The sequence below is a fragment of the Flavobacterium flabelliforme genome, from assembly GCF_017948675.1.
GTDB lineage: Bacteria > Bacteroidota > Bacteroidia > Flavobacteriales > Flavobacteriaceae > Flavobacterium > Flavobacterium pygoscelis.
Genome location: NZ_JAGFBU010000003.1, coordinates 371,654 through 429,324 on the forward strand (window position 1 = coordinate 371,654; position 57,671 = coordinate 429,324).

Below are 57,671 nucleotides of genomic sequence, written 5' to 3' on the forward strand. Positions count from 1 at the left end.
TCTTTTATCTGGCTTTCTACTTCCTCTGCAGACAAATCTTTAGCATGACGTTTTAAAGTAAATCCCAAATTATCGCGAACACTCATAGAGTCATATAAAGCAGCATTTTGAAATAAAAAACCAATTCTAACTCGAATTCCATTTAGTTCAGCAATGTGTAATTTGGTAATGTCTGTCCCAAAAACATTGATCTCTCCTTCATCAATCCGCATTAAACCAACAATACACTTTATAGTGATTGATTTTCCTGATCCAGACTTTCCTAAAATAACTAGATTTTCACCTTTATTTACTGTTAAGTTTACTCCTTTTAACACCTCATTTGTACCAAATGATTTATGAAGATTTTTTATTTCTATTACTGGAACATCAGCTTCTGATTTCTGGATAATATTCCTTTTTTTTATCTCATCTTCCATCTTATAAAAATAAATCGGTTAGTTGTACTGCAATCATGTCAATAATAAAAATACTTAGTGATGCGGTTACAACAGCTGAATTAGCTGCTTTACCAACACTTTCAGTACCATTTGCGGCATTAAATCCCTTGTAACATCCTATCATTCCTATAAAGAAACCAAAGAAAAAAGTTTTCATTGTTGCAGGGAAAATATCAGAGAATGTTATTGATTCTAGCACTTGAGATAAATAACGGTATAAGTTTACGTCGCCATGAATATTTATTCCTATATATCCGCCAATAACACCAATTCCGTCTGCAAAGATTACTAGTAAAGGAATCATGAAAGTAGTTGCTAAAATGCGCGTAACGACTAAGTATTTAAAAGGATTAATTGCTGAAACTTCCATGGCGTCAATTTGTTCTGTCACTTTCATCGAACCAAGTTCCGCACCAATACCAGAGGAAACTTTACCAGCACAAATTAAAGCAGTTATAACGGGTGCTATTTCTCTAATTAGTGATAAAGCAACCATACTAGGAAGCCATGATTCTGCACCAAATTTTGCTAAAGTTGGTCTTGATTGTAATGTCAATACTAAACCCATAATGAATCCTGTAACGGTGACAAGAGGCAATGATTTATAGCCTATTATGTAGCATTGTTTGATCAATTCTTTTATTTCATAAGGAGGTTTAATCACTTCTCTAAAAAAGCGAGAAGCAAACAAAGTCACTTTCCCTATGTCATTAAAGGTTTCTTTTAAGTAGGTTGTGATACTTTCCTTTTTGGCAATTAGCGTAGTATTCATTTCGATATATTTTTGATTTTATACACCTTTATTTAAACAAAGTGATGGGTAAATATAATTTTGAAAAAGGAATATTGAATTTTTTAATTTGTATAGCTTTGATTTATTGGTTGAATAAATATTATATATTCAACCAATAAATACAAGTATAAAAGAATAAGTAAGAAAATTAATTACCCTTTATAAGACTTAATCTCTATAATTTTTCAATAAATTCATGTTGGTATGAGTAGTAAATTTTAGCGAAAATAAATCTAAAATTTTCGTTTCATATTTAAAATAGAGTTATTTTTAGAAAGTAAAACTTTTATCATATTTGTGTTCTATTAACATTAAATCACCTAATTCTTTTAACTTATCGTGACGTGTTTCAAGCATTTTATAATGTGATTTTAATCTCATTTTGGTGCTAGTATCTAAATCAATTAAGTTATTTACTAATGTGCTTTTGTAATTGTTTAGTGCAACAAATTCATCGTATTCTAAAGTATTTAGCAAATCTTCTCTGTTGCTTTCATCAAAAAATAATTTAAAACTAAGCCACATTTTTTCTAAAAAAATATTTTTCTTTTTAAAGGACACTGGGTTACTATTCAACTTTTGCAAATCACTTTCAAGCTCCGTTATAAACATATTAATATCAGATCGAAAATGGTCAAATAATTGGTGTAAATCAATATCATGTGTCGCCTTTTGGGCTAAATCATAAACTCTAATTCTATCATTATTTATTTTGATAAGAGTATTTAATACTGCAACTGATTTTTCTGTACTCATCGTTTTAATTATTTAAACTAACTTCGTTTATCTTGTAGAGAATTATAAAATGATTTATTTGATTTGCAATGAATTAGTTATTTTACAAAAAAACTTTTTTCATTGTTTTAACTTATTATTTATTGTAGCAAATTTCATTTAATAAACGATAAGTTATGTTACATGAATACAGAGAATAGTTACAAAATTCATATACTCACAAAAGGAGAGCTTTATTAATTAGCTATTTTTTTTTGAACCAACTACTAATAATATAACACCACCAACAGCAAGTGCAACTCCAATGATTGGTGACCAAGCCATAGGATGATTCACTTCTTTATTGACTTCAATAGGACCTAAGTCAATTACTTTTTCGGTTGTTTTAAAATTGAAGCTGTTGTAGGCTACCATTAAGATTCCGATGATAATTAATACGATTCCGGCTGTTTTATTGTTCATATTTTTGGTTTTAAGTTTGTTATTTTAAAGTATAATTGATTTTAATATTCTTCATTATTTAAAGAATAAAATTTAGTATTAATTTTTAGAAATAATAAAATAAGTTAGATTGATACTGTTTATATATTTTTTAAAAAGTATAAAAAAAAGGACTGCTGTTGCCAACAGTCCCTTCCTAACTAAATAAAAACCTAACCTTACTATTTCCTTTGTACAATTGCTTTATCAGCTTTTTACCAAAGAATATATTATTCTAAATATCTTCTTAACATCCAAGCCATCGTTTCGTGACCTTGCATTAAGCCATTTAAAAAGTCTGCTGTACCTGAATCTTTATTTTCGTCTTCACTTGCATCAACATCTTTACGTAATTGTACAATTAATGTTTCATGATCTTCCAACAACTCTTTTAGCATTTCTTTTTGCTCTGGATATTTATTTGGAGATTCTTTGATGATAGTCAATTCAGCAAATTCTTTCATAGTTCCAATTGCTTTTCCGCCTAATTTGCTAATACGTTCTGCAGTTTCATCGATAGATACTTCAACCTCTGAATACTGAGCTTCAAATAATTTATGAAGTTCCATAAAACTTGGTCCCGATACGTTCCAATGAAATTTTCTTAATTTAATATAAAATGTCATCTCATTTGCTAAAATTGAAGTTAGTAATGAAATACTGTTTTTTAAGTGTGCTTCTGTAATTCCGATTTTAAGTTTCATATTATTATATTTAATTTGATTATTATGTGAAATTCGAACTAATTTGATTTCTTAATTGTAAAGAAAATGTTTGAAAATTATGATTCGTCCTTTGTTGTGCGGATCAAACTTATTCCAGACAAGAAGAAAACAATTCCTAATATGCCGTAAATAACTAATCCTTTAATATCATTCATTTCGCCACTCGTTTGTGCAAATAAAACTGCTGTGTAAATAAGTCCAGCAATACCTAAAGTTGTTAATAAAGCGCCAAATATTCTTTTGAGATTCATGATTTTCTGTTTTTAGAATTAATAATTTCTAAGAAATTAATGTGCTTTTTAAAACTCTTATAATTACTTCACAAAGATATTTTCATTTCAAACAAAATGAGTTACACAATTGTTTGTAAAAGTTATAATATTCAAAGCAAAAATGAGTTTTCAAAAGATTAAAAGTAATGTTTTATAAGGTTTAAGTTGTTGATAGTTAAAGTGATATTTTGTTTTAAAAAACAATGATAATCGCAAGAATGTTGCTTGGAACTCTTTTTTTGGGTTGTTGTAGAAGAATTTATCTTTAACTTAGTATTGGGCAACTTTCGAGTAGATTATTAAGAAAAAACTACGGATAGGATTACTATAAATGTTACCTAGAATTGAAAAGTTAATTTTAATCTAATCACGACTATTGTCGATTTTATTAAAACTTATGTTTTAATAAAAAAAAAGATTATTCAAGCGTATTGAATTCTTAAATTTAAAAAACAAAAGGCATAAAAAAAACAGCTTTGCGACTCCTTAATATTTGTCAAAAAGCTGTTGCTATTTTATTTTTTTTTAATTTTAAAAATTCATATGAATATTAATTTGAGCAAATTAATTCATTGAAAAGCCATCAACCCAATCCATAGATTTTATAGAGGAGACTTTGTTTTCTGAATTCATAATCAATCGTAATTCTTTATTGGCAACCTTTTTTGTATAAGAAGCTTTATAACGAAAAACGATAGATTGGTCAAAGTTGTTCTTGTAAGCTTCAATTAATTCAAGATCAATAAAACTGCCATAATATTGTCGGAAACGAGTGCAGGTTTTCGTTAATCTTTCTTCAGTTGTATTTTTTATTACAGAGGCAGTTGCTTCGCTTGTTGTAAAGGGTTTAAATTTAGAGGTATTGCAGGTCATTAATACTCTAGTTCCTAATTCATAAGCTTTACTTTTTTGGCTTTCTGAAATTTCAGAGGTGTTGATTTTTACAGTTTTATTTGCTTCCGCTTCTGCTGCAGTAATGGCGTTTTTAGATTTACATCCAGTAAGTATTAAGATACTTAGAACTATAATAAAATTTCTCATGATTTAGTCTATTTTTAATAAGATATTAGGATTTGGACAATTTTCTAAATAAAATTTTTGATTGTTTTTGCTACATACTCCGGGATAATCCCCTTTATAATTAGAAATATCTTTTATAATTTGAAAGTGTAAATGTGGAGCGTAATCTCCATTGACCGAAGCGTCTCCTAAGGTTGCTATTTGTTCTCCTTTTTTAAAAATGGAATCTTCCTTAAGGTTTACAATGCTTTCTAACGATAAATGTCCGTATAAAGTATAAAATTTTTGTTCTTCTATTTGATGTTCTAAGATTATTGTGGGACCATAATCGCCAATTCCGGTATTGTTATTAAAACTATGTACTCGACCGTCAACTGCTGCTAATACTGGAGTTCCTGCTTTAATCCATAAATCTAGACCAATGTGAATGTTCCTTTCTTCTATAGCAGTATCATTAAAGATTTCACTTCTTTTATATAAATTTCGAACTTCATTATAACCTCCAAAAGCTACTTTAGCATTATGGATACTTAAATAGTTTTCAATATATTCTTCAAATTGTATGGCATTATCAACTGGTAGTTTTTTTAAATTTTCATTTTCTACAGATAAATCCAAACCAATATAGTCTTTGTAGCCAATTTGTCCATCGATTACTTTAACATTTTGTATTTCTTTTAAAATTGATTCTAAAGATTTCATTTTGTTTGATTTTTATAAAACCTTAAATTTAAATAAAAAATGCCAACGTAAAAAATTTACATTGGCATTATAACTTTTATTTTTGAATTTAATTTCAAAAAAAATAATAAAGAGGATTAAAAAAGAATTGTATCAATATTAGATATTCGCTTACTATTTAATTGAAAACAATAATAATCACTATTTTTAAGTTTAAAACATAGTTGGATATTTTGACGGATTTACTTCATTCATCATTTCATATACTTTTTCATAAATATCTTCCGTAGAAGGTTTTGAAAAATAATCACCATCTGTTCCGTAAGCAGGTCTATGTTCTTTAGCAGTTAGGGTTTGAGGTTTACTGTCTAAATAATTATATCCATTTTGCTGTTCGATAATTTGTTGCAAGATATAAGCAGAAGCACCTCCTGGAACATCTTCATCAATAACTAATAAACGATTCGTTTTCATAATACTTTTAACCAAATCATGCTTGATGTCAAAAGGTAACAACGATTGCAAGTCGATAACTTCGCAATCAATACCAACTTCAAGCAGTTCTTTTGCAGCTTGTTGCACTAAGCGTAAGGTAGAACCATACGATACTAATGTAATATCTGATCCTTCTTTCATGGTTTCTACTACACCAATTGGTGTTTTGAATTCTCCATAGTTTGTTGGCATTTTTTCTTTTAAACGGTAACCATTTAAACATTCGATAACCAATGCAGGTTCATCACATTCTAACAAACTGTTGTAAAAACCAGCAGCTTGAGTCATGTTTCTTGGTACTAAAACATGAATTCCTCTAATAGCATTGATAATCATTCCCATAGGAGATCCTGAATGCCAAATTCCTTCTAAACGATGTCCTCGTGTACGAATAATAAGAGGCGCTTTTTGTTTTCCTACGGTTCGGTATCTTAATGTAGCCAAATCATCACTCATGATTTGAATAGCATATAATAAATAATCTAAATATTGAATCTCAGCAATCGGACGCAGACCTCTTAATGCCATTCCTATTCCTTGACCTAAAATAGTAGCCTCACGAATTCCGACATCGGCAACACGCAATTCTCCGTATTTCTCTTGCATTCCTTCTAAACCTTGATTCACGTCACCAATCGTTCCGGCATCTTCACCAAAGATTAATGTTTCAGGATATTTAGTAAAAATAGCATCAAAATTATCTCTTAAAATCATGCGTCCATCAGTATCTTCGGCAGCATCATCAGCGTATGTAGGAAGCACTTTGTCTACAGAAAAAACATTTAAATCAGTTTCTGAATATAAGTTGCTGCTAAAATTCTTTTGTGTTTTAGCAGTATATCTTGTGATCCATTGAGAAAGTTCTTCTCTCTGGTTCTCGGTAATAATCAAACGCAATACTTTACGAGCGGTAACCAGAATTTCTTTTTTGATAGGAGATTTAATGGCACTTAATTCAGAAGCATATTTTAAAACTTCTTCTTGTTTTTTACTAGTTGTTGCTATTTTTTCAAGTAAAGTTACTAACTCCTTTTGTTCTTCAATAATAGGCTGTAAGAAAGCATTCCAGGCTGCTTTTTTACCTTCTAAAACTTCTTTTTTTGCTGCAGCATCAATTGCATCAATTTCTTCCGGTGAAGCAATATTAATTGCAATCATCCACAATTTCATTTGTCTAATACAATCAAAATCTCTTTCCCAAGCTAGCCTATTGGCATCTTTATAACGTTCATGAGATCCAGAACTAGAATGTCCTTGTGGTTGAGTCAATTCATTCACATGAATTAAAACAGGCACATGGTTTTCTCTAGCAATTATCGCTGCTTTTTCATAAGTAGCTACAAGTTCTGCATAATCCCAACCTTTGACTCTCAGAATTTCGAAACCATTAGTATCTTCTTCTTTCTGATATCCTTTTAAAATTTCAGATATATTTTCCTTGGTTGTTTGATGTCTGGCGTGTACTGAAATACCGTATTCATCATCCCAAACGCTCATCACCATTGGTACTTGTAATACACCGGCAGCATTGATGGTTTCGAAAAATAATCCTTCGGATGTACTTGCGTTTCCTATTGTTCCCCAAGCAACTTCATTTCCTTCATTCGAAAAATTGGCTGCATTTGGCATTCCTTTAACCTGTCTATAGATTTTAGAAGCTTGTGCTATTCCTAATAATCTAGGCATTTGTCCTGCAGTAGGAGAAATATCGGAACTTGAGTTTTTTTGTTTTGTTAAGTCTTTCCAAGATCCGTCTTCGTTTAAACTATGAGTGGCAAAATGGCCTCCCATTTGTCTTCCTGCCGACATTGGTTCTTGTTCTATATCAGTATGTCCGTATAATCCAGCAAAAAATTGTTGAACAGTTAATTGTCCTATTGCCATCATAAAGGTTTGATCACGATAGTATCCAGAGCGGAAATCGCCATTTTTAAAAGCTTTGGCCATTGCCAATTGTGGTACTTCTTTTCCGTCACCAAAAATTCCAAACTTGGCTTTTCCTGTTAATACTTCTTTACGGCCTAAAAGACTACATTCTCGGCTTATAATAGCAGTTGTATAATCTTTCAAAACTTCGATTTTGAAATCAGCAAATGTCAATGTAGAATTGGTTTTTTCTTTTATCATAATTAGAAAGTATAACTTTATGATGCAAATTTAACTAAAAACTATCTATTTTCATAGTACACTGCATAAAATTGAATTTAATTATTCTATTTTATTCTAGTAAAAAGAAGTGTATTTTTTCACTATATGTAATTTAAATTTAGTTTTTGTAACAATAATGTAAGTAATAGTGATAAATATATTCGATTAAAACCATTTTCGATTAAAAAGATTGAGTAATGTTTTAGGCGAAAAAGTAACAATAAATCGTACTTTTTCATTATAATTATTTTCAGCAATCTCCCATCCATTGTTAGAATAGACTGGAAAGTAGAGTTCAAAGTAATCTGTAACCAAGTTTAAACGTATGCCACTATCATAAACAAATTGAGCTGGAGTGGAATTATTTTTGATTAATCCTACATCTCCATAAACTTCAATCCAGTTCCAAATACTGTAACTCGCATTAAAACTAGTAATCCAACGATTGGCATAAGGTGTGGCTATTTTTGATTTAAAACCACCCTCTGCAATGATGTATTGTTGGCTATAAATTCCGTTACTTTCAGAGCGTCCTAAATAGTTGTAATCAAACATATAATCCGTTGGTCGGTCTAAGGCAAAACTAAAGAAATTAGATTGAGTTTTGTTGTAAAGAAAGACTCCAGCATAAAAGCGCATATTTATTTGACGGTTGTTTTCAAATAATTTTCCATATCCAATCTCACTGGTCAATTTACCAAAATTACCGGCTATTTGCACATTACTAGACAGGCCAAAATGATTGGTAACTTCTGTTTTCGTATTAATATATCTGGCTTCAAAAACGGAATAATTTTCAGGTGAATTATCCATCAAAATTGCACTTTTTTCTTTATTTACAAGAACTTGTCTAAACATAAAGAGTTGTTTTCTATTGTCTCTAAAATTAGGTTCGCGAATGCGCAACTGAATTGTTGGATTCAATCTTAAATAAGTAGCATCTTCAGCATAATGAAAATAAGAACTACTCATAGAATATCGTGCATTATAAAGGGTGCTATTTCTATAATTATGATTGATAGCAAATGACGCAGAACCCGATAAATTGTTCGATTTAATAGAGTAGGAGGGATTTACATCAAAAACAAATGGTTTTTCTAAAATGGTTTTGTTATGCAAACGCAATCCAGGAATCAAACCATCATATAAATTGTAGCTAATAGAGGGAACATATAAAATTTGATTGTAATAAGGATCTTCTAAATCCTTCATAAATGCAAATTTAATGGGTCTATTGTTAGGAAAAAATCCATCGAGTTTGTACCAATTGTTTCTCAAATTATATTCGGGAACTTCATTTTTTAGGTTTAAAACGATTTTATCAATATTTGATCTAGGAATGGTAAAAGTACTATCACAAGCTTCTATATCTAGCCATTGTTTGAATACAATTTCACCGTTTTTTGTACCATAAACAGGAATTGGAATAGGAGTTCCTGTTCTATTTCTAACGGAAAAAGTGATGCTATCTTTGGTTTTTAAAACGTCCGTAAATTTATAATCTATAATAGCTCTTGAATCGATAATGGTATTAAAGAACCAATTAATATTTTTGGTTGTATTTCCTTTTAGTATTGTTTCAAAATCAATTCGACTTACTTGTTTCGAATTATTTTGTTTGTAAAATGTAGCAATACTATTGGCAACACTATTATTTTGCAAATAATCATCTAAGAACCGAATGCTTAATCCCGCGCGGTATTTACTAGCTATTTGCTCATTAAATTTTATTAATGTATTTTTTGGACTTCCTAATGGTTGATCTAGGTTTCTACGAGCCATCAGCATATAGAAATAACTGTATTGTCCGTTAAAGTCAATTTTGGTAAGATTAAAACTTTTCAGCAATTTAATTTTAGAGATGCTACCCATCATTTTTGCCTCAGGATAATGTTCGTCAATATATTTCATCATTACATAAACCTGAATACCATCATAAATCCAGCTGTCTTTTCTTGGATCTAAATGCAGACTTGTTTTTAAAAATTCGTTTAGATAGGTTTTTAAAAACTTAATTTCATAAATAAACTCATCCGGAAAAGGACTTAAAAACGATGGCAACTGATTAAGACCGTAGAACGGATTTCTCTCATAAGCGGTTTGCGAAACTATAATTTTTTGGTGAGGATAATTTCCAATTAAGTTGGTAGTAAAGTCTGTAATACGATCAATTAAGATAGCTTTCTGTATTTCATTTAGTTTGCTGTCTTTTAGATTGGTAATTACCTCTATTGCATTATTTTTATAATTTAAAAAACTCTTTTTGGGTTCAACAATTAAATTAAAATCTGTTCTATTGTCGCCAATTAATGTAAAGTTTACAAAACCTTCTTTTGCGACTGTTTTTTGACTGTTTAAATCCGATGTGATTTCTAATGTATTAGGCAATACAAAATCAATCTCAAAATTTGAAATTGCATTTGCAATATCGTCTAAGTTGTTATTGCTATTTTTTACAAAATTATGATTTTCGTATCGAGCTGGAGTTAGATACCAATTTTTAAGATTTAAAATCCCATTGTCATTGTAACCAAATTTTGTAAACTTATCACTTGGTATTTTACTAGCATAGGAAAGCATTAACGTAATTTTCTCGTTGGGTAATAATTTTTTATTTAATTGTAATACGATGTAATCAGGATTTTTTTTTGTTCGCTCCCAGATTATTGGCTCTTCGGTACTAGTAGTGATTAATAATTTGTTAGTACTTCCGCGCTCTTCTTCTTTAGCCAGATGAAAACCTCTATAAAATTCATCTGAAAATCGTTTTGCTAAAGGCGTATTTTTATTAGAAAAGGCATTGTTCCAATCATTCAGAACGATAGTAGTTAGCGTATCATTGGTTTGATTAAAAAAAGTAATTTGTTGCTGTATGTCTAAAATCTTTTTCTCAGCATTCAACGCTACAACCATCTTCGACTGATGTTGCGCAGATAATTTGGCAGAAACTAATACGATAAGAATTAAAAAGCCAATTTTATAATTTGATTTCAAGCAATGAGAATTAAGATTTGTAAAAAATAAATATAATTAATATTAGACACAAATTGTATAATTCTCCTTTAAAATAAAAAAAGCTGTCGGTTAAGACAGCTTTTTAATTAAAAATTGGGTGATAAATCATATTTTTTATAAAATTTATCAAGTATTTCAACGACCTCCTCTGCAGTATCAACGATTTTAAATAAATTTAAATCCTCTGGACTTACAGTAAGTTCTTTTTCTACTAAAACTGTTTTAATCCAATCGAGCAATCCAGACCAAAAGCTTGTTCCCACTAATATTATAGGAAACTTAGCCACTTTTTTAGTCTGAATCAAGGTGATAGCTTCAAACAATTCATCCATCGTTCCAAAACCTCCAGGCATCACAACAAAACCTTGAGAATACTTTACGAACATCACTTTACGAACAAAGAAATAATCGAAATTCAAGTTTTTATCACCGTCGATATAGGGATTAAAATGTTGCTCAAAAGGCAATTCAATATTTAGTCCCACAGAAGTTCCGCCACCAAGATGTGCGCCTTTATTACCAGCTTCCATAATACCTGGACCACCGCCCGTAATTACACCATAACCAGCTTTACTAATTTTGTATGCTATTTTTTCTGCTAGTATATAATGAGGCGAATCAGCTTTTGTTCGCGCCGATCCAAAAATAGAAACACAAGGTCCTATGCGACCCATTGTTTCATAACCGTTTACAAATTCTGCCATGATTTTAAAAATGGCCCAACTATCATTTGTTCTAATTTCGTTCCAACTTTTTTGCTTTAATCGATCTTGGATTACTTTATCCTCATCATTGTCAAAATCTTCTAATCTCATTTTTTAATATCTAATTTATTACTCATTTCTTTAGGAGCTTTTTCCAGCTATTTGTTCCAATCTTTTTATTTTTTTTCAAAAAAAACAAAAAGGATTTCCACTTCTATCTGGGCTAGGACTCCAATTTACTAAAGTAATTCTTTTTTATCAATAAAGTGAAATCAATCTTTAATTTTAAGATTATATTGTTGTTTTCTACCTTACAAAGCTTCTAAAATTAAATTTATTTACTGATTTAAAAGAAAAAAGAAATAAGTGGTTAAGGTCAAAAAAACTTATCTTTAAGGATATCAAAATAATGAGATCATGAAAGCTATTCATATTACAAAATCTGGCGGACCAGAAGTGTTGCAGTTACAAGAAACTCCAAAACCCAAACCAGATAAAAATCAAGTATTAATCAAAGTCAAAGCAGCTGGTGTGAATCGCAGTGATGTAATTACGCGTCAAAATAGTGATGCCTACGGTAAAGGATTTACAGGAACTTTAATTCCTGGTTTAGAAGTTTCAGGAGAAATAACAGCAATTGGCGAAAATGTAACCGACAAAAAAATTGGAGATAAAGTATGTGCACTTATCGCAAGCGGAGGATATGCCGAATATGTTGTGGTAAACACTTCGCATTGTCTTTTCATTCCAGATGGAATCAGTCTAATAGATGCAGCAGCCATTCCAGAGACTGTTTTTACGGTTTGGTTTAACGTTTTTCATTTAGGAAAACTGCAACCTAACGAGAAGTTATTAATACATGGCGGAACAAGTGGTATTGGCACCATGGGTTTACAAATGGCAAAAGCTTATGGTTGTAAAGTTTACACCACTGCAGGAAGTGACAAAAAGATTGATTTTTTAAATAAAATGAACTTAGGAATGGCAATCAATTATAAAAAAGAGGCTTTTGAAGAAGTGTTAAAAGAGGAAAAAATTGATGTTATTCTAGATATGGTTGGAGGAGATTATACGCAAAAGAATCTTGAAATATTAAACGAGAAAGGCCGCTTAATTTATATCAACGGAATGAAAAGTTCGGAGGTAAATATTAATTTGCGCACAATTATGAGTAAGAATCTAACCTTGACAGGTAGCTTTCTTAAACCTCAATCTGATGAAGTAAAAACTCAGATTGCAAAAGAGGTAGAAACCAACATTTGGCCACTATTTCATTCTAAACAAATTCATCCTGTAATTTATAAAACTTTTCCTTTAGAACAAGCTGCAGAAGCGCATAGACTTATGGAAAGTAGTGATCATATTGGTAAAATTCTATTGACAATGGATTGATATTATTAAAAAATAATCAAACTCAAATTTGATAATATAGTAATGAAACTAACTTCCTATTATTTTTTTAAATGACCTTTTTGAACAATAAAAAAAATAATTTAGAATATTGAGATTTTAAAAGTTACAATTTAAAATTTGCTGTTTTTAAAATAGAATTGCTTTAATCTTCAATTGATACGTTCCATAAGACACTACTCAATGTTAATTAATAATTGATATATTTGAATAAAAATAATAGTATGAAAAACACTTTTTTGATTCTCTTCTTTACGCTTTTTACGGCTACCATTTCCGCTCAAGATGGTAAGAAAAACCAGAAAGCAGTAATAAAAACAACTCTTTTTTGCGATCATTGTAAACAGTGTGAAACTTGTGGAGGAAATTTCCAATCCAATATGTTGAAAATAAAAGGAGTGAAAATGTACGAACTAGATGAAAAAAACAGCACAATTACCGTTTTTTACAATAGTCAAAAAACAAATCTAGAAACTATAAAATCAGGTATTTCAAAAATGGGTTATGATGCTGATGATGTAAAAGCAGACGTTGTAGCTTATGAACAATTAGATGATTGTTGCAAAAAAGTATAAGGGCTTTTTTTTGATTTATAGCATCATAAAAATGAAAACTACTGTATGATGCAGTAGTTTTTTTTATCTCTGGTATTGATTAAAAGTTTGAGGATAGAATGTTATTAGTGATATTGCAATCAATAAAAAACCACCCCGCCCTACGGGCACCCCTCCAATGGAGGGGAATTAAAACCGATTTGGTACTTATAGATTACTTTTATTTTGTTTAATTTACTTGATAGTTTACTTATTAAACAAAATTGTTGAGGGAATTTAAGCCAATTCCTTTTTTAAGAATTGTGCTGTATAACTCTTTTTATTTTTTGCGACTTCTTCTGGAGTTCCTTTGGCGATAAGTTGGCCTCCGCCTTTCCCACCTTCAGGACCAATGTCGATGATGTAATCTGCTAGTTTTATCACATCCATATTGTGTTCGATAATCAAAATGGTATTTCCTTTATCGACTAGTTTATTAATTACTTCCATTAATACTCTAATATCTTCAAAATGCAAACCTGTTGTAGGTTCATCGAGAATATAAAAAGTATTTCCAGTATCTTTTTTAGATAATTCTCCCGCTAGTTTGATGCGTTGCGCTTCTCCACCAGAAAGTGTTGTGCTTTGTTGTCCCAATGTAATGTAGCCTAAACCAACATCCTGAATCGTTTTTACTTTTCTGTAAATCTTCGGAATCAATTCAAAAAACGGAACCGCTTCATCTACCGTCATATTCAACACATCAGAAATGGATTTTCCTTTGTATCGAATCTCCAATGTTTCTCTATTAAAACGTTTTCCTTGACAAGTCTCACATTCAACATACACATCAGGTAAAAAGTTCATTTCTATTGTTCGAACTCCAGAACCTTCACAGGTTTCGCAACGTCCTCCTTTTACATTAAAACTAAAACGACCTGCTTTATAACCCCGAATCATACTTTCTGAAGTCATAGTAAACAGATTTCTAATTTCTGTAAAAACTTCGGTATATGTCGCAGGATTCGAGCGTGGAGTTCTACCAATTGGGCTTTGATCAATATCAATTACTTTATCGATATGTTCTAATCCTTCAATTTTTTTGTACGGTTTTGGTTTTTTGACTCCATTAAAATAATAGGCATTCAAAATAGGGTAAAGCGTCTCATTAATCAAAGTAGATTTTCCACTTCCAGAAACTCCTGTAACACAAATCATTTTTCCTAAAGGCAACTCTATCGAAACATTTTTTAAGTTATTTCCTGTTGCACCCGTTAATTTTAGGAACTTTCCGTTTCCTTCCCGACGCTTTTTAGGAACCTCAATTTTCATTTCACCATTCATGTACATTGCTGTAATAGTATGGTGATTCAAGATTTCTGCAGGTGTTCCTTTGCTGATGATTTCACCACCATACTTCCCTGCTTTTGGTCCAATATCTATGACATAATCAGCACGTTCAATCATGTCTTTATCGTGTTCTACCACAATAACTGAGTTGCCAATATCTCTCAATTGTTCTAGAGAATGAATTAGTTTTTCGTTATCTCTTTGGTGCAAACCAATGCTAGGCTCATCAAGAATATACAAAACACCAACCAACTGCGAACCAATTTGAGTTGCCAATCGAATGCGTTGCGCTTCCCCACCCGAAAGTGATTTTGAACTTCGGCTTAAAGCCAAATAATCCAAGCCTACATTCATCAAGAAGTTTAGTCGGTCCTTAATCTCTTTAATTACTTCAGTAGCGATACGCTTTTGTTTATCAGATAAATGAGTATTTAAATCATGAAACCAAGCCGTTAAATCCGAAATGTCCATATCGCACAATTCGGCTATGTTTTTTTCGTTTATTTTAAAGAATAATGCCTCTTTTTTCAAACGAGAACCATCACAAACAGGACAGTTAACTTCGTCCATAAATTCCTTAGCCCATCTTTTAATAGTAGTGGATCCACTTTCTTCGTATTGATTTTTAATGAAATTAGATATTCCTTCAAAATCAATTTTATAGTCACGAGCCACTCCTAAATCTTTAGAATTAACTGTGAATTTTTCTTTTCCACCATTCAAAATCATTTCCATTGCTTCCGCTGGGATTTTTTCGATGGCATCCGTTAATTTAAAACCATATTTTTCTCCTATGATTTCTAATTGCTTAAAAATCCAAGAACTTTTATATTCTCCCAAAGGAGCAAATCCACCGGCTTTAATTGTCAATTTTGGATTTGGAACAATCTTTTTACTATTAATTTCATTCACTGTTCCCAAACCGTTGCAATGATCGCAAGCGCCTTTTGGAGAGTTGAAAGAAAATAAATTAGGTTCTGGGTTTTGATAGGAAATTCCAGTAGTAGGACACATTAAATTTCTACTAAAATAGCGCACTTCATTAGAATCTTGATCTAAAACCATTAATACGTTTTCACCATGATGCATGGCAGTATTAATACTTTCTGATAATCTTTTTTCATTCTCAGGGCTTTCATCAATAACCATTCTATCTACTACAATTTCGATATCATGTGTTTTGTAACGGTCTAATTTCATTCCTAAAGTAATATCAAGAATATCATTATTGACACGTACTTTAAGGAAACCTTGTTTGGCTATTTGTTGAAAAAGTTCTGCGTAATGTCCTTTTCTAGCACGAATAACAGGCGCCAAAATATTGATTCGTTTTCCAGCAAAATCCTGAATAATCAAATCTTTAATTTGTTCATCAGAATAGGAAACCATTTTTTCTCCCGTGTTATAACTATAAGCATCAGCGCCACGAGCATAAAGCAAACGCAAGAAATCATATATTTCAGTAATGGTTCCCACAGTAGATCGAGGACTTTTACTAGTCGTTTTTTGTTCGATAGCAATTACTGGAGAAAGTCCATCAATTTTATCTACATCAGGACGTTCTAACCCGCCTAGAAATTGCCTTGCATAAGCAGAAAAAGTTTCTACATAACGACGCTGCCCTTCGGCATATATGGTGTCGAAAGCAAGTGAGGATTTTCCAGAGCCTGAAAGTCCAGTGATTACTACTAGTTTTTCTCGGGGAATGGAAACATCTATATTTTTGAGATTGTGAACGCGAGCGCCTTGAACTTCAATGGTATTGTCTTTGTCTAACATATTTTTTGTAAATTCCGAATGGTCGGTAGCAAAGTTACCATTTTGATTTATTCTTTCAATAGAACACTTTAGAAGTTTATGTTAAAGATTGTGTACTTTTGAAAAACAGATTAATAATCATTTTTTAGAAAGAGAAGCAGTATAAAATTATGAAAACAAGAATCGGAATTTTAGGAATGGGTGGAGTAGGCGGTTATTTTGGAGGATTGTTAGCCAAAGAACTTTATCAGTCAGATTCTGTTGAAATAGTGTTTATCGCAAGAGGAGAAACTCAAAAAGAAATCGCTAATAATGGATTAAAAATTATAACAGATACGGATGAATTTTTTGTTTTTCCATTTCTAGTATCAAATGACCCTCAGGTTATAGGGAAACTCGATTTTCTTATTTGTGCTACAAAAACCTATGATATAGAGGAAAGTCTTGTATCTATCAGTAAATGTATTACTAAAAAAACGGTTATTCTTCCTTTGTATAATGGAGTTGATGCTCCAGAGCGCATTAGTACTTTATTTCCTGATAATGAAGTGTTGCAAGGCTGTGTTTACATTGTTTCGATGATTGTTTCGCCTGGAATTATAAAGAAAATAGGAACTTATGAAAAGTTATTTTTTGGCTCTACTATGGCTTCAATCTCAGCCTTAAATAAATTACAAGCTATTTTTAAAAGTGCGGGTATCGAGAGTTATCTAGTAGATAATATCGAGGAAACAGTTTGGGAAAAATTTATTTTCATTTCCGCTTTAGCTTCAGCAACCTCTTATCTAAATCAGAATATTGGAGAAATTTTAGCAAATCAAACTAGTAGAGCACTTTATGTTTCACTATCAAATGAAATTACGATGCTTGCTGCTGTAAAAGGGTTGAATTTGCCTGAAGATAGTGTGATGCAAAGTATTCTTAAACTTGAAAAATCACCTCATAGTGCGACTTCTTCAATGCACAGAGATTTTTTAGCGGGTAATAGAACAGAATTAGATTCATTGACTGGTTTTGTCGTTACCGAATCATTAAAGTACGAAATTGAAACACCAACCTATCAAATGGTTTTTGATAAATTATCTAATTTATAATTGCTTTAATAGATAGATAGCGGTAAGCTTAAAAAAATCTTACAAATTAAAAACTGAAGGAAATATGAAACGAATTTTGAATTTATGCAATGTTTTATATTTGATTTGGACAATTTCAATACTAATACTGATTTTTTGTGGAAAAGCAGTTTTTGGACAAGGTCTTGGTGATTTATTTTATTTAATTTTGATTATTACTTTACAAATTGTTTTCGGCTATGTGTTTTATTTAAATTATACAGAAAAAATAAATTTTCCGATATTAATGATTATTTTATTGATTTTAATTCCAATATTATTTACACTAAAAATGACAATTTGGAGAGGATCAGAATATCCATGGAATGGCATTTTTTTTTTTGAATAAAAATATACTTATGAATTTTAATATAGCGTCAACAGAAATACTTGAAGATTTTCATTTAGCCCAAGAAAACTTTTTAAGAGCAGAATAAATAAAGTTTGAGAAAAGTAAAGAATTGAGAGAAAATAAAATACCTAATGCTCCAGGTGTTTATACTTTTTTTGAAAAAGGGAATAAAATACTATACATTGGAGAAGGTGGAAACTTAAAAAGTGAATGGACGAAATAAATAGAACTGTAAATCATTCTTTTAGAAAATAGATAGGCTTTTTGAGGTTTAATGGAATAAAATCAAGTAAAAAATATGATTTAGACATTGAAACTAAACTTGATAGCTTTTTTGCGGAAGAAATATATGTTTCTTTTATAGAAGTTTATTTTGGTCGATTAGAAATAGAAGAATTTATAATTTCAAATCATCAACAATTTCTAAATAATTCAGTAAAAAAACGAAAATTAACAACTATTATGGATTACTTAAAAGAGACAAGGTAAAAAAGCCTAACGCATAACAGCCGTTTAGCGAGATTGGGGTTTTAGCGGAATTAGCTTTTTTTATCCTATCATCGTTTCGGCAGAAAATACTCTGCTTTAAAGTCCCCAATCTCGCCAAACGCCAAGACGATGTATCCAATACCATTTTTTCAATAAATAAATAGTGTTAAATATTGCTGTGAAATTTAGCGTTAATACTATTTTCCTAAAATAAATTATAAGAACTAGACTTTAGGTTTACTCTGTTTTATTTTAAAGGTAATATTTAGAAAATCATTTTTGTTATGCGTGCATATTATTCAAATTAATTCCTTATTTTTCGCATATAATTAAATAAAAATGCAAAAAGATTACGACTATATTATAATTGGAAGTGGCTTTGGAGGTTCTGTTAGTGCTTTACGACTTTCTGAAAAAGGATATAAAGTTTTAGTTATCGAAAAAGGGAAATGGTATAAAGCCAATGATTTTGCTAAAACCAATTGGAACCTCCGTAAATGGTTGTGGATGCCAGCGCTTAATTTTTTTGGAATCATGAAAATGAGTGTTTTTAGACACATTGTCATTATTTCTGGCACTGGAGTAGGAGGCGGATCTTTGGTATATGCCAATACTTTGCCGGTTCCTAAAACCTCTTTTTATAAATCGGGCAGTTGGAGCGAATTAGCAGATTGGGAAAATGAACTTAAACCCTTTTATAAAACGGCACTAACCATGCTTGGTGCAGCTAGAAATCCAAAATTATTTGATGGCGATAAAGGACTTAAAGAATTAGCAATAGAATTGGGAAGAGAAGATCAGTTTGAAAATCCTGAAGTAGCCGTTTTTTTTGGTAAAGCAGGAGAAAAAGTGATTGATCCTTATTTTGATGGTAAAGGCCCAGAAAGAGCTGGTTGTAATTTTTGCGGAGGATGTATGACGGGTTGCCGTTATGATGCCAAAAACACACTAGATAAAAATTACCTTTATTTAGCACAAAATTTAGGCGCCAAAATTCTAGCGGAACATGAAGTTTATGATGTTTTACCTATTGATGGGAATAAAGGCGCTACAGGTTATAAAGTATTTTTAAAATCGAGCACGCATTATTTTAAATCTAAAAAAGAGTTAACTGCAACAAGCGTTATTTTCTCAGGAGGTGTTTTGGGAACGGTAAAATTACTGCTTAAACTAAAACCAAAATCACTGCCTTTGCTGTCTGATAAGCTGGGGGAAGATATAAGAACGAATAACGAAACACTAATAAGCGTTTCTAGTTTAGACCATAGTAAAAATATGTCTAAAGGTGTTGCTATAGGAAGTTTACTTCATACGGATGATAATAGCCATCTTGAAATTGTTCGTTATTCAGAAGGTTCTGGATTCTGGAAACTATTGCATTTACCACTCGCTATTGGGAAAAATACACCGGCTCGTTTATTTAATATGTTACAGCAATTATTGAAATTTCCAGTGCGTTATTTCAAAATCTATTTTACAAACAGTTGGTCCAAAAGTACTGTCGTTTTGTTATTCATGCAATCTATTGATAGTACTTTGAAATTTAAAACTAATTTTTTTGGCGGAATGGCTTCTTCCGTTGGAAAAGGAGTAAAGCCAAGTGCTTACATTCCAGAATCTATCGAATTGACTAAAAAATATGGTAAAATTGTAAACGGTGTTCCTACTTCATTTGTATTAGAATCTTTTGCAGGAATTCCATCTACAGCCCATGTTTTGGGAGGAGCCGTAATGGGAAAAGATAGTTCTCAAGGCGTAATTAATAAAAACAACGAAGTCTTTGGTTATAAAAATATGTATGTAATAGATGGAGCAATGATATCAGCAAATCCTGGAGTAAATCCTTCATTGTCGATTACTGCAATAGCGGAAAGAGCGATGGCGCAGATAGGGGATAAGTCAAAATAGTTAGAGAATACTTGAATTAATTGGAAAAATCAAAGCTAGACCGAGTTACTAACTCAAAAATTATTATACTAGTATCAAACTTGATAACGAGATAATCCATTTAAGAAAATAGATTTAACTCGTTCACGTAAATATTCAGGACGAAGCACTTCCAGACTGTCTCCAAAACCTAATAAAATGCGATCTAATTCGTAATTTTGAATGACATATAAATGAATAATGATACTTCCATCTTCATTTTGTTTAATGAGCCTTTGCGAATTGTGTAAAGGTTTTGTAGTAACATAAGGAGCGTTTTTGGCATCAATCCAAAGTTCGATGCGTCTGGGTTGTAAACCAGTATTTACGGTCACGCCAACTACATTTTTATAAAATAAATCAGGATTGAATTTTTCTTCCAAATAAGGTATATTCAAATCGTAGTCAATCGAAATAATTCTGTCTAATGCTAAATTGGTAATGGGTTGACTTCCCTTTCTTTTCCCTACCAAAAACCAACGATTATTAAATTCCTTCAAAATAAAAGGATGAAAATTAAACGTTTTTTCTTCTGCAGATTTAAAGGATTTGTAAGTAATCACTAAAACCACTTTTTTTATAATCGCCTGATATATTTCCTCCAAAAAATGCAGTCCCTTCAAATTTTCGTTTTTATCCAAATGAATTACCGGTTGCGTATTTGACTTTTCAGAATAAATTTTGTCTTCCAGCCGCTGTAAAATATCCGAAACATCTTTAAACAAAGAGAAATCCTTGAACTGCTTCAACATCGAAACCGTCTCCGTCAAAACATTCATATCCGTTTCCGTCAGCGGAATATCCGTAATCGAAAATTCGTCATCATCATATTTGTAAAACTTCTTGTCATACACCACAATTGGCGCATTGTAACCCAATTTTTCACTTCGCATTAACTGAATATCGAGCTGAACCGTTCGCTTACTAACCGGATTTTCCTTTCCTTCATATTCATACAACGCATCCGAGCAAGCGTTCATCAAATCCTCTAAAGTCCAAGTTCTATAGGAATTTTGCAAACATTTGTCAATAGTTTTATATCGAATAAGTGCGTTTTTATTTTGAGCCATAGTTGTTTAATTTTTTGGGCGTGTTCGCCGCGGCGAACGGGCTGTACACTGTATCTTTTTTGGTCTCGTAAAAAAACGAGACCAAAAAAGGATGCCGTTTCCATCCCTCACGCAATTCACGTTAATGAGATAATTTCTCTTTTAATATTAGCTCTTGCCTTTTCTTCAAATAATAATCTAAATTCTTCTGTTTGAAAAATAAACTCATTTTCTAAGAAATGTTCTAAAGCTTTTTTCCGGCCAGGATTGTATAGAAAATCAGGATAAATGCGATATTCTTTTCTAATTTGGTTGTAATATATTTGATAAGCTTCCCAATCTTTAGCAAGGATTTTTAAATCAAAATCAATCAACCAATTGATGTCTTCAATTGCATTGTGTTGATGAAGTTGTGTGGCACAAATCATATCAAAAATCAATTGTTTATCAAGTAATTCATTGCTAGATAAAACTTTTAGTGCTAATTCAGCACTTTTCAATTCATTATCTTTTCGCGTTGCTTTATAAATAGAGTCGTGATAGAAAATACTAAACAACACTTGATCGGGATTTTGTAGCTTATTTTTATACTTTTCAAATAATTCAATCATTTCTTCTAAATGAGTCAAATTATGATAGTGTCTTGATTTACTAGAATAGGCTTTTGCTAAATCAAGCCATAAGGTCTTTACATTAGTAGGATTAAAGCCGTTTTTTAATAGTAATTCCGAGTATATTTGAGATAGGTTCACATATAAGATTTAACCAAAAATACAAAATACATTTTACTACGCAAAATAGTTGCGTACTTGTGCAAAACATTTGTACCATCAAAAATAGAAACCATGAATAATGAAGTTGTAAAAACGAAAAGCGCCAAAAAGAAATTCGATCTCTTACACAAAGACGAACCACAATATTGTACCCAAAACCCAGAATTACCCAAAGCGATTATCTGCGACTTAGACGGAACATTGTGTTTGATGAATGGCAGAAATCCCTTTGATGCTAGCAAGTCTAATGAAGATTTGCTAAATGAACCAGTGGCAAATGTATTGAGAAACTACAAAAAGCTAGGTTATGCGATTTTGCTTGTTTCAGGAAGAGAAGATCGATTTAAAGAACCAACACTTCGTTTTCTTGAAAAACATACAATTGCATTTGATGATTTAATCATGCGAAAATCAAAGGACAATAGAAAAGACTCCATCATCAAAACAGAAATCTATAATGAATGTATAAAAGATAACTATTTTGTAGAATTTGTTTTAGATGATAGAAATCAAGTGGTAGACATGTGGCGCAAGGATTTAAAATTACCTTGTTTTCAGGTTTATTACGGAGATTTTTAAATAAAAAAACCAAAAGATGAAGGTTCAAATCCTTTTCGTGCATCAAAAATAAGACGCAGTAATTTAAGTTGGGAAAACAGTTGGATTTTAATCACAGATTTGCAAATGGTTTTGTGAGTTTGTGGTTTATTATTTGTTAATTTGAAAGAATAAGTTATGGAAAAGAAAATACTAGATAAATTAAAAGAAATAGAAAAAAGTAAGAATGTCGAGATACTCTATGCAGTAGAATCAGGAAGTCGTGCGTGGGGATTTGCCTCGCCCGATAGCGATTATGAAATACGATTTATCTACAAACACGATTTGGACTATTACTTATCACTTTGGGAACAAACCGATGTAATCGAGTTCATGACCGAAGACGATTTAGACGGTTCCGGTTGGGATTTACGGAAAGCCGTAAGATTATTAGCCAAATCAAACGCACCTTTGTTGGAGTGGTTGTTTTCGCCAGTGGAGTATTATGAAAATGAAGCTTTTGCAACCCAAATGCGCGACTTGGCAAAACAATGTTTTTCGCCAATTGCTTGTTTGCACCATTATCTAGGAACAACCAAAAATTTCATGGACTTTTGCGAGCAAGAACACGTAAAACTGAAAAGTTATTTCTATGCTTTGCGAACTGCCCTTGCAGGAAAATGGATTATAGAAAACAACACTTTCCCGCCAGTGGATTTTATGGAATTGTTGCCAATAGCACCATTGAATATTCAAGAAAAAATAATAGAGTTAATGGCAATAAAAGCCAATAATAATGAAACGTATTTGCACCCAAAAGAGGTTTTGATAACTGATTTTTTATTGGAAACGGTAAAGTTTAATCAAGAGAATGCGAGTGCGTTGGGAAGTGGGAAGAAGATGAGTTTGGAGTTGGATGAGGTATTTAGGGAATTCACATTTTATAATTTAAAAACTATTTAAAAATGCTAGATCAATCATTTTCAGGTTCTAATTTTAATATAATTTTTCTAAAGGAAAACAGAAAAGGAAATATAAAACAAAGACATTTAAGTCAAGCATATTTTGATAAGCACGATGAATTTAATACTGTTTTAAATGAAAAAATAAATCTTAAAAAAAGTAGAACACTTTCAATTCAAGAATTGGATGCTTTTGCTGAAAAACTTGAAGCTATAAACAAAGCTAAAGAAGAAATAAGAAATAATGTTTTTTGTGAATATGCTACTATTGTGAATAATGAAAAATCTCCATTTTGCTTTGAAATCAAATATGATAAGCAAAATGAAATATATACAACAAAAAAAGATGGAGTCCATTTTTTTGCAATTAAGCAACTTCAACAGAATTTGAATAAAACATTCAAAGTAATTCAGGCTGACAGAAATAAAATAATAAAACAAACATATAATTTAATTTCAGATGGTTTTCCAAAAGTTATCATACGAACTGATATACATAAATTTTACGAATCAATTCCACAAAATAGACTGTTTGAAAGATTCGAAAATAACACTTTACTTTCTCCTCTTTCTAAAAAACTTTTGAAAAGACTCTTCTATGAATTTGAAAGAATTAAAGACTCATCAATAATGCAACCTAAAAAAGGTATACCAAGAGGATTTGGAGTAAGTGCTTATCTTTCTGAATTGTATATGAGAGATATTGATAATGAAATTAAATCACTACCAGATATTATATATTATGCAAGGTATGTTGATGATATAATAGCAGTTTTTTGTCCGAAAACTAGAAGTCAATCCAAAAATTATAAAGAAGTAATTAAGAAAATTATAAATAAGAATGAACTTGAGATTAATGATGGTGTAGAAGGTAGAAGTGATAAAACTCAAGAAATCTCTTTATTAGAAAATCCATTACAAACACAGAAGAAACTAGAATTTCTTGGTTACAAATTTTTTATAAAACAGAATAAAGATGTTATACTTGAATTATCAGACGATAAAATAAAGCGATATCTAAACAGAATAAAATTATCTATTGAAAACTATAATAAAGACTCTAAATATGATGAAAAAAGAGCAAGAAAAATGCTCTTTGACAGATTGAAGTTTTTAACTGGTAATTATCACTTAAATCATAATAAGAAGAACATAAAAGCAGGTATTTATTATTCGAATAGTATGCTTGAATTAAATGCTTGGAGATACAATAGTATTAATTGTTTAAAAATAAGAATGAGTATATTACTTCAAAAAATTAATCCTCCTTTAAAAATTGGTATTGACAAAGAATATCAAATAGGGATTGATAAAAATGAGATTATAAGATTTATTTTAAATAAATTTTGTTTTGAAAAAGGATTTAGTGAAAAACCTTTTTATTCTTTTAATTTTAATAAAAAGGAACAAAAGTATTACTGTAAAAAATTTAGAAGGGTAACAAATAAGTTTGAAGTAATTAAATCAATTTGGAAAGATGAGTAAGAAGAAAAAATATATTCAATACCCTAAGGAGAGAGCAATATTATCTGATGTATTACCTTATGAGATTCCAATTACTTTTTCGAACAGATATTTATATCGATTTTTGGTTGAGAATAATATTTGTATTGATGATGATAAAATTGTCTTTAAGAATGATTTTGAAGGAGATGATTTAATAGCTTTTAAAGAAATTTTAAAAATATTATTTCATCCTGATTTTGAAAATAAAGAGGATTACAAATTTAGAAGGATTCCTTTTACATATAGAATTACACATAAAGAAAAAGACTTTAGGGAATTAGCATTAATACACCCAATTAACCAGCTAAAGTTAATCAAGTTCTATGAAGACTTTAAAGAATCTATTCTGTACTCATGTTCTATAAGTAGTTTCAGCATTAGAAAACCTGTTGAAGTTGCAAAATATAGTTTCTTTAATGATAAGTTACACGAATTAAATAAGGGAGACAATAATGACTTTTTAGAATTAAATGGTAGAGAATACGAAAATTTAAAAACTTTTTTTTCGTATAAGCAATATACAAATATTTATAAGTTTTATGAAGATTACAGATATCATCGAGCTGAAAAAAAGTATAATTTTCTATTTAAATTTGATATAGCAAAATGTTTTGACAGCATTTATACGCATTCAATTTCATGGGCTGTTTTAGGATTAGATCCTGTAAAAGAAAATGTTGATGCATCAAAGAAAAATTTTTCGGGAATATTCGATAAGTTCATTCAGTACTCGAATTACGGGGAAACAAATGGAATTTTGATTGGTCCAGAATTTTCCAGAATTTTCGCTGAAATTATTCTACAAAGGATTGATAAAATTGTAGAAGAAAAAATTAAGTTAAAAGGCTTTACAAATAAGATAGATTATGAATTGTACAGATATGTAGATGATTATTTTTTATTCTGTGATGATGATTCATTAAAAGAAGATATTTTTAAAATATTCAAACACGAATTAAAAGAATATAAATTATCCATAAATAATTCTAAAACGATTGAATATAAAAAACCAATTATCACCGAAATTACAATTGCTAAAGAAAAAATCAATAGATTGTTTTCAGAAACGCCAAGATTTTTAATTAAAAAATTAGACAAAAAAGAAAGTTCAGTTGAAGAGAATAAAGATGATATTGAAATACTTAATCATAAGTTTTCATTTTATTTTAATCCAGATAATTTAATAACTCAATATAAAATTTTAATTAAAGAATCAACTGTTGATTACAAAGATGTTTTGAATTATAGTTTGGCTCTTTTAAATAATATCATAGAAAGAAATCTTGTAAATTTTGAAAAAGTATATCTTGCTTATAAAAGTAAAATACAGTTAGGTGAAATAAGTGATATTAATGAAATAAGTAAATTAGACAAAGTTGAGGACTCTTTGACCTCGCATCTTGTAAATTTTATTGATTTTGTTTTTTTTATTTATTCGGTTTCTCCAAGAGTAAACTCTACTATTAAAACCTGTCATATTTTATCTAAAATACTTGTTTTTTATAAGTTAAAGCGAAAATCAGATAAAAAGTTTATTCTAAGTACTAATAATAGAAATAGAATTTTTAAAAAGATACTTGATGAGTCGAGTCTAATAATTAAAAAGAATTCAATTAATGAATATGCTCAGATTGAAACATTATATCTTTTAACTGTAATTAGAGAATTAAATAGAGAGTTTAGAATTCCAGAGGTTTTACTAGAGAAGTTTATAGGTTTTGACAATAAAAAAAATGAAATTCCAGATTGTCAATTAAATTATTTTTCAATAATGGTATTGTTGTTTTATTTAGGGCATTCAAAAAAGTACCAAAAAATCAAGGTTGCAATAAAAATATATATTGAAAATTATATAAAAAGTTTTCCAATTGAAAAAAGAAATAAATCTTCTGAGTTAACTCATCTAATAATCGATTTAATTGTTTGTCCATTCCTGTCGACACAAGATAAAAGAAGAATTTTTGCAATATATAAGAATAGCAAAGGTGTTAACGAATTAAAGAACGATTTCGAAACGTTGGATAAAATTCGCTTTTTTCAAAAAAGACACATGAAATATGGGTTTACTAAATGGGAAAGGTTTAATTTAGCAAAGGAATTAGAATACAAAAAAAGTCAAGAGGTTTACTCTTAAAAATATTGCCAACACCGATCTCCAGTTTGAATGTTTTATATTTCAATCTAGAATTTAAGAATGATTTATTATTTTTAAATTCACACACTTGTAGTTGGCAGCACTCTGTAAAAGAGGAAAACTTTAGCAACCTGAGGAGATGAAGGTTGCTTTTTTTATAAAACTACTACAACAGAATATTAATCAATAAATGACCATCCACACCCTAAAATCCCAAAACCTAATCCTTTTCGAAGTTATTTCGGGCAGTAAATCGTTTGGGTTAAACACACCAACTTCGGATACGGATATAAAAGGAGTGTATTATTTGCCGAAGGAAAAATTCTTTGGGTTAGATTATATTCCGCAAATTGCGAATGAAACTAATGATGAGGTCTATTACGAAATCGGTCGTTTTGTTGAACTGCTTTTAAAAAATAATCCCAATATATTAGAAATCCTCGCTACGCCTGATGATTGTATTTTGTACAAACATCCGCTGATGGATAATTTTAAAATAGAGGATTTCTTGTCCAAATTGTGCAAAGATTCTTTTGCGGGTTATGCCGTTACACAAATCAAAAAGGCGAGGGGTTTAAATAAGAAAATTGTAAATCCGTTGCCAAAGGAAAAGAAAAGTCTTTTGGATTTTTGTTATATACTGAAAGGTTACGAAACCATTTCTTCAGCTACTTTTTTAAAGGAAAACAATCTAGATCAGGAGCAATGTGGTTTGATTAATTTGCCCAATTCAAAGGGAATGTTTGCTTTGTTTTATGATACGGAGAAAGCGTTTGGTTATAAGGGAATTATTCAAAATGAATCTTCTAATGAAGTTTCGCTTTCGTCAATTCCTAAAGGCAAAAAAATGCTGGGATATTTATTTTGCAACCAAGACGGTTATTCAAAATATTGCAAAGAATACACCGAATATTGGAGTTGGATCGATAAACGAAACGAAGACCGTTACAACACCAATCAGCACGGAAAAAATTACGACAGCAAAAACATGATGCACACCATCAGACTTTTGCAAACGGCTGAACAAATTCTCTCGACAGGAAAATTAAACATCAGAGTAAACAATCGGTCAGCATTATTAGACATCAAAGCAGGAAATAAAGAATACGATGATTTGCTACAAATGGCAGATGATTTAATCATTTCTATCGAAAAGCATTATGAAACTTCAACTTTGCAAGAAAAGCCAGATGAAGAGAAAGTAATTCAAACGTTGATTGAAATTCGAGAAGAATTGTATCAATAGAAGATTAAATACTTAGGTAGTTGTGAAAGCAAATCTATTTCGCAGTAAATAAAGTTATATTAACCGCAAATTATGCGTTTAATAATTGTATATTTATCGCAAACTTATTCACGATGCCAAAATACATCCACCAAAACCCTCATTTTCCTAATTTTTATTGGGATATCGAAAAGGTACTTGCACCATTAAGCGATGTACGTTTTTTGCAGGGACGATTTTTGGGAAAAATGCAATCATTGGGATTTGATATTCAACAGGAATCGAATTTGTTGTTGTTAGAAAAAGAAATTATTACCTCTAGCCAAATAGAAGGCGAAATATACAAACCCGAAGAAGTGCGTTCGTCTATTGCCAAAAGAATAGGTTCTCCTTTAGCTAACAATCAACCAACAAATCGAAGCATTGACGGTTTTGTAGATTTATTATTGGATGCGTCACAAAATTATGCTTCTGCTATTTCGCAAGAGCGTTTGTTAAGTTGGCATGGCGCTTTATTTCCCACAGGAAGAAGTGGTTTGTATGCCATTACAACTGCCGATTGGCGAAAAGATGAAAAAGGACCCATGCAAGTAGTTTCGGTTGGATTTGGTACTGAAAAAGTACATTATGAAGCGCCCGCTGCTGCGTTAGTTCAAAATTTAATGCATACTTTTTTAGATTGGCTGAATACCGAATCACAACAAGATTTGATTATAAAAACGGCAATTGCTCATTTGTGGTTTCTTACGATTCATCCTTTTGAAGACGGAAACGGTCGAATTGCCCGAGCTATTTCAGAAAGCATTTTGGCAAAATCAGAGAATGATGCGATGCGTTTTTACAGTTTGTCTTCGCAAATTTTAAAAAACAAAAAGGATTATTATTTATTGTTAGAACAATCTCAAAAAGAGAATTTAGATTGCACAACCTGGTTACTTTGGTTTTTAGACACGTTGAAAAAAGCCATTCTCCAATCCGAAGAAATTATAAGTACGGTTTTGCAAAAAGCTAATTTTTGGAAAACTCATGAAAAAACTATTTTAAACTCTCGTCAACAAAAAATGTTGGAACTTTTATGGAATGATTTTGAAGGGAATCTGACCACCAAAAAATGGTCAATACTGACCAAATGTTCTGATGATACAGCTTTACGTGATATTAACGATTTGATTTTAAAAGGTATATTGCTAAAAGAAGATAAAGGGAGTAGAAGTACGAGTTATAAAATCAACGGAATAGTATTGTAAAAAAAAATAAAGAAAACTATTTTATAATTATAGTTTCAAATTCAACATAAATAGAGAAAGCGTCCTGATATCGGGACGCTTTTTTTGTTTTTTGGAGTATTTGTAAAAAAAAAATCTTCTACGCAGAATAATTGCGCAGTCGTGTCGAAATCTTTGTTCAAGAAATAAAACAAGTTCTTTGATTTATTAAAGTTTTGAGATTCCTCCTTCGTCGGAATGACAAAAGAAGGAGATTGACAATATCAAACAAGTCCTGTTACGTGTTTCTGTATAGCACCATTGTAGGGAACTTTTCGCGAAAGCGTATTATGTTTTTCTATGCAACTTGATTTGGAGGTTTTGGTAGTTTCCCAGAAAATTATCACCACTCTATGGGTCATGGGTTCGATTCCCATTCACAGCAATGTGATAGTTCAGTTGGTTAGAACAATAGATAATTTTGCAGGTTCGAATCCTGCACCGTTTTTCGATTCGGTTAGACAAATGGTAAGTCAAGCACAGACTGAAAATCTGTATTTCAGAGAACATCACTCTTAAAAAGATGACCACAAAAAAACTGATTTGTCTTTGTCGGTACAATTAGGATTGTAAAATCTAAAATTGCACACTCACGATACAACCAGTGCGAACAGCAATGTATTTAGGAATGCTCTTTTTCTTTTGGGTTTGATTGTTTAGGTAGTTTTCAGAATTGCTTTTACAAAATAGAATTGTAAAACAAGTGGAGCACAAGAATTACAAACTATTCGTCCGTTTTTATCGGAGGAGAAAGACAATGAGGTTTTTTATTTAAAGTAAATAGTCATTAGTGAATAGAAAATATTAAAGATAAAATCAGTTTAAATCTGCGTAACAATTTTTAATAAACTTGATTTTGAACATTGAATTATATGCCGCTCCGATGGAGCTCATTTTTGATTGTTTTTTATTCTATAAATATAATGCCCCGATGGAGCTAATTACATAAAAATATTTCCAATTTAAGCCACAGAGTGGCGTAATATTTATAACAATAAACAAATAATATTTCGTCAAGAACTCCGTAGGTGTGAAATAGTAAACACAATAATAATTAAAAAAAACAAATTATCATGATCAATAGAATTACAATCGATGCGTACCAAGTAGGTTTGGTATTCGAGAACAGGAAATTATTAAACGTATTAAAAGAAGGAAAACATTGGATTTTTGGAGATAAAAAAGTCATCATTCATGAAATGAACTTTCCATTCCAAACGCAGTATGAATTGAATATTTTGTTAGAAAATGAAGATTTGGCGGCGATGTTAAAAGTTGTTGAAGTAAGCGATACTGAAATAGTGTTGCAATTTGCAAACGGAAATTTCACAACTGTTTTAACTGCTGGAAGATATGCGTTTTGGAAAGGCATTGTGAAAAATGAATTTGTGAAAGCCGATTTGTCTAAAATTGATATCACCGAAAATATCACCGTAAACCTTTTGGAGAACCTCAAAGTAAGACCATTCGTTAGAAAATTTTTGGTAGCCAGTAACGATAAAGCATTGTTGTTTGTTAACGGAACTTTTACAACCGAATTAAAATCAGGAACCCATTATTTTTGGAATAATGCGATTACAATTGATGTAAAAACAGTTGATATGAGACAACAACAAGTGGAGATTTCTGGACAGGAATTATTGACGAAAGACAAAGCAGGGTTGAGAATCAATTTCTTTGTGAGATACCAAGTGGTGGATATTTTGAAAGCTTTGGTTGATAATAAAGACTTCGAAAAACAATTGTATGTTTTGATGCAATTGGCTTTAAGAGCTTTTGTTGGTGGACTTACTTTGGATGAGTTGTTGAGCAAAAAAGATGCGATTGCTAGTGATATTTTGGCTGAAGTAACAGCTAAGATTAGCAATTTAGGTTTAGTGATTTCTGATGCTGGAATTCGAGATGTGATCTTGCCTGGAGATATGAAGGAGATTATGAATCAGGTTTTGGTTGCCGAGAAAAAAGCACAAGCCAATAGTATTATGCGAAGAGAAGAAACCGCTTCTACTAGAAGCTTGTTGAACACCGCCAAATTAATGGAAGAAAATGAAATGCTTTGGAAATTGAAAGAGATGGAATATGTAGAGAAAATTGCCGATAAAATTGGTGAGATTACCATTTCAGGTGGCGGAAATGTCATCACTCAATTGAAAGAGATTTTTGTTAAATAGAAAAAATGCCTTTATGGTTTCAATTTTTAAAGAGTCAAAGTTTATAAATAACAATAAAAAGCACTATTGGAAATCAATGGTGTTTTTTTACAGACATTTATCTGATAAATATTGTGTAATTAATAAAAAACACTTTATCCAAGCTGATGATAATGTCTTTTTATGGCGGTTCGATATCTTTTAGAATCATTTAAATACTGTTAAAGGAAATAGAGATCTTTTGCCTCAGTTTTTATTTCTTCATAATTTTTTGATTTGTTCCGCTATCAATTAAAAGTTTAATAGTTTATTATATCTTAGCAAATATATATGAATACAACTTTAGAAATTTTTGGCACAGTTTTCGGTTTTTTGGCCGTTTATTTTACTATTAAAGAAAATATCCTGTGTTGGTATTTTGGATTAGTTCAGGTCATAGTATATTGCTTTGTTTTTTATACATCAAAATTATATTCGGATATGATTTTGCATGTTATTTATATTTTTCTGCAATTATTTGGCTGGTACAATTGGAAGTACGGGGGTGACAATAAAAGTACATTACGCATTACCTTAATAACAAAAGCAGCCTTATGGATTGTTTTAACATTTATATCAACTCTGATTTTGGGCTATTTTATGCAGACCAAAACAGACGCCTCTTTTCCTTATCCTGATGCTTTTATTACTGTAGCAAGCCTTGTTGCTCAGTATTTAATGATAAAAAAAGTATTAGGTTCCTGGATCTTTTGGATCGTAGTTGATGTGGCGGCCATCTTTGTATATTTTTATAAAAGCTTATATTTTACAACGGGTTTATATTTCCTTTTTTTGATTATGGCAATAATTGGTTACTTGCAGTGGAAAAAGGCGTACAAAGAAGAATTTGCATATGAAAAACAAGCATAAAATAGGATTGACATTAGGCAAATTTGCCCCTTTTCATAAAGGCCATCAATTGTTAGTTGAAACCGCTATCAAGGAGATGGATGAAGTACTATTATTAATTTACGATGATCCTGTTATAAATATTTCGTTAGCTACCAGGGCCACTTGGATACGCAAAATATACCCAAATATTACAGTTATTGAAGGAATAAATTCACCTAACGATAGTGGTTATTCACCTGAAATTATGAAAATTCAAGAGGACTATGTTTTGGAAGTTTTGGAAGATCGTAGCATATCTCATTTTTATTCGAGCGAACCTTATGGCGTACACATGAGTAAAGCTTTAAATGCGATTGACAGACAAGTTGATTTAAGTCGGAATATTGTTCCTATATCAGCAACAAAAATTAGACAAAATCCATTTAAACAAAAGGAATTTATTCATCCTGAAGTCTATAAAGATTTGATTACTAAAGTAGTTTTGCTTGGTGCACCTTCTACAGGAAAAACTACTTTGGCAGAAAAATTAGCAGTGCATTTTGATACGCAATGGATGCCAGAGTACGGAAGAGAATATTGGGAGAAACATCAAATAAATAAACGATTAACCTTAGACGATCTTTTAAAAATTGCAGAAACTCACATTGAAAGAGAAGATGCTTTGGTAACAGAATCAAATCAGTTTTTGTTTTCAGACACCAATGCAATTACGACTTATTTATTTTCACTTGATTATCATGGAGAAGCACTTTCCGCTTTGCAGAATTTAGCCAAAGCAGCAGAACAAAGGCACGACATTATTTTTGTGTGTGATACCGATATTCCTTATGATGATACTTGGGACAGATCCGGTGATGTGAAAAGAAAAGAATTTCAGCAAAAAATCATCGAAGATCTTAAGGATAGAAATCTTAGCTATTATATGCTGGAAGGTACTGTTGAAGAAAGAATTGAAAAAGTTTCAAAAGTATTAGCCGTATATAGAAAATATTAAATTTAACTAACTTAGAACAAAAATAGAACCATGTCTGACTTAATAAATAAAACTATGGGGTTTTTCAAAAAAGTCCCAGAATCGCCTACTAATCCACAAGAAAATAAAATTAGCAACAAATTTAAGGTAGAAGATCTTTATTCAAGTGATAATCTTCAAAATGAATCTAATGATGGAGTCAGCCTTGATGAAAAATTGCGTCAGGCTTATTTTTGGATTACAAATACCGCTATTATCAGTCCGTACTATGATATCGAATTCAATGATGGCGATCCTAAAAAGTTTTTTTTTGGCGATAGTAAAGTACCCGTTTGTTTGCCAACAGATCAGAGCTATTCCAGTTTTGTATTAATGCCATTATTGAATTTAGCAGCACGAGGCAAATGCCTTATTGTGGGCGGACCTGGCCGAGGAAAAACGGCTACTTCCATTTTGATGGGTTTGTTAGCGGGATATGATAATAAAGATGTATTGAGAGCCATTCAGCACGGTCAGCCTCAAATGACGATTTCAGATTTATTAGGGCATCCATTGCCTTCGGATATGGTAAAGGCCGAAAAAACGTCAGATATTAGAATTGCTTGGAGAAAATGGCTGGGTATGCGAGTAAAAATTATTGATGAATACAATCGAATCCCGACCAGAACGCAATCTGCTTTATTGACTGTTCTGTCAGATAATTATGCTGAAATTTTCGATCAGATTTATGAATGTCCAGAAGGAGCGTGGTATTTAACAGCTAATGATGATGCAGGCGGAGGAACGTATCAAGTTATTGAAGCTTTAAAGGATAGAATTGATATTGTAATTCGAGCCATGCATTTTAATACTCGATTTATTGAGGATTTATTACAGCGTATTGAACTTAATTTTAAGCCGGAAGCTATTATTCCCGAAGAAATTATTTTTACCGAAGAAGAGCTTAATACGATCAACAAACAGATCAGACAAGTACAAATAGACCCGGAATTACGTAAACGTATCGAATTTTTCTGTCGTCAGTTCGAGTTTTTTGAACCCGCGTCCAATAGATTGGAATATATGACAAAAGACACGGCAAAATTGTCCGGTCTGGACATGCGTACTCTTTTTAGAAAAGAAACGGGAAAAGATCCAATCAAGGATTTGGGTTCTCAGGCAAAAAATGGTTTGTCCGTTCGGAAAATCATGACTTTATTGATGTTTTCTAAAGCATTGGCTTATTTTAGAGGAAACAAAAAAGTAGAATTAGAAGATATTAGACAAGTTTTACCATTCGTTTTGCACGATAGTTTAACGCCACATTTAGAATCGCCATTTTTTGATCAGGCAGGTAACGAAGTATATAGAGTAGATAGAATTGTATGGTTGCGAAATTTATTCGATTTGTCTTGCGATGAGTATATTAGTCAAGATTTGGACAGAAATGATCCAGTTGATCAATTTGAAGCTGAATTTAAAAAAGGTCTTGAAAATATTTCCTCAAAAGAAATTGATAACCGACTTTTAAATATTGAAAAGCAACTACAGAAATGGTCGCAAGAGAAAAAATTGTATGGGTACAGAGCAGATGATATTTTAAAATTGAAATATCTACATCAACGTTATACCAATTATAAAAGATGGCTTCAATGGAAAAAATAAGCTTTCCTCCACTTATTGCAGAATTAAGCGATAAGAGTGTATTGTACAATCATTGGTATGATGAAAATGAAATGAAGTATGGCAGTTTGCCTTCACATTCTATTCTGAGATGGATGGAAGAAGTGGTTGAACCTATCGTAAAAGCAGTTTATAACCAAAATTCAGCTCCCGAGAAAATCCACGAAATAGTAAAAGCACTGTATTTAGAATCATTGAAATTAATTGGTAGTGGACAGGCAATACGCTATAATAATGAATACAAAACAGCTTGGCTCTTAATGGCTGAAATGCCCAATTTAGTATTGAAATTTCCAACAAAAACGATTTACTTATTGAATGATGTACTTTTAAATTTTCATTCGTACGCAGTAGAAAAAACCTTAGACTGGTGTCAACTTATGAAGAGCACTAGCATTGAGATTAAAACGATAGAAGATTTTAAAACAGCAGGGCGCATTTATGCATGGAAATGCGGTTTAGCACATTTAAGAACGCGATTAAAAGCTGATTTTTGTGAACTTTCAGAAAATCTGCAGCAGCTAATTGTCATTAATCTAGATTCAGATCATAAAAGAGATGACCTTTTTGATCGTACATGGTCTAATAACGATTCAAAATTTGAAGGCGTGCAAGGTGGTTTCAAAGGGTCAATGGGCTTTTTTGAACATCCGCCAAAACTAGCGCAGATAGAAGATCACGTATTTGTAACCGATTCAAAAAATAGTTACGCACTTTTTGCAGACCAGTTTGGTACTGTTTTGGTTCCAGCTGATACAGTTGATTCCGCTTACATCTTATCAAATTCTAAGCGATTAGAAACCTTGGAAAAATGGCTGGAAAAAAATCACGAAATTGATAGAAACACTATTTCATCGGTTGCAGCTACAAAAGATACTTTGGTTTTTACTTTGCAAAACTCTTATTTTTTATACCTATTCAGTCTGGGCAATGCATAATCAATTTGAAATAGAAAAAACCTTAGCGTTGTGGAAATCGTTATGGCCACAGGCAAAGCTGGAATGGAATCCTTTGCTTCGCTTGCAGGAACCGATCTGGTGTTTATCTCATCAGGAGGCTAAAGAAGAAGGACTTACCGGCAGTTTTGCTATGATTCGGCTAACAGATCATCGTATTGTGATCAATTTAGAAGAAATTGTAGAACGCCATATTGAAGGGTACGCTCTTGAAGTTCTGGCGCATGAAATTGGGCATCATATTTTTACGCCAGCTAATTTATATGATAATGCTATTTTACTGAATCGCATTCGGTTTGGTCTGCCTGGTATTGAGAACAGAGCACCTATGGTATCCAATTTATATGCTGACTTTTTAATTAATGACAAATTACAGCGTGTCAATAAATTAAGTATGTCGGAGGTTTATAAAGCCATAAATACAGAAGATACTTTTACTGAATTTTGGACTTTGATGATGCGTACCTATGAATATTTATGGCGGTTAAACCGAGGTGAACTGGCCACTAAATTATCCCTTCATAGTAAAAAAATTGATGCGGATGCCTCATTATTAGCGTCTTTGATTAGAAGTTACTCCAAAGACTGGATTCACGGCGGCGGCCGATTTGCCGTTATGTTGTATCCTTATTTAATGGAGGATCAAACTTTTAATGAGGCACGTAAAAAGATTTTAGTATTGCTAGACGCAGAAGATGCAGGTTTGGGGGCTATGGACATTTCAGGTATGACAGAACTTGATTTGGAAGGTTATGACGAGATAATCGACATGCGAAAAGAAGCTCTTGGTCTCGCAGATGGTGATGCTGAAAAGAAAGAAGACAGTTTAGGTTCCGGACAAAACAAGTTGGGAGGTCATGGACCAAGAAATGGATATATGGGACCTGGAAATTATATTGATTTGATGAAACAAGTCAATCCAAAAGCCGATGAACAGCGTTTGATCAATGCATATTACAAAGAAATTGCTTTACCACATTTAATAGATTTTCCGATCGAAACTTCTGAAAATGTGTCTTTAAATTTACCGGAAGGTTTAGAAACTTGGGATATTGGTGACGCAATTGAAGAAGTAGACTGGTTACAGTCGGCGATACAATCGCCGTCACTTATTCCAGGATTAACCATGCAAAAACGAACGTACGGATCCGATTCTGATAATGAAGTTTCAGAAAGTCCTTTAAATGTTTATATTGGTATCGATTGTTCAGGTTCGATGATGAATCCGAAGCACAATTTTTCCTGGCCTGTTCTCGCTGCTACAATTATTGGATTGTCTGCATTGCGTGCTGGTGCATCGGTTATGGGATGTCTTTCTGGCGAACCTGGAAGTTATCTGGAAACGAATGGTTTTATTACAGATGAAACAGATCTGCTGACAACTTTAACCTCTTATTTGGGAACTGGTTATGCGTACGGGATTGAACGCTTACGCAAACCATTTGAAGAAAAGCCAAATAAAAAATCACACATTGTAATAGTGACCGATAATGATATTTTTAGTATGTTGGAATCTGATACTCAAACGGAACAAACTCATTGGGAATTGGCTGAAATTGCATTAAAAAATGCTGGCGGACACGGGACAATGGTATTGCATTCTCAACCAGATTACAACAAAGATTTGGTGATCCGATTGCATAAAATGGGCTGGAATGTGTATTATGTTACCAACGAAGCTGAGCTTTTAAAATTTGCATTAGAATTTTCACAACAAAATTACGCTTATGTCTAAATATGATGTTTTTGAACTTGTTACTCATGTAAGAAAGTGTCCAGAACTTTTTTTTAAATCGTCAAGCTTTTTAGTAAAGGAAGGACTGAATTCGATAGCGTTGCTTTGTGATACCTACAGAACGGTAAGCGGTAATTTTTTAAATACGGTATTTAAAATACCATCAGGCGATCATTTAAAAGCCATTGGAGAGAATCATTGGCGCGCTATTCATATTTCTACTTGGTTACTTAGCCATCAGGACTTTAAGAATGCCTCTTTTGCTGAAGAAAAATTATATGATTTTTGGTTTGAAGAATTGCGTCACGCTTCACCTTATGTAAAATTTAACGAATGGGTCAGCGATGATGAGCGTGCCGAAGAGATGGTGAGGCTGTTATTAAATTGTTGTCAAATACTTCCTAACGGAGAAAATCCTGAAGAAGCAGCTGATAAATTATCCTCATTAAACAGTGCAGAACGCCATAACGTTTTAAAAAAATCCTATAAAGCAAATGAAAGAATAATGGATATTAAAAGACAAATGGAAGAGAAAAGAGCCCGTGAGGCAGCAAATACGTATGGACGCGAGTAGTAAGCCACAAATAGCATTAACAGACGAGGAACGTTTTCCTCTGTTAGATGATTTAAGTTTTTTAAATGCACTTAAACAAGATGAATTTGCTCCAAAATTTAATTTTAAAAGTGGTGATCGATTAGATGCTGTAAATCTTTCAAAAGTTAAAGCATATAAAAAGAAAAATTGTGAGGAAAAATCATTTTGGACGCAAGAGCAGACTCCAATTTGGTTAAACGAATATTTAAAATGGAGTAGTGAAACTGTTCCATTTTATAAAAATAAATCCAATATTTTAAATTCTTTTCCAACAACCAACAGAGATGATATTAGAAAAAATCCTCATTTATTTGTTTCAGATGAGGCAGATTTATACGAGCTCTTAGTTTATCATACTTCCGGCTCAACAGGTCCGAAATTAGATGTGCTTTTTGATGCTGTTTCGCAGGCAAGTTGGGTTCCACAAATAGAATCCATTCTCCAAGATTTTAATATTTCAATAACTTCATGCAAAAAAACTGTAGCAATTGCTTTGATTTGCGCTCAAGAAAAAACATTGACTTATGCCTCTTTATCAGCCTACTTAAAAGGTGCAGGAATTTTAAAAATAAACCTAAATACATCAGATTGGAATCATCCTGATGATGCTGTAAAATATCTAGAGAAATTCAACCCGCAAATCTTAACAGGCGATCCGCTGGCTTTTATGGCATTGTTGGATCTAAAGCCTAAATTGACTCCAAAAGCTATGGTTTCTTCGGCTATGAAATTGACAAAAGGTACTAAAGATACTTTAGAAAGTTATTTTAAATGTCCCGTAATCGATCTTTATTCCCTGACGGAATGTAGAAATATAGCTTATGCAACTGGAATTGGTCATAAAGTTATAAGACCCGATTTGTATTTAGAAATTTTCGATGAATTTGATGATATTGCGCTTCCTTATGGCGAGAGAGGTGAACTAGTAGTTACTGGAGGAAGCAATCCTTTTCTTCCTTTAATACGATACAGAACAGGTGATTTTTGCAGATTAAAAATAGAAAATGGTATTCCGTTTTTGATTGACTTAGAAGCCCGAAATCCTGTTGTTTTTAATACAAAATCAGGAATTAAAATCAACAATATTGATGTTTCTAATGTTTTGTCCGAGATACCTTTGGCTGGCTTTAAAATGCATCAGAGAAAAGATAAGTTAATTCAGTTTATTGGCTATTCTAATGAGGTTACTGCTGAGGTAATTATAGATTTATTGAATATTATTTTTAAAAATGACATCAACCTTGATGTAGAAATTCAAAAAATATCTCAAAATAATGATGTAGAAAAAACTAAGTACTCTTCGGAGTTAATTAGCTTTTGTGATTAAAAAAAGTTCTTTTAAGAATTATTTAAAAACTGCTTAAGAAGTATTTTGTTTTACATTAATTTTTTTAAAGAACCACAAATCTAAAATTTTTTCAAAATTTTAGATTTTAGATGATATAGTATTTAAAGAATATTATAATACCGTTGACAATTTAAAATTAGAAATAGTTATGCTAAATTATTTAATGGTTTTGAAAGAAGAATTATATCAAAAAGAATAGCTATTACTGTATTTCAATATAGCAATAAATTCATATTTGACAGGCCAATTAATAATATTAAAATCAATTAATTTTACCCAACAGGTTATATTATTTCCCAATACAGAAATTAGCAAAAATATTACCCAACAACTCATCGTTAGAAACTTGACCAGTAATGGTCCCAAATTGATACAAAGCTTCCTTAATATCAAGTGCCATTAAGTCGCTAGAAAGGTTATTTTCTAAACCATATTTTACTTTCTGAATTTCATCTAATGCTTTTAGTAAGGAGTCGTAATGTCTTGTATTAGTTACAATTGTTTCATTATTTCGTAGAGCTCCTGTATTAACAAAGGATAGTAATTGATTTTTTAAATCATCGACTCCAATATTTTGTTTAGCAGAAATTAGTAAGATGTTTGGGATTTGAGTTTGCAGATTTAGGATTTGTTCGTCAGAATATAAATCCTTTTTGTTCCCTATAATAATTAAAGGTTTCAATGGGAACTGATTTTTTATTTTTTCAATTTCCAGCTGTACTTGTTTTATGTTTTCAGTATCTAATGTTCCTCCTTTTGGTGTAAGCGGACTCAAATAGATCACCACTTGAGCTTGTTCGATTTTTTCAAAAGTTTTGCGGATTCCAATACTTTCAACTACATCTTGCGTTTCGCGAATTCCTGCCGTATCTATAAATCTAAATCCGATGCCTCCAATGACCAATTCATCTTCGATAGTGTCACGTGTAGTTCCAGCAATTTCAGATACAATCGCGCGTTCTTCATTTAATAAAGCATTCAAAAGAGTTGATTTCCCAACGTTTGGTTCACCAACAATCGCAACTGGAATTCCGTTTTTGATTACGTTTCCAACAGCAAAGGAATCAATCAGTCTTTTTAGTACAAATTCGATTCGGTTTAGTAATTCATGAAATTGTGCTCTATCGGCAAATTCGACATCTTCTTCGGCAAAGTCCAATTCGAGTTCAATAAGCGAAGCAAAATTTAATAATTCCTCTCTTAACTTGGCTATTTCGTTAGAGAAACCACCGCGCATTTGCTGCATAGCGATTTGGTGCGATGCTTCATTGTCGGACGAAATTAAATCGGCTACCGCTTCTGCTTGAGATAAATCGAGTTTACCGTTTAGGAAAGCTCTTAAAGTAAATTCTCCTGGATCCGCCATGCGACAGCCTTTTCTTAACAATAACTGAATAATTTGTTGCTGAATATAGGTTGAACCATGACAAGAAATCTCAATTGTATTTTCACCCGTATAGGAATTAGGACCTTTAAATAGCGATATCAAAACTTCGTCTAAAGTTTTGTTACCGTCCATAATATGACCTAAATGTAAAGTATGTGTTTTTTGAGTGGTTAGTTCTTTATTTTTTATAGATTTAAAAACAGAATTTCCAATAGTAATGGCATCTTGTCCGGAAATTCGAATTATGGCTATAGCCCCAGCTCCTGAAGGAGTTGCAAGCGCTACTATGGAATCATTAGGAATCATATATATCAATTTATGCAAAAGTAAGGAAAAATGCCATGGCAACAAGGACAGACTAAAGAATCCCGCGGCATTATTTTTTTGTTAAATATTCTTCAAACTGATAATTATCATTCTATTTTGGTTTTTGTTTTGTAAATTTATATAAATAATTGATTTGCAATAAATTAAATAGTATGTCTAAAAAAATCCTTTTTCCAACTGACTTTTCACAAGCTTCAAAAAATGCATTTATTTATGCTTTACAATTAGCTGACTCTATTCATGCTGAGGTAATTACCTTACATGTGTATCAAGTTCCACAAGCTAATTTTGTAAATGCAGCGGAATATTTACACGAAATATATGACGTAACTGAACTTAGTAATTTTGAGAATTACAAAGATCAAGTACCTGCATTGCGCGATATAGCCGCAGCAAATAATTTAAGTCACATCAAAATTAGTCATGTATTGCTTTCGGGTAATTTAGTACAAGAGATTAAAAAAATGACAACCAAAGAAAAATTTGATTTTGTAGTGATGGGAACTAAAGGCGGATCTAGTCTTGAAGAAACTTTTTTTGGCACTAATGCTACTAAAGTTATGAGTGACGTAAATGCGGTAGTACTTGTTATTCCAAAAGATTGCCAATACAAACCCATTCAAAAAATGCTTTTTCTTACTCAATATAAAACTGAGGATACGCTTTCTTTTCAAATAATGCTCTCTCTTGCCGAAACATTCAATGCTGCGGTAGATTGTCTTCAAATTGTTTCAAAAGAAAAGCAAAATAAAGCGAATTGTATGGAGGAATGGAAGGAAATGACAAAAGGCAAAGAAGTTGCTTTTTTAACAATCGAAGGTGAGGATACGGAAGGTTTAATATTAAGTTTTATAGAATCACATACAATTGATATGATTGCGATGCATGTGTACCATAAAACCTTCTTTGAAAAATTATTTGAAACGAGTCTTTCAAAAAAATTAGCTTTTCATATTAACATTCCAGTAGTAGCTATTTCTGAATAAGGAATTGCTTTTTAAGAGAAGAATTTTTAAACTCAATAATATTTGATTAAATATATTTTAAACTATACAAAATGAAGAAAATTTTATTTCCAACCGATTTTTCCGAAACAGCAACTAATGCTTTTGTGCACGCTTTAGAATTTGCAAAAAAGGTAAATGCTGAAATCATTCTTTTACACACTTTTGATCTACCTGTTTATGACAATCAGTTTTTTCCTGAAAACTATGCTGTGATTTACAATTCTTTAGAGTTGTCCCAGTTTGAGATGTTTAAAAACGAAATTCCAAAACTTCGCGCCATTGCCGAAGAACGCCATTTGGATAAAGTTAAACTATCACATCGACTTATGGATGGTGATTTATTGCATAACATAAAAAAATCAATTAAAGATGATGCTATTGATTTTGTAGTAATGGGAACGGCTGGCGCTACTGGATGGGAATCTTTTTTTATAGGAACCAATACAGGATCAGTAATTACAGGTATTGATGTGCCAATGTTATGCGTTCCAGTAGAAGCCAAGTTTAAGAAAATTGAGATCATCGGTTTTACTACTCGCTTTAGACCTAAAGATAAAAAAGCACTTAAAATGGTGCTAGATATTGCTAAAAAAACCAAAGCTAAAGTAAAATGCTTGTACGTAAAAACCAGTAATTCTGATGTTACCAAAGAAACTATTAAAAGCTGGGAAAAAGAATTTAGTGCAGATCCAATAGATTTTTATGTGATTCATAGTGATGATGTACAAGAAATAATTTTAGATTTTATAATGTATAAAGAGCTCGATATTTTGACGATGCTTACCTACAAAAGAGGATTTTTTGAAGGACTTTTTAAACCAAGTTTGACTAAAAAAATTGCTGTTAATAATGAAATTCCAATTCTAGCAATTCCAATTGATTAAGCAATAAGCATATTTTATTAAATGAACTTTATCTAAAATGGATTTATAAAATTAAATAAAGAGGACATTTAGTTTTGTAATTCATTTTCGTAATTGCTCTTGGTTTTTGTGTTTGTCATTGCTATTCATTTTTCAAATTGATTATATTTGTAATTCACTAAAAGTAGCAATGGACATATACAAAATCAAAAAGGAAGAATATTCAGTTCAATTAAATACAATTAACAAAAAGTACAATACTATTAGTTTTTTTAGACTAATTGCTATTGTACTTTTTTTAGTTTCTATTTATTATTATCTCAAAACGAGTGCAACAATTTATGTTGCTTCTGCAATACTTTTTTTTGTTTCTTTTATAGTTTTAATGCGAATACATTCTAAATTACAATTCAAGAAACAAGTGACACAAGCTTTATTTGCAATAAATAAAGATGAAATCACCTATTTAGAGAGAGAAAAAATTCCTTTTGAAAACGGAATTGAGTTTAATGATTTTCAGCATCCATACGCTTATGATTTAGATATTTTTGGAGAACATTCTTTATTTCAGAATGTAAATCGTACGGCTACTTTCATCGGAAAAAAAATATTAGCTACTAAATTGCTTAAAATATCTTCTAATGAAGAAATTATCCAGAATCACGAAGCCATAAAAGAACTTACTGAAAAGTTAGATTGGCGTCAGGAATTTTTGGCTTTTGCCAAAGTAAGCAATGACAGTCAATCCAATTACCAAACTTTACTAAAATGGAGTTTGTTTAATAGTGCACCGTTATCTAAGTTCACCGTTTTTATCTCATACTTTTTGCCCGTTATTTTTCTGCTCAATATTATTGGTTATATCGTGACATCAAATGTTACTTTTGCGTCGATTTTGTCTTATTTATTTGTTATAAATCTTGTCGTTTTAGGTGTATTTACGAAAAGAATTCAGCTTGAAGTTGCTAATTCTTCTAATATTGACAAAACCATTGGACAATATAGTTTGCTGTTGAAAAAAATTGAAGAGGAGACATTTACGTCTCAAAAGCTCATCAGTTTACAGCAAAAACTAACCTTTAAAAAAGAAAATGCTAGTGTACATTTTAAACAATTATCAAGTTTGTTTTCTAATATGGATACCATTGGTAATTTGATAACCGCAATTCTTTTTAACGGAACTTTTCTTTTTAACTTGCATGTTTTTAAATCATTAGTGCAATGGAAAACAGATCATGCCGAAGCGCTAGAAGATTGGTTAGGAATTATAGGAGAATTTGAAGTGCTAAATAGTTTAGCGAACTTATCCTACAACAATCCTGACTTTGTTTATCCTACTTTAAACACCAACTTTGAGATTGATTTTACTGATTTAAGTCATCCTTTATTGAACCAAACGACTAGAATAGGAAATGATGTTCGTTTTTATCCTCAATCTTTTATGATTTTAACGGGTTCTAATATGTCTGGAAAAAGTACATTTTTACGCAGTCTAGGGATTAATATGGTTCTCACAGGAATGGGTTCAGTAGTTTGTGCCAAGCAAGCCAATGTGCATCCTTTACCGGTTTTAGTTTCGATGCGTTTATCCGATTCTTTGTCAGATAGCGAATCGTATTTTTTCGCTGAAATCAAGCGTTTAAAACAAATTATGGATCAATTAGAAAAGCAACCCGCTTTTGTTTTATTAGATGAAATATTGCGAGGAACGAATTCTGATGACAAGCGAAATGGGACAATTGAAGTGGTTAAAAAGGTAATTGCTCAAAAAGCCATAGGAGCGATTGCTACGCACGATATTGAAGTTTGCTTGACAACTAATGATTATCCAGATTTATTAACTAATAAATGTTTTGAAGTAGAAATCATCAATAACGATCTGCATTTTGACTATAAACTTAGAGATGGAATTTGCAAAAACAGAAGTGCTACTTTTTTAATGAAAAAAATGGGAGTCATTTAGCATTAAAATAGTGAAGTAATTAATAGAATTTAGAATTTACTATATTGAGAATGGTGACAATTGAACAAAACATAAAAACAGCTGGATTGGTAACTCAATTAACCAAATCTCAAAAAGAGAATTTTATAATTATTAGCAAACATTGGATCGCCTTTAATGCAGAATTAAAAAAGCACAATCTAAATCAGTATTCTGGAAATTGGGTTAAATATGGAATTACTTTTAAAGTTGAAAACGAGTATTTTTATCTAACCGCTATTCCTAATAACAAACAAATTTTTCCAGACCATTTTATTAATTTCGAAATTTCAAAAGGCAATTATGAAATTTTCGTACATCAAGGTGCGATGCAAGATATTAAACAAACACTAAATCATATTTATAAAACGATTATTCCTGATTTGAATTTAAAGATTGAAGATCATGAAAAAAAAGGTTTTTTGCACTTTGAAAAATATGATTACCGTTTTCAATGGAACAATCCCAAATCAGTAATCGAAATTTATTTGCCTCTAAAAAAATAATTTCTAACTATTACTAATTATTAAAGAAGTTATTTATCAAGCAAATGGTTATTTATAGCAATAAAAAAGCCGTTTCGAGAAATCGAAACGGCTTTTTCAAATATAAAAATTGGTTTGGTTAATAGCGTATTTTGATAACTAAAATATTTTATTAGCTATTTAACATTACTGGCATTACCAGCATAGTTACTGTTTCGCCTTCTTCTAAACCATCAACAGGTGTTAGAATTCCAGCTCTATTTGGTAAAGACATTTCTAACATGATCATATCAGACTGCAAGTTAGTTAACATTTCTGTAAGAAAACGAGAATTGTAACCTATTTGCATATCGTCTCCTTGATAATCACAAGTCAATCTTTCTTCAGCTTTATTAGAATAATCAATATCTTCCGCAGAAACATTTAGTTCAGCACCAGCAATTTTCAATCGAATTTGGTGTGTGGTTTTGTTTGAGAAGATAGCTACACGACGTACTGAACTCAAAAATTGAGAACGGTCTATCATTAATTTATTTGGGTTTTCCTTTGGAATAACCGCTTCGTAATTTGGATATTTACCGTCAATCAAACGACACATTAAAACGTAGTTGTCAAAAGAAAAAGTAGCATTTGAATCATTATATTCAATTTTTACTTCCGCATCAGAAGTTCCAAGAATATTCTTTAAAATATTTAAAGGTTTCTTTGGCATAATGAAATCAGCTACTTGTGACGCAGTTACATCTGTTCTTGCGTATTTTACTAATTTATGTGCATCTGTTGCAACGAAAATTAATCCTTGTGGTGAAAACTGGAAGAAAACTCCAGACATCACCGGACGTAAATCATCATTTCCGGCTGCAAAAATAGTTTTACTGATGGCTGTTGCCAAAACATCGGCAGGAACAAGCGTTACTGAAGGATCGTCTAAACTAACAGATTTAGGAAATTCATCACCTGGAGCATAAGCTAATGCATATTTTCCAGAATTAGAACTAATCTCTATAGTACTATTTTCTTCAACAGTGAATGTTAAGGGTTGCTCAGGGAAAGTCTTAAGGATTTCCAAAAGTAATTTTGCAGGAACTGCAACACTACCTTTACTTTCAGAATCAATTCCTAAAGTTGCAGACATAGTGGTCTCTAAATCTGAAGCAGAAACCGTCAATACACTATGATCCAATTCAAATAAAAAGTTATCTAAAATAGGTAAGGTGTTACTACTGTTGATCACGTTACCTAATACTTGTAATTGCTTTAATAAGTACGAACTCGATATTATAAATTTCATCTGTTTTGTTTTATTTTTTAACGCATTTATTTAAATTCTAAATACGATACATTTTACAAATATATCGTAAACTATTCTAGTTTGGAAACTTTTTTATCAACATCTATTTACTATATTTTCTTTTGCGTAAAAAAGTGAAAATGAATCCAAAAATCAGCAATATCACTATTGGTAAACCGATAGTTATGAATTGTGTCTTGCTATAATTTTCATAGACTTTTTCTTTATCTAACAATGGTAAATCAAGATCTTTACTTCGAATGTTAATAAGTCCGTTATCATCCAGTAGATAGTTGACACAATTTATCAAAAAATCCTTATTGTCATATAAATTTCCAGAACGTTGATCATAGCCTAATTCTACTGGTTGAAAGTTTTTATCCAACTGATTTTTTATCAAATCTCCATCGGCAATAACAATCATTTTATTTTCTTTTCCCGTTGTTTGAAAGTTTTTTTGATTAAAAGGTAAAACTCTATTTTCATACATCGAGTGAAATTTGCCTTCTAACAATACAGAAAGCGGAATATTACCTTTATTCAAATAATCATCAGGTGTTGTTTGCTCGGAAACACTATTAAGATTAATTTCGGTTGGAGTTCCTATTTTCTTTGAATAAGGTGATGATTGCAGTAAAATGGTTTTTTTAATTCCGTTTTTCAATGTATCGATAGGATTAGCAAAATCAAATTTGATTCCACCTAAATTTTTCACAATTGGATGAGAACTACTTGGATAGACTTGTGGTGCAAATTTCCAATTGAATTGTTGGTATTGTGTGGCGCTTCCGGGTTCTCCAGTAGCTAATTTTATAGGACTTCCTTGCTCATCTTTTACAACATCAGGATTAATACGAATTCCATATTTAAAAAACATATCATTCAAGTTCAAATCTCTAGGATAGGCTAACGTACTTCCTGAGGCATTGTACAAACTATCCATTTCTGCCGAAACTTGATCAACTAACCATAATGTTTTTCCACCATTTATAATATATTGATCTAACACTTGCTTTTCTACATCTGAAAAAGCTTCAGTAGGTTTTGCAATTACTGCCAAATCGTATTTTTGTAAAGCTTCTAAACTTCCAATAGGATTTTTTGCAACTGAATCTAAGGTAAATGGACCAATAAAATAGCTTTCTCGCACTTGCATAAGAAATTTAGCCATTAAAATGTCTTGTAATTCTCCATTTCCTTTGATAACTGCTATTTTCTTTTGTTTGGCCTTCGTAATTTTATTCAAACCTTCAGCAATAGAATATTCTAAATGCTGAACCGAACCAATTACTTTCTGAGCCGTAGAAGCACCCATAAGGTTTTTTAATAATGGAATATTTACTTCCTTATTATTATACACTGCAATTGCCCACGGGAAAACCATTTCTTGGGATTGCTTGCCTTTATCATCAACAGTAATATTTATTGGCGTCAATCCTTTGCGATAAAGCTGCTTGATTTGGTCCATACTTTCGTCTTTGTTCTCCAAAGGATCAACAAATTCGAAAATTATATTTTTATTATAGGCTTGAAATTCTTCTAATAATTGCTTTGTTTCTTGTTGTAAGCGTTTGAATTCTGAAGGCAAATTGCCTTGCATATAAACTTTTATATACAAAGGATTTTCAACTTGCTTAATGATATTCAAAGAAGTGGTTGAAAGTGTATATCTTTTGTCTTTGGTTAAATCAAAACGATGAAAGAATGAATTTCCTATTGCGTTTAAAAGAAACAAACCAACTAGAAGAAAGGCAACTGATTTTAAATTATTTTTTTTAGCTGTTTTCATTACGATTTAAAAGATTTTAGATTATAAACAGTAAACGAAAGAAAAGCAATTGTAATACTGGCAAAATAGAGTATATCTCGGGTGTCTATAACACCTCGACTCATACTTTTATAATGATCTTGCATTCCTAATGCAGCAATAAAATTGGAAACACTTGGTACAACTGTAGCTAAACCTTCAAATCCAAAATATATAAAAAAGCATAAAAAAACTGCAATAATAAAGGCTACAATTTGGTTTTCAGACAAGGTAGAAGTAAAGATTCCGATAGCAGAGTAGCCCGAAATTAAAAATAAGAGTCCAAAATAAGAGCCAATAGTACTTCCCATATCAATATTTCCCTCTGGCATTCCTAGACCATAGATCACCCAAACATAAATAAATGTTGGAATAATTGCCATTACAATTAATAGTAAAGCACCAATAAATTTGCCGTTTACAATTTCCCAAATGCTCAAAGGCTTTGTTAATAAAAGTTCTAATGTTCCTTGTTTTTTTTCATCTGAAAAACTGCGCATGGTTACAGCAGGAATCAAAAAGATCAAGATCCATGGTGCTAATGTGAAAAAAGGGGTCATATCAGCGAAACCTGTTTTTAGAATATTGTATTCGCCCTCAAATACCCATAAAAAAAGCCCATTTATGATTAAAAAAATAGCGATGACTAAGTAGCCAATGGGAGAGCCAAAAAAGGATTTTACCTCTCGTAATATTATTGATTTCATATTTTTATGGTAAGGATTGAAACAATCTAATCCTCTTTATGTTATTGTTGTTTTAATTTTAAAATTCCAGATTTTCTTTCAAGAAAAAACTTAAAGCAAAGAAGCAAGTTTATCAACACTCCAAGCTTCTGGCTTGTCATTAAATAATTTCTTAGTAAATGTCCAAACTTCTTTAAAAAGTTCCGAATTTCTATAATTTTCTAAATCAAGTTCCGTTTCCCAATAACTGTAGGTAAAAAAAATAGATTTATTATTTTTATCCTGATACAATTCTAAAAAACGATTTCCTGGTGCATTTCTTATTTTTTGTTTATTCAATTCAAAATTTTCTAAAAATGCAGGAATGTTTTCCAAGTGAAAACTTAATTTTACAATTCGTACAAACATTTTATTACTTTATATTTAGGATTTTATACTTTTTACTACACTTTGAATTCAGAACAGCTTATAATGTTAACGAAAAACTATTTTGATAATTGATCTATGATTTAATCCCAATAGGCTAGAGGCAGAGCCAACAGTCGAAGGATTACTTCTAAAAATAGCAATTTCTAAAAATCCTGCTTCATTAAACAAAGCTAATTTTTGACCCTCGTAGGATTTTATTGGATATTTTTCAGAACTTGCAATATCAGAATAATTAGGTAAAATGGTTTTAATGTTTTTAGTTTTTAATTCAATTTCATAAGGCCTTCCTCTGGCTATTTCTATAAAATACTTCTTAGAAATATTGGTAACAATATTGCCAAAATGATCAATATATATTACGTGTCCATTTATCGAATTACCATCTGCTGCTGCTATAGCTTGCAAATCGGTAACTTGTTTGATACTATTAATTTCTTTTCCAATAATATTCATCAAACCTCCCTTAGCCAAATGACAAGCAACTTTTACAAAAACATCTAAATCAGCAGAATCCGTTGGTAAACGATCGTGTATGTTTATTGCAACTATTTTTTGAGGAACTATTTTTTGGGAAACCATGCTCAAAATGCCATTGTCTGCAGCAATAAAATAATGATCATTCCATTGCATGACAATATGTTTGTTCTCTTTATTCAATTCCATATCAACGCCAATAAGATGAACCGTTCCTTTTGGGAAACTAGAATACGAGGCATTGATAATGTAACTCGCTTCTACTGTGTTAAATGGGTCTATGTCATGAGAGATGTCAATGATTTTCGCCTCGGAGTACTCGGATAAAATCTTCCCTTTCAATGCACCTACAAAGTGGTCTTTCAAGCCGTAATCCGTAGTTAGGGTAATTATTGACATAAATTTTTTTATAATTTATTAGTTTATCTAAACCTAAATTTTGTTAAATTTGAGAAGTGCAAAGCTAAAGAATTTAAAGTTTTTTAATAGATAATTTTTAATTGAATTTAAACCAAAATATATGATAAAAAAAATAGTTACGTTCTTACTTTTAATTAGTGCGCTACAATCGTTTTCACAAAAGCTAATTTATAAATCCAACGGGAATATATTAAATTCTGAAAACCAGAAAATTTCGCCAAACCAAGTAAGAGAATTATTAACTAATAATGAAAATTTACTAGCAAATTACAATGCGGGCAGGTCTAAAAAAACTGCTGGAAACATATTGTTGATTGGAGGAATTAGTTTGTTGATTGCTGATCTTGCTCGAGGTGTAACAGATTCTGGAATAACTGGAAAACCTGTAGGAAATGGACAATATGTTCTACAAGATGAAGGAAACAATTACCCTTCATTAATAACCTATGTAGGAGTTGCGGCAGTTCTAGTTGCTATTCCAATTAAGATTGGTTTCTCTAAAAAAATAAAAAATGTGGTTGCTGATTATAATAATTCAAAAGCTACTGGTAATTACCAATTTGACAAACAGAAATTAGATTTTATTACCAATTCAAAAGGAATTGGATTTCGATTGACTTTAAATTAACTTAAAAAACGTGATAGTTTGAACGAAAGAATAATTGAGCTCATAGACATCGCTCCAAAAGAATTTTGGGGTGCTCAAGACACTCATCTTGAAACAATAAAAAAATATTATCCCAAACTTAAAATTGTAGCGCGTGGAACAACATTAAAAGCTTTTGGAGAAAAGGAAGTCTTAGACGAGTTCGAGAAAAGATTTCAACGCTTAATGCTTCATTTTACGAGGTATAATAATATTGACAATAATGTAATCGAACGTGTCATTCTTGGCGATATTCAGGAAGACCGAAAATTTCAAGGTCAAGATAAAATTTTAGTGCATGGTGTTGGTGGTAAAATTATAAAAGCCATGACGCCCAATCAGCAATTGCTGGTTGATACGATGGAAAAAAATGATATGGTTTTTGCAGTGGGACCAGCTGGTACAGGAAAAACATATACCGGAGTTGCAATGGCAATAAAAGCACTTAAAGAGAAACAAGTAAAACGAATTATTCTAACAAGGCCAGCAGTAGAAGCAGGGGAGAATCTCGGCTTTCTGCCCGGTGACATGAAGGAAAAATTAGATCCTTACATGCAACCTTTATATGACGCTTTACGGGATATGTTGCCTAATGAAAAATTAGAAGATTATATTTTGAAAGGCGTTATTCAAATTGCTCCTTTAGCATTTATGCGTGGTAGAACCCTTGATAATGCTTTTGTAATTTTAGATGAAGCTCAAAATACGACCCATTCTCAAATGAAAATGTTTTTGACACGTATGGGAAAAAGTGCCAAGTTTATGATTACCGGTGATCCGGGACAAGTCGATTTGCCAAGACGAACCATTTCTGGATTAAAAGAAGCATTGTTGGTTTTGAAAGATATTGACGGAATTGGAATTATTTATCTGGATGATAAAGATATTGTACGCCACCGATTGGTCAAAAAAGTGATTGATGCCTACAAAATGATTGAAAATAATGATTAAACAAAAAAGACTTCGTGAGAAGTCTTTTTTGTTTTAAAATATAGAACTCCAATTGGTAAATTCTAAATCAGAGAGTTTATATTGGTTTAAGCTTTCTATAAAAGCAAGATAAGCGGTATTAAAAACTGATTTTAATTTACAATTATGCGATTTGAATACACAGGGTTTTGAATCACAATTGACAACCGGCGTATCGTCTTGTTCTAAAAGATGAATTAAATCACCTAAGAGGATTTCTCGGGCTCTTGCTGCAATTAAAATACCACCATTTTTTCCTCTTTTAGTATGAACCAATTCATTGACAGCTAAGAATTGAACCACTTTAATGAGATGATTGCGTGATATTTTAAAATCAGCTGCTAGTACATCTAACGAACTTTGCTGATTGTCTTTTTTTTGATCTAAATACATCAAAACGCGCATGCTAAAATCAGTAAAGTGATTCAATTTCATAAAATAATATTAATTAAGGCTTAATAACTGTGGTCCAAATTCTTCATAAAGTATATTTTCTCTGCTTACACCAAGACTAACTAGAGATTGATACTGCACTTTAATAAAAACAGCAGGTCCGCAAATATAATATTTTGCATCTTTAATAAGAATTTCTTCTTTTATTTGTTGTAAATCTATTCTTCCTTCAATCGCGTTGGTTTCTGTTTCGGGTAAAGTTTCATAGAAAACAAAGGAAGTCAACCAGGTTTTTTCGTTGTTCAACTCTTCAATGGTATCTTTAAAAGCATGAACATTTTCATTGCGACAACTGTGAATCCATACTGTTTGGTTTCTTTGTAATGCATTTTTATTAGTTTCTACCATACTCATCATTGGCGTTAGACCAACTCCACCACTTACTAAAACCAACGGATTTTTAGCTTCTGGATCTGCATAAAATAATCCAGCAGGAGCACTTACATCTAGTAAATCTCCTTCCTTTTTGTCGTGTAAAGCGTTAGAAACGATTCCATCTGGTGTTTTTTGTCCCATTTCTTTTTTAACAGATATTCTGTAATATTCGTTGTTGGAATTAGAAGATAAACTGTATTGTCTCGGTTGTTTATGGCCTAATTCTGGAATAAAAGTGCTTACTGATATGTATTGCCCAGGGAAATAATCGGCTATTTCTTGATTGTCCTCTGGTTTAAGATAAAAGGAGTTTATTTCGTCACTTTCTGCAACAATTTTATAAATTACAAATGATCTCCAACCTTTCCAACCGCCTTTTTTCAGGCTGTTTTTTTGATACATATCTGCTTCAAGACTAATCATAATTTGTGCTAATTCATTGTAAGCGCACGTCCACGCTTCAATTAATTCTGGAGTTGCTGCTGCTCCTAACACTTCAATTATAGAATTAATTAAATGATTCCCTACTATATCATATTGCTCAGCAGCAATATTTAAACTCACGTGTTTATTTCCAATGGCTTTTAAAGTATTGATTAAAACAGTTGGATCATCAATATTCTCTGCATAAGCCAGAACTGCTCCTGTCAAAGCATTTTGTTGTTTTCCGCTGGCTTGATTGGCCATATTGAAAATATCTTTTAACTCAGGATTATTAGTTAGCATTCTTTCATAAAAGTAGGTGATCAAATCATTTCCGCTGGCTTTTAATACAGGAACTGTAGCTTTTACTAATTCTTTTTGACTTGTATTCATGGGGTTGTGTTTATATGTTTTTACAAAGGTAACGACTAAATTTAATTGTTATATTTTAAATGCAACAATTAAACTATTTTTGTCATAATGTTATTTATTTATGAATTATGAATACAAAATAGGAGTAGTACTGCTTTGTTTTAATATAAATTAATTACTAAAAGTTAAATTGTATGCTCTATTTTTAAACTAGAACTAAAGGTTGTGATTCTCTTTAAAATTGAATAAATTTGGAATTAATAAATAGGAGAGTCAAAAATTAAATGATATTAAAAGATAAAATTAAAGTAATTATTACGGATTTAGACGGAACTTTACTCAATTCAGACCATAAGATTTCTGCTTATACCAAAGCTATTTTTCAAGAATTACACCAGCAAAATTATTTACTAATTGTGGCAACCGGACGGCATCATCTAGATGCACAAAGTATTGTGTCGGGTTTAGATTGCCCCGTTTATTTAGTCACTTCAAATGGTGCTCGAATTCACTCGCCAGAAAATGAACTTTTGTATTCAATAGATATGGAAAGTGATATTGTAAAAAGCATTTTTGACCTTGATATTGATTCAGAGATTACTTCCGTACTTTTCAAAGAAAACAATTGGCAAACTAATCATAATAATGATAAACTGAATAGCTTTTCGGAAGAGTCAAAATACATACCTGAAATCGTTGATTTTAATACATTGGAAGATTTTAAATCGATAAAACTATTTTTTACACACCATAATCACCAAAAGTTAGTTGATTTGAAAGATAAAATTTTATCAAATTATGCTGACACGTTTAATCATGCGTTTAGTCTTCCCTTTTGTTTAGAATTTATGGACAAATCCGTTGATAAAAGTATTGCTATAGGTAAAATTTTAGAATTGGAGAATTTTATTTTTGAAGAAACTATTTCCTTTGGAGATGGTTTTAATGATGAAGAAATGTTGAAATCGACTGGAAAAGCTTTAATAATGGGAAATGCACCTCAAAGTTTGATGGATACACTTCCGCATCTTGAAACCATTTTGTCAAATGATCAAGATGGTGTTGCTACTTATTTGTCGGAGCAATTTTTATAATAAACTATAATTTAAACCAAAAACCACAATAAATAACCATAGTATGAATAATAAAATAATTTTATCCTTTTTCATTTTGTTCTCCGTTGTAGCGCAAAGTCAAGCTTTAAAAATGGAAGAAATCATGAAAGGAAACACTTTCATTGGTGCACAGCCAGAAAATAAAAGATGGTCTTTAGAGGGACAAAAAATATATTTTGATTGGAATCCAACTAATGAATTAGGCAATAGTACTTATTTCTGGAAAAATGGAATGTCAAAGCCAGAATTAGCAACTGCAAGTGATGCAGCTTTTTCTAAAATTGATTTTAAAAAGTCATCCAATCCAGATTTGTATTACTATATTGATAAAGGACGTTTGTTTTCATATTCTTTAAAAACGAAGACTAGCAAAAAGTTATACCAACAAAACAATCCTATTTCTGTTTTGCAAATGGGTTCCGATGCAGGAGTTTTGTACTTCAAACAAAACGAAAATTTATTTCAGTTTAATACTAATCAAGGTTCAATTATTCAGATTACTAATTTTAAACGAGGAAAAGGAGAAGATAAATCTGCCGAAAAAGACTCTTTTTTGAAAAGCCAGCAACAAGAATTGTTTCAGTTTGTTAGGGATCAAGAGGCCTTAAAAAATTGGAATTTGGCGAAATCGAAATTGACCAAGTCTGATTTTCCAAAACCGTATTATTATGGAAAATATAATTTTGGAAGTTTAAAGGCTTCTCCAAAAGGAAATTTTGCGACTTTCAGACTCATAGAAGAGGTAGAGCGTAAGAATGAAAAGATGGAACTTTTTATTACTGCAGATGGTTACAACCAAACTGAAGAGACTAAAGAAAAAGTTTCAGTAGACAACTTACTCACAACAAAATTTGGAATTTATAGTGTGGCTAAAGATTCTGTTTATTTTGTTAATTTTTCATCTTTGAGCCATATTCAGGATGTTCCAAAATATTTAGAATCTTATGATAAATCAAAAACTACTGAGAAAAAAGATAAATTAATAGTAGTTCAAGAGCCCATTTATAATGAAGATGGATCTTATGCCATTTCTGAAATTAGAAGTCAGGATAACAAAGACCGTTGGATTATAAGTTTAAATTTGGAGAACGGTACTTTTCAAGAATTAGAGCATCAACATGATGAAGCTTGGATTGGTGGACCTGGAATTCCTTCTTATTCTTATTCCGGTGGAACACTTGGATTTCTAGGAGATAATGAAACGATTTATTTTCAATCAGAAGCAACTGGTTTTTCTCATTTATACACTTATAATTTAAAGTCAAAAAAGAAAGTACAATTGACAAAAGGAAATTGGGAAGTTCGCGATGTCACTTTGTCAAAGGATAAAAAATCTTTTTATTTAACGACTAATACTACACATCCTGGAAATAGAAATTTCTACAAATTAGAAGTTTCAAATGCTATTTTACAACCTATTTTAACAAAAGATGGAGCTCATGAAGTGAGTTTGTCTCCAGATGAAAATACGCTTTTAGTTCGCTATTCGTATAAAAATAAACCTTGGGAATTGTATGTGGCAGCCAACAAAAAAAATACTACCCTTAGCCAAATAACGAATTCTACGACTGAAGCTTTCAAGTCCTATAAATGGCGTGAACCAGAAGTAGTTACTTTTAAAGCGCAAGATGGAACTGATGTTTACGCCCGCTTGTACAAACCAGAAACAAGCAATGCGAATAAAGCAGCTATTCTTTTTGTACATGGCGCAGGATATTTGCAAAATGCACATAATTATTGGAGTAGTTACCATAGAGAATACATGTTTCATAATTTATTAACTGATTTAGGTTATACCGTTTTGGATATTGATTACAGAGCAAGTGATGGTTACGGACGTGATTTTAGAACTGGAATCTACCGTTTTATGGGCGGAAAAGATTTATCAGATCAAATTGATGGTAAAAATTATTTAGTTAAAAATTTAGGAATTGATGCAAGTAGAGTAGGGATTTACGGAGG

General features: G+C 31.4%; 49 protein-coding genes and 1 pseudogene (2 of these 50 running past the window's edge). 28 read left to right on the forward strand and 22 right to left on the reverse strand.

The features are described 5' to 3' along the window. From J3S90_RS10320 to J3S90_RS10370, 11 genes are all read right to left on the reverse strand, one after another. On the reverse strand, positions 1-419 hold the 5' portion of the coding sequence (locus tag J3S90_RS10320) for an ABC transporter ATP-binding protein (protein ID WP_188050651.1). 358 nt of this gene lie to the left of the window's left edge; only the first 419 of its 777 coding nucleotides appear in the window; the start codon lies at positions 417-419; the stop codon falls past the left edge of the window. A 1-nt stretch (position 420) separates the two neighbouring features. Then, positions 421-1,212 (reverse strand): MlaE family ABC transporter permease, encoded by a 792-nt coding sequence (locus J3S90_RS10325; RefSeq protein WP_223151095.1) that lies wholly within the window; start codon positions 1,210-1,212, stop codon positions 421-423. 291 nt (positions 1,213-1,503) lie between these two features. Next, entirely contained in the window at positions 1,504-1,989 is a 486-nt protein-coding gene (locus tag J3S90_RS10330) for a DUF2383 domain-containing protein (RefSeq protein WP_210646130.1), read from the reverse strand. A 219-nt stretch (positions 1,990-2,208) separates the two neighbouring features. After that, entirely contained in the window at positions 2,209-2,430 is a 222-nt protein-coding gene (locus J3S90_RS10335) for a hypothetical protein (protein ID WP_210646131.1), read from the reverse strand. 248 nt (positions 2,431-2,678) lie between these two features. Beyond that, positions 2,679-3,152 (reverse strand): Dps family protein, encoded by a 474-nt coding sequence (locus tag J3S90_RS10340; RefSeq protein ID WP_188050648.1) that lies wholly within the window; start codon positions 3,150-3,152, stop codon positions 2,679-2,681. A 77-nt stretch (positions 3,153-3,229) separates the two neighbouring features. Then, a complete protein-coding gene (locus J3S90_RS10345) occupies positions 3,230-3,424 on the reverse strand; it encodes a hypothetical protein (RefSeq protein WP_210646132.1) in 195 nt (64 codons plus the stop codon). Positions 3,425-4,009: 585 nt separating this feature from the next. Next, positions 4,010-4,486, reverse strand: coding sequence for a hypothetical protein (locus J3S90_RS10350; protein WP_210646133.1), 477 nt, complete (start codon positions 4,484-4,486; stop codon positions 4,010-4,012). Positions 4,487-4,489: 3 nt separating this feature from the next. Continuing rightward, the gene (locus J3S90_RS10355) at positions 4,490-5,167 is read right to left on the reverse strand and encodes a peptidoglycan DD-metalloendopeptidase family protein (protein ID WP_210646134.1); all 678 of its coding nucleotides are present in this window, start codon (positions 5,165-5,167) and stop codon (positions 4,490-4,492) included. A 192-nt stretch (positions 5,168-5,359) separates the two neighbouring features. Beyond that, positions 5,360-7,768 carry an alpha-ketoacid dehydrogenase subunit alpha/beta gene (locus J3S90_RS10360; RefSeq protein WP_210646135.1) on the reverse strand — a complete coding sequence of 803 codons (2,409 nt, stop codon included), beginning with the start codon at positions 7,766-7,768 and terminating at the stop codon, positions 5,360-5,362. A gap of 186 nt (positions 7,769-7,954) precedes the next feature. Then, the gene (locus J3S90_RS10365; protein ID WP_317192538.1) at positions 7,955-10,783 is read right to left on the reverse strand and encodes an aminopeptidase; all 2,829 of its coding nucleotides are present in this window, start codon (positions 10,781-10,783) and stop codon (positions 7,955-7,957) included. A 107-nt stretch (positions 10,784-10,890) separates the two neighbouring features. Beyond that, positions 10,891-11,619, reverse strand: a complete 729-nt coding sequence (locus J3S90_RS10370; protein ID WP_210646136.1) for an LOG family protein — start codon at positions 11,617-11,619, stop codon at positions 10,891-10,893. A gap of 306 nt (positions 11,620-11,925) precedes the next feature. Here J3S90_RS10370 and J3S90_RS10375 point away from each other — a divergent pair, with 306 nt between their 5' ends. Beyond that, positions 11,926-12,900 (forward strand): NAD(P)H-quinone oxidoreductase, encoded by a 975-nt coding sequence (locus J3S90_RS10375; protein WP_210646137.1) that lies wholly within the window; start codon positions 11,926-11,928, stop codon positions 12,898-12,900. Between the two features lie 242 nt (positions 12,901-13,142). Beyond that, positions 13,143-13,493, forward strand: a complete 351-nt coding sequence (locus J3S90_RS10380; protein WP_210646138.1) for a heavy-metal-associated domain-containing protein — start codon at positions 13,143-13,145, stop codon at positions 13,491-13,493. 255 nt (positions 13,494-13,748) lie between these two features. Here J3S90_RS10380 and uvrA read toward each other — a convergent pair whose 3' ends face one another. Further along, on the reverse strand, positions 13,749-16,580 hold the full coding sequence (gene uvrA, locus J3S90_RS10385; RefSeq protein WP_210646139.1) for an excinuclease ABC subunit UvrA: 2,832 nt from the start codon (positions 16,578-16,580) through the stop codon (positions 13,749-13,751). Positions 16,581-16,729: 149 nt separating this feature from the next. Between uvrA and J3S90_RS10390 the strand changes: the two genes are divergently transcribed. After that, entirely contained in the window at positions 16,730-17,653 is a 924-nt protein-coding gene (locus J3S90_RS10390) for a ketopantoate reductase family protein (RefSeq protein WP_210646140.1), read from the forward strand. A 1,198-nt stretch (positions 17,654-18,851) separates the two neighbouring features. Next, on the forward strand, positions 18,852-20,420 hold the full coding sequence (locus tag J3S90_RS10395; protein WP_210646141.1) for a GMC oxidoreductase: 1,569 nt from the start codon (positions 18,852-18,854) through the stop codon (positions 20,418-20,420). Positions 20,421-20,494: 74 nt separating this feature from the next. Here the strand turns inward: J3S90_RS10395 and J3S90_RS10400 are convergent, their stop codons facing one another. Both J3S90_RS10400 and J3S90_RS10405 read right to left on the reverse strand, forming a co-directional pair. Further along, positions 20,495-21,508 (reverse strand): helix-turn-helix transcriptional regulator, encoded by a 1,014-nt coding sequence (locus J3S90_RS10400; RefSeq protein WP_210646142.1) that lies wholly within the window; start codon positions 21,506-21,508, stop codon positions 20,495-20,497. A 116-nt stretch (positions 21,509-21,624) separates the two neighbouring features. After that, positions 21,625-22,239, reverse strand: a complete 615-nt coding sequence (locus J3S90_RS10405) for an HD domain-containing protein (RefSeq protein WP_210646143.1) — start codon at positions 22,237-22,239, stop codon at positions 21,625-21,627. A 93-nt stretch (positions 22,240-22,332) separates the two neighbouring features. Here J3S90_RS10405 and J3S90_RS10410 point away from each other — a divergent pair, with 93 nt between their 5' ends. The 16 genes and pseudogenes from J3S90_RS10410 to J3S90_RS15960 all read left to right on the forward strand — a co-directional run. Beyond that, entirely contained in the window at positions 22,333-22,839 is a 507-nt protein-coding gene (locus J3S90_RS10410; RefSeq protein ID WP_210646144.1) for a phosphatase domain-containing protein, read from the forward strand. Positions 22,840-22,995: 156 nt separating this feature from the next. Next, on the forward strand, positions 22,996-23,760 hold the full coding sequence (locus tag J3S90_RS10415; RefSeq protein ID WP_210646145.1) for a nucleotidyltransferase domain-containing protein: 765 nt from the start codon (positions 22,996-22,998) through the stop codon (positions 23,758-23,760). Between the two features lie 2 nt (positions 23,761-23,762). Continuing rightward, positions 23,763-25,244 (forward strand): antiviral reverse transcriptase Drt3a, encoded by a 1,482-nt coding sequence (drt3a, locus tag J3S90_RS10420; RefSeq protein ID WP_210646146.1) that lies wholly within the window; start codon positions 23,763-23,765, stop codon positions 25,242-25,244. Further along, on the forward strand, positions 25,237-27,399 hold the full coding sequence (gene drt3b, locus J3S90_RS10425; RefSeq protein ID WP_210646147.1) for an antiviral reverse transcriptase Drt3b: 2,163 nt from the start codon (positions 25,237-25,239) through the stop codon (positions 27,397-27,399). The genes drt3a and drt3b overlap by 8 nt, the downstream gene beginning before the upstream one ends. Positions 27,400-27,589: 190 nt before the next feature. Beyond that, the gene (locus J3S90_RS10430; RefSeq protein ID WP_210646148.1) at positions 27,590-28,645 is read left to right on the forward strand and encodes a DNA polymerase beta superfamily protein; all 1,056 of its coding nucleotides are present in this window, start codon (positions 27,590-27,592) and stop codon (positions 28,643-28,645) included. Between the two features lie 113 nt (positions 28,646-28,758). Continuing rightward, the gene (locus tag J3S90_RS10435; protein WP_210646149.1) at positions 28,759-29,871 is read left to right on the forward strand and encodes a Fic family protein; all 1,113 of its coding nucleotides are present in this window, start codon (positions 28,759-28,761) and stop codon (positions 29,869-29,871) included. A 318-nt stretch (positions 29,872-30,189) separates the two neighbouring features. Beyond that, positions 30,190-30,408: a hypothetical protein gene (locus J3S90_RS10440; protein ID WP_210646150.1), complete on the forward strand. Its 219-nt coding sequence runs from the start codon at positions 30,190-30,192 to the stop codon at positions 30,406-30,408. 554 nt (positions 30,409-30,962) lie between these two features. Then, positions 30,963-32,060: a slipin family protein gene (locus tag J3S90_RS10445; RefSeq protein WP_210646151.1), complete on the forward strand. Its 1,098-nt coding sequence runs from the start codon at positions 30,963-30,965 to the stop codon at positions 32,058-32,060. Positions 32,061-32,369: 309 nt separating this feature from the next. Continuing rightward, a complete protein-coding gene (gene pnuC, locus J3S90_RS10450) occupies positions 32,370-32,948 on the forward strand; it encodes a nicotinamide riboside transporter PnuC (protein ID WP_210646152.1) in 579 nt (192 codons plus the stop codon). After that, on the forward strand, positions 32,932-33,924 hold the full coding sequence (locus tag J3S90_RS10455) for an AAA family ATPase (RefSeq protein WP_210646153.1): 993 nt from the start codon (positions 32,932-32,934) through the stop codon (positions 33,922-33,924). Before pnuC ends, J3S90_RS10455 begins: the two co-directional genes overlap by 17 nt. Before the next feature lie 30 nt (positions 33,925-33,954). Beyond that, complete coding sequence (locus tag J3S90_RS10460) at positions 33,955-35,547, forward strand: AAA family ATPase (RefSeq protein WP_210646154.1); 1,593 nt, start codon at positions 33,955-33,957, stop codon at positions 35,545-35,547. Continuing rightward, positions 35,535-36,503 carry a hypothetical protein gene (locus J3S90_RS10465; RefSeq protein ID WP_210646155.1) on the forward strand — a complete coding sequence of 323 codons (969 nt, stop codon included), beginning with the start codon at positions 35,535-35,537 and terminating at the stop codon, positions 36,501-36,503. Before J3S90_RS10460 ends, J3S90_RS10465 begins: the two co-directional genes overlap by 13 nt. Next, entirely contained in the window at positions 36,496-38,256 is a 1,761-nt protein-coding gene (locus J3S90_RS10470) for a hypothetical protein (RefSeq protein ID WP_210646156.1), read from the forward strand. The genes J3S90_RS10465 and J3S90_RS10470 overlap by 8 nt, the downstream gene beginning before the upstream one ends. After that, the gene (locus J3S90_RS10475) at positions 38,249-38,830 is read left to right on the forward strand and encodes a hypothetical protein (RefSeq protein ID WP_210646157.1); all 582 of its coding nucleotides are present in this window, start codon (positions 38,249-38,251) and stop codon (positions 38,828-38,830) included. The genes J3S90_RS10470 and J3S90_RS10475 overlap by 8 nt, the downstream gene beginning before the upstream one ends. After that, entirely contained in the window at positions 38,817-40,178 is a 1,362-nt protein-coding gene (locus J3S90_RS10480) for an AMP-binding protein (RefSeq protein ID WP_210646158.1), read from the forward strand. Before J3S90_RS10475 ends, J3S90_RS10480 begins: the two co-directional genes overlap by 14 nt. Before the next feature lie 147 nt (positions 40,179-40,325). Continuing rightward, positions 40,326-40,469, forward strand: a pseudogene (locus J3S90_RS15960) (IS982 family transposase); the annotation flags it as partial. A gap of 19 nt (positions 40,470-40,488) precedes the next feature. Here J3S90_RS15960 and mnmE read toward each other — a convergent pair. Beyond that, the gene (gene mnmE / locus J3S90_RS10485) at positions 40,489-41,892 is read right to left on the reverse strand and encodes a tRNA uridine-5-carboxymethylaminomethyl(34) synthesis GTPase MnmE (RefSeq protein ID WP_188050625.1); all 1,404 of its coding nucleotides are present in this window, start codon (positions 41,890-41,892) and stop codon (positions 40,489-40,491) included. 173 nt (positions 41,893-42,065) lie between these two features. Here mnmE and J3S90_RS10490 point away from each other — a divergent pair, with 173 nt between their 5' ends. From J3S90_RS10490 to J3S90_RS10505, 4 genes are all read left to right on the forward strand, one after another. Continuing rightward, positions 42,066-42,899: a universal stress protein gene (locus tag J3S90_RS10490; protein ID WP_210646159.1), complete on the forward strand. Its 834-nt coding sequence runs from the start codon at positions 42,066-42,068 to the stop codon at positions 42,897-42,899. Between the two features lie 71 nt (positions 42,900-42,970). Next, positions 42,971-43,804, forward strand: a complete 834-nt coding sequence (locus tag J3S90_RS10495; RefSeq protein WP_210646160.1) for a universal stress protein — start codon at positions 42,971-42,973, stop codon at positions 43,802-43,804. A gap of 169 nt (positions 43,805-43,973) precedes the next feature. Continuing rightward, positions 43,974-45,746 carry a MutS-related protein gene (locus J3S90_RS10500; protein ID WP_210646161.1) on the forward strand — a complete coding sequence of 591 codons (1,773 nt, stop codon included), beginning with the start codon at positions 43,974-43,976 and terminating at the stop codon, positions 45,744-45,746. 50 nt (positions 45,747-45,796) lie between these two features. Beyond that, on the forward strand, positions 45,797-46,270 hold the full coding sequence (locus J3S90_RS10505; protein WP_210646162.1) for a GyrI-like domain-containing protein: 474 nt from the start codon (positions 45,797-45,799) through the stop codon (positions 46,268-46,270). Positions 46,271-46,421: 151 nt separating this feature from the next. Here J3S90_RS10505 and dnaN read toward each other — a convergent pair whose 3' ends face one another. The 5 genes from dnaN to J3S90_RS10530 form a co-directional block, all read right to left on the reverse strand. Next, positions 46,422-47,540 carry a DNA polymerase III subunit beta gene (gene dnaN / locus J3S90_RS10510; protein ID WP_188050620.1) on the reverse strand — a complete coding sequence of 373 codons (1,119 nt, stop codon included), beginning with the start codon at positions 47,538-47,540 and terminating at the stop codon, positions 46,422-46,424. Between the two features lie 103 nt (positions 47,541-47,643). After that, positions 47,644-49,329, reverse strand: a complete 1,686-nt coding sequence (gene gldG / locus J3S90_RS10515) for a gliding motility-associated ABC transporter substrate-binding protein GldG (protein ID WP_210646163.1) — start codon at positions 49,327-49,329, stop codon at positions 47,644-47,646. Next, positions 49,329-50,054: a gliding motility-associated ABC transporter permease subunit GldF gene (gene gldF / locus J3S90_RS10520; RefSeq protein WP_188050618.1), complete on the reverse strand. Its 726-nt coding sequence runs from the start codon at positions 50,052-50,054 to the stop codon at positions 49,329-49,331. Before gldF ends, gldG begins: the two co-directional genes overlap by 1 nt. 90 nt (positions 50,055-50,144) lie before the next feature. Further along, positions 50,145-50,441, reverse strand: a complete 297-nt coding sequence (locus J3S90_RS10525) for a putative quinol monooxygenase (protein ID WP_188050617.1) — start codon at positions 50,439-50,441, stop codon at positions 50,145-50,147. 66 nt (positions 50,442-50,507) lie between these two features. Further along, positions 50,508-51,335 (reverse strand): SAM hydrolase/SAM-dependent halogenase family protein, encoded by an 828-nt coding sequence (locus J3S90_RS10530; RefSeq protein ID WP_210646164.1) that lies wholly within the window; start codon positions 51,333-51,335, stop codon positions 50,508-50,510. 121 nt (positions 51,336-51,456) lie between these two features. Between J3S90_RS10530 and J3S90_RS10535 the strand changes: the two genes are divergently transcribed. Both J3S90_RS10535 and J3S90_RS10540 read left to right on the forward strand, forming a co-directional pair. Then, on the forward strand, positions 51,457-51,984 hold the full coding sequence (locus J3S90_RS10535; RefSeq protein WP_210646165.1) for a hypothetical protein: 528 nt from the start codon (positions 51,457-51,459) through the stop codon (positions 51,982-51,984). Positions 51,985-52,002: 18 nt separating this feature from the next. Further along, positions 52,003-52,953 carry a PhoH family protein gene (locus J3S90_RS10540; RefSeq protein ID WP_188050614.1) on the forward strand — a complete coding sequence of 317 codons (951 nt, stop codon included), beginning with the start codon at positions 52,003-52,005 and terminating at the stop codon, positions 52,951-52,953. A gap of 33 nt (positions 52,954-52,986) precedes the next feature. On the opposite strand, the gene J3S90_RS10545 is transcribed toward J3S90_RS10540, so the two are convergent. Both J3S90_RS10545 and hmpA read right to left on the reverse strand, forming a co-directional pair. Next, entirely contained in the window at positions 52,987-53,406 is a 420-nt protein-coding gene (locus J3S90_RS10545) for an RrF2 family transcriptional regulator (protein ID WP_188050613.1), read from the reverse strand. 9 nt (positions 53,407-53,415) lie between these two features. Next, positions 53,416-54,615, reverse strand: coding sequence for an NO-inducible flavohemoprotein (gene hmpA / locus J3S90_RS10550; RefSeq protein WP_210646166.1), 1,200 nt, complete (start codon positions 54,613-54,615; stop codon positions 53,416-53,418). A gap of 263 nt (positions 54,616-54,878) precedes the next feature. Between hmpA and J3S90_RS10555 the strand changes: the two genes are divergently transcribed. Both J3S90_RS10555 and J3S90_RS10560 read left to right on the forward strand, forming a co-directional pair. Then, positions 54,879-55,688, forward strand: coding sequence for a Cof-type HAD-IIB family hydrolase (locus J3S90_RS10555; RefSeq protein ID WP_210646167.1), 810 nt, complete (start codon positions 54,879-54,881; stop codon positions 55,686-55,688). A gap of 43 nt (positions 55,689-55,731) precedes the next feature. Next, positions 55,732-57,671, forward strand: the 5' portion of a protein-coding gene (locus J3S90_RS10560; protein ID WP_210646168.1) for a S9 family peptidase. 409 nt of this gene lie beyond the right edge of the window; 1,940 of the gene's 2,349 nt are visible here — the first part of the coding sequence; the start codon lies at positions 55,732-55,734; its stop codon lies off the right edge, out of view.

Coding starts and splice junctions, on each gene's coding strand:
- J3S90_RS10325 (WP_223151095.1), bottom strand. CDS start 1,212: ATGAATACTACGCTAATTGCCAAAAAGGAAAGTATCACAACCTACTTA.
- J3S90_RS10330 (WP_210646130.1), bottom strand. CDS start 1,989: ATGAGTACAGAAAAATCAGTTGCAGTATTAAATACTCTTATCAAAATA.
- J3S90_RS10335 (WP_210646131.1), bottom strand. CDS start 2,430: ATGAACAATAAAACAGCCGGAATCGTATTAATTATCATCGGAATCTTA.
- J3S90_RS10340 (WP_188050648.1), bottom strand. CDS start 3,152: ATGAAACTTAAAATCGGAATTACAGAAGCACACTTAAAAAACAGTATT.
- J3S90_RS10345 (WP_210646132.1), bottom strand. CDS start 3,424: ATGAATCTCAAAAGAATATTTGGCGCTTTATTAACAACTTTAGGTATT.
- J3S90_RS10350 (WP_210646133.1), bottom strand. CDS start 4,486: ATGAGAAATTTTATTATAGTTCTAAGTATCTTAATACTTACTGGATGT.
- J3S90_RS10355 (WP_210646134.1), bottom strand. CDS start 5,167: ATGAAATCTTTAGAATCAATTTTAAAAGAAATACAAAATGTTAAAGTA.
- J3S90_RS10360 (WP_210646135.1), bottom strand. CDS start 7,768: ATGATAAAAGAAAAAACCAATTCTACATTGACATTTGCTGATTTCAAA.
- J3S90_RS10370 (WP_210646136.1), bottom strand. CDS start 11,619: ATGAGATTAGAAGATTTTGACAATGATGAGGATAAAGTAATCCAAGAT.
- J3S90_RS10375 (WP_210646137.1), top strand. CDS start 11,926: ATGAAAGCTATTCATATTACAAAATCTGGCGGACCAGAAGTGTTGCAG.
- J3S90_RS10380 (WP_210646138.1), top strand. CDS start 13,143: ATGAAAAACACTTTTTTGATTCTCTTCTTTACGCTTTTTACGGCTACC.
- uvrA (WP_210646139.1), bottom strand. CDS start 16,580: ATGTTAGACAAAGACAATACCATTGAAGTTCAAGGCGCTCGCGTTCAC.
- J3S90_RS10390 (WP_210646140.1), top strand. CDS start 16,730: ATGAAAACAAGAATCGGAATTTTAGGAATGGGTGGAGTAGGCGGTTAT.
- J3S90_RS10395 (WP_210646141.1), top strand. CDS start 18,852: ATGCAAAAAGATTACGACTATATTATAATTGGAAGTGGCTTTGGAGGT.
- J3S90_RS10400 (WP_210646142.1), bottom strand. CDS start 21,508: ATGGCTCAAAATAAAAACGCACTTATTCGATATAAAACTATTGACAAA.
- J3S90_RS10410 (WP_210646144.1), top strand. CDS start 22,333: ATGAATAATGAAGTTGTAAAAACGAAAAGCGCCAAAAAGAAATTCGAT.
- J3S90_RS10415 (WP_210646145.1), top strand. CDS start 22,996: ATGGAAAAGAAAATACTAGATAAATTAAAAGAAATAGAAAAAAGTAAG.
- drt3a (WP_210646146.1), top strand. CDS start 23,763: ATGCTAGATCAATCATTTTCAGGTTCTAATTTTAATATAATTTTTCTA.
- drt3b (WP_210646147.1), top strand. CDS start 25,237: ATGAGTAAGAAGAAAAAATATATTCAATACCCTAAGGAGAGAGCAATA.
- J3S90_RS10430 (WP_210646148.1), top strand. CDS start 27,590: ATGACCATCCACACCCTAAAATCCCAAAACCTAATCCTTTTCGAAGTT.
- J3S90_RS10435 (WP_210646149.1), top strand. CDS start 28,759: ATGCCAAAATACATCCACCAAAACCCTCATTTTCCTAATTTTTATTGG.
- J3S90_RS10440 (WP_210646150.1), top strand. CDS start 30,190: ATGCAACTTGATTTGGAGGTTTTGGTAGTTTCCCAGAAAATTATCACC.
- J3S90_RS10445 (WP_210646151.1), top strand. CDS start 30,963: ATGATCAATAGAATTACAATCGATGCGTACCAAGTAGGTTTGGTATTC.
- pnuC (WP_210646152.1), top strand. CDS start 32,370: ATGAATACAACTTTAGAAATTTTTGGCACAGTTTTCGGTTTTTTGGCC.
- J3S90_RS10455 (WP_210646153.1), top strand. CDS start 32,932: ATGAAAAACAAGCATAAAATAGGATTGACATTAGGCAAATTTGCCCCT.
- J3S90_RS10460 (WP_210646154.1), top strand. CDS start 33,955: ATGTCTGACTTAATAAATAAAACTATGGGGTTTTTCAAAAAAGTCCCA.
- J3S90_RS10465 (WP_210646155.1), top strand. CDS start 35,535: ATGGAAAAAATAAGCTTTCCTCCACTTATTGCAGAATTAAGCGATAAG.
- J3S90_RS10470 (WP_210646156.1), top strand. CDS start 36,496: ATGCATAATCAATTTGAAATAGAAAAAACCTTAGCGTTGTGGAAATCG.
- J3S90_RS10475 (WP_210646157.1), top strand. CDS start 38,249: ATGTCTAAATATGATGTTTTTGAACTTGTTACTCATGTAAGAAAGTGT.
- J3S90_RS10480 (WP_210646158.1), top strand. CDS start 38,817: ATGGACGCGAGTAGTAAGCCACAAATAGCATTAACAGACGAGGAACGT.
- mnmE (WP_188050625.1), bottom strand. CDS start 41,892: ATGATTCCTAATGATTCCATAGTAGCGCTTGCAACTCCTTCAGGAGCT.
- J3S90_RS10490 (WP_210646159.1), top strand. CDS start 42,066: ATGTCTAAAAAAATCCTTTTTCCAACTGACTTTTCACAAGCTTCAAAA.
- J3S90_RS10495 (WP_210646160.1), top strand. CDS start 42,971: ATGAAGAAAATTTTATTTCCAACCGATTTTTCCGAAACAGCAACTAAT.
- J3S90_RS10500 (WP_210646161.1), top strand. CDS start 43,974: ATGGACATATACAAAATCAAAAAGGAAGAATATTCAGTTCAATTAAAT.
- J3S90_RS10505 (WP_210646162.1), top strand. CDS start 45,797: ATGGTGACAATTGAACAAAACATAAAAACAGCTGGATTGGTAACTCAA.
- dnaN (WP_188050620.1), bottom strand. CDS start 47,540: ATGAAATTTATAATATCGAGTTCGTACTTATTAAAGCAATTACAAGTA.
- gldG (WP_210646163.1), bottom strand. CDS start 49,329: ATGAAAACAGCTAAAAAAAATAATTTAAAATCAGTTGCCTTTCTTCTA.
- gldF (WP_188050618.1), bottom strand. CDS start 50,054: ATGAAATCAATAATATTACGAGAGGTAAAATCCTTTTTTGGCTCTCCC.
- J3S90_RS10525 (WP_188050617.1), bottom strand. CDS start 50,441: ATGTTTGTACGAATTGTAAAATTAAGTTTTCACTTGGAAAACATTCCT.
- J3S90_RS10530 (WP_210646164.1), bottom strand. CDS start 51,335: ATGTCAATAATTACCCTAACTACGGATTACGGCTTGAAAGACCACTTT.
- J3S90_RS10535 (WP_210646165.1), top strand. CDS start 51,457: ATGATAAAAAAAATAGTTACGTTCTTACTTTTAATTAGTGCGCTACAA.
- J3S90_RS10545 (WP_188050613.1), bottom strand. CDS start 53,406: ATGAAATTGAATCACTTTACTGATTTTAGCATGCGCGTTTTGATGTAT.
- hmpA (WP_210646166.1), bottom strand. CDS start 54,615: ATGAATACAAGTCAAAAAGAATTAGTAAAAGCTACAGTTCCTGTATTA.
- J3S90_RS10555 (WP_210646167.1), top strand. CDS start 54,879: ATGATATTAAAAGATAAAATTAAAGTAATTATTACGGATTTAGACGGA.